The sequence below is a fragment of the Streptomyces sp. NPDC007264 genome, from assembly GCF_042869095.1.
Lineage (GTDB): Bacteria > Actinomycetota > Actinomycetes > Streptomycetales > Streptomycetaceae > Streptomyces.
In genome coordinates this window covers 1-56,421 of record NZ_JBIAFD010000009.1, presented here as the reverse complement: position 1 = coordinate 56,421, position 56,421 = coordinate 1, and the positions used below count along the sequence as shown (strand labels likewise).

The following is a 56,421-nucleotide window of genomic DNA, read 5'->3' as shown; positions in this document are numbered from 1 at the left end:
TCACCGTCCTGGAGGACGAGACGGGCGCTGCCGGCCTCGTCGAGCTTGACCGTGGCCTGCGCGCTTTCGAAGGCGACGTCGCCGAGCCGTCCCACGCCCCGCAGCTCGCCGCAGGACGCCTTGGCCTCGACACGGGAGCCGGCGGGCAGCCGCACGGTCACCTCGACGGATCCGGAGTGTCCGAGAATCCGCTTCTTCGGTTCCGGGACCTCGATGCGCAGGACGCCTTCGCCGTAGGCGACCCGCACCTCCTCTGCCGCCTTGACGTCGCGGCTCGTGGAGGCGTCGGAGGGCAGAACCTCGACGGTGGTGTCGCTGCGGTCGGCGGCGATCAAGCGTATCTCCCCTGCGGGGATGTCGAGGACGGTGGAGATCGGAGCGGGGGTGTCGAACTTCTGCATCGTGCTCTCCTTCGGCTTGTCGTTTTCCATATGGAAAACGCTACGTTGCGTTCAAGGAATCCGCAATTAGTTCATTGCGAATGAAGAGCATTCATGCAGGTCAGCCAGAATATTTTGTTGCAATGGCTCTGCGAATCAATGCAATGGGGCGCACTCGTTTTATTGCAATGAGATGAAGCGAACGCTAAGCTGGGCGTGGCACAGGCCGTCAGGGAGCGCGCACGGGAAGCACGGAGGAGACCGCGATGCCGGGAGGCAGGCTCACCCAGCAGGAACGTCAGCAGATCGCGCTGGGACTGGCCGACGGACTCGCCTACGCGGAGATCGCCCGACGCCTGAAGCGCCCGACGTCGACCGTCACGCGTGAGGTCCTGCGCAACGGCGGCCCCACCGCCTACCGCGCCGACCTCGCCCACCGTGCCACCGAGCACCGCGCCCGCCGCCGCCGGCAGGCCGCGCCCCGGGACACGAAGGCGCCCGCGCAGGCCCACGGGCGTGACGCCGAAGCGGTCCGGGCGTACGAGGAGACGTTCACCACCGCCATGATGCAGTCGGGGATGCCCAAGATGATGTCCCGGGTCATGGCCGCCCTCAGCCTCACCGACACCGGCAGCCTCACCGCGGCCGAACTCGTCCAGCGCCTCGGTGTCAGCCCCGCGTCCGTCTCCAAGGCGATCGCGTTCCTCGAGAGCCAGGGCATGGTCCGCCGGGAGCGCGACGAACGCCGCCGCGAGCGCTATGTCGTCGACGACGACGTCATGTACCAGTCGATGATGGCCAGCGCCCGGGCCATGGCCCAGATCGTCCAGATCGCACGGCAGGGCGCCGGCGTCCTCGGCCCCCGCACCCCGGCCGGCGTCCGCTTCGAGAACATCGCCCGCTTCCTCGACTTCGTCTCCGAGAGCACCGCCCGCGCCGCGGAGCAGGCCCGCGAGATCCTCCACACCAAGCCCGAAACGACTCCGGAGGGCACCTTCACGCCCTCGGACCGCACCGCCGAGCCACGTTCGGACCAGGGACAGCCGGCTCGGAGAGAGGAGCCCGGGGCCCGCTCCCCACGCCCGGCCCCGGAGCCCAGTACCCCGGCCGGGGCACTAGTGCCCCGGCACTAGCTCGGCCAGGGAACCATCGACGCGAACACCAGAAGCGACAGCAGAACCGTGCAGGGTGCGAGGGTGGCGAGGACCCAGCGCGGGACGGCGTTCCGTGCACTCCACGGCAGGCACCAGCCGACCAGCAGCAGCACGAAGGCGACGCCGAGACCGACCCGGAGGACGGCGTACGCGGTGTCGAAGCCCGCGGTGAACCGGTCGGCCTCCGCTCCGTTGCAGGAGTCGCAGGCCATGGGCGTCAGTCCGGCGAAGACGAAGGCGAAGAGGCTCGCGGGAAGGGTGAGCACGGTCGCGATCAGCGGCGCGATCCACGCCCGGTACGCGGTGCCGCTCTGTGTGGTGTCCGGCATGACCTCCACCCAACCGCGGGCCGGAAGCGGACACATGAGCACTGCTACTCAACTGCGTGCGTATCCACTACGCAGGCGACCGAGCGGATCCAGGACCGCGAGTCCGAATGCTTCCGGAACACGCGAAAGGGCCCGTACGACGGATGTCGTACGGGCCCTTTCAGGCCGGATGCCGACCCTCAGGCGAGGAAGCTCACTTGAGGATCTTGGTGACCTGGCCGGCGCCCACGGTGCGGCCACCCTCGCGGATGGCGAACTTCAGGCCCTCTTCCATGGCGATGGGCTGGATGAGCTCCACCTTCATCTCGGTGTTGTCACCCGGCATGACCATCTCGGTGCCCTCGGGGAGGGTCACCACGCCGGTCACGTCCGTCGTACGGAAGTAGAACTGCGGGCGGTAGTTGTTGAAGAACGGCGTGTGGCGGCCGCCCTCGTCCTTGGACAGGATGTACGCCTGCGCCTCGAAGTCGGTGTGCGGGGTCACCGTGTTCGGCTTGATGATGACCTGGCCGCGCTCGACGTCCTCGCGCTTGATGCCGCGGAGCAGCAGACCGACGTTCTCACCGGCCTGACCCTCGTCCAGCAGCTTACGGAACATCTCGATGCCCGTAACCGTGGTCTTGGTCTTCTCTTCCTTGATGCCGATGATCTCGACTTCCTCGTTCACCTTGAGGACACCGCGCTCGATACGGCCGGTGACGACCGTACCGCGACCGGTGATGGTGAAGACGTCCTCGATCGGCATCAGGAACGGCTTGTCGACGTCACGCTCGGGCTGCGGGATGGACTCGTCGACCGCCGCCATCAGGTTGAGGACGGAGTCCACCCACTCCTTCTCGCCCTCGAGCGCCTTCAGAGCGGAGACCTTGACGACCGGAACGTCGTCGCCCGGGAACTCGTACTCGGTGAGGAGCTCACGGACCTCGAGCTCGACGAGCTCCAGGATCTCCTCGTCGTCCACCATGTCGGCCTTGTTCAGGGCGACGACGATGTACGGAACGCCGACCTGGCGGGCCAGGAGCACGTGCTCCTTGGTCTGCGGCATCGGGCCGTCGGTGGCGGCGACCACCAGGATCGCGCCGTCCATCTGCGCGGCACCGGTGATCATGTTCTTGATGTAGTCCGCGTGACCCGGGCAGTCGACGTGGGCGTAGTGACGCGACTCGGTCTGGTACTCGACGTGCGCGATGGAGATGGTGATACCGCGCTGGCGCTCCTCGGGCGCCTTGTCGATGTTGTCGAACGGGGTGGCCTCGTTCAGGTCCGGGTACGCGTCGTGCAGCACCTTGGTAATGGCGGCCGTGAGGGTCGTCTTACCGTGGTCGATGTGACCGATGGTGCCGATGTTGACGTGCGGCTTAGTCCGCTCGAACTTCGCCTTCGCCACTGGGGTCCTCCTGTGGAGTGGTTCTGTACGCCTTACTCATCGGCGCCAGGTGATCTTTGCTGGGGTGCCGCCCGCCGGGGTTCTCTCCGGAGCCCGAGACCCGGGGTCTCGGCCGTGGATCGGATCCCCGGCGGTCGGTGTCAAGCCTAAAGCGTGTGAACGGGGTGCGTTACTCGCCCTTGGCCTTCGCGATGATCTCCTCGGCGACGTTCCGCGGAACCTCGGCGTAGGAGTCGAACTGCATCGAGTAGCTCGCGCGACCCGATGTCTTGCTGCGGAGGTCGCCGACGTAGCCGAACATCTCCGACAGCGGAACCAGGCCCTTCACGACGCGGGCGCCGGCACGCTCCTCCATGGCCTGGATCTGGCCACGACGGGAGTTGATGTCGCCGATGACGTCGCCCATGTAGTCCTCGGGCGTGGTGACCTCGACGGCCATCATCGGCTCGAGCAGCACGGGGCTGGCCTTGCGGGCGGCCTCCTTGAACGCCTGCGAACCGGCGATCTTGAACGCCAGTTCGGAGGAGTCGACCTCGTGGTAGCCGCCGTCGAGCAGGGTGACGCGCACGCCGGTCATCTCGTAACCGGCGAGGATGCCGAACTGCATGGCCTCCTGCGCACCGGCGTCGACCGAAGGGATGTACTCCTTCGGGATGCGGCCACCGGTGACCTTGTTCACGAACTCGTACGAGGTGTCGCCCGCCTCGAGCGGCTCGATCGCGATCTGCACCTTGGCGAACTGACCGGTACCGCCGGTCTGCTTCTTGTGCGTGTAGTCGACGCGCTCGACGGCCTTGCGGATCGTCTCGCGGTACGCGACCTGCGGCTTGCCGACGTTGGCCTCGACCTTGAACTCACGGCGCATGCGGTCGACCAGCACCTCGAGGTGCAGCTCGCCCATGCCGCCGATGATGGTCTGGCCCGTCTCCTCGTCCGAGTGGACCTGGAAGGACGGGTCCTCCTCGGCCAGACGCTGGATCGCGACGCCCAGCTTCTCCTGGTCGCCCTTCGACTTGGGCTCGATGGCGACCTGGATGACCGGCGCCGGGAAGTCCATGGACTCCAGGATGACCGGGTTCTTGTCGTCGGACAGCGTCTCACCGGTGGTGGTCTGCTTCAGGCCCATGACGGCGACGATGTCGCCGGCGCCCACCGACTCGATCTCCTCACGCTTGTTGGCGTGCATGCGGTAGATCTTGCCGATGCGCTCCTTCTTGCCCTTGACCGAGTTCAGCACCTGCGTGCCGGACTCCAGGCGGCCCGAGTACACCCGGACGAAGGTGAGCTTGCCCAGGTGCGGGTCGCTCATGATCTTGAACGCCAGCGCGGACAGCGGCTCCTCGTCGGACGGCTTGCGCCTGACGACCGTCTCCGGGTCCTTGACGTCGCGGCCCTCGATGGCCTCGATGTCGACCGGGGACGGCAGGTAGCGCACGACCGCGTCGAGCAGGGGCTGGACGCCCTTGTTCTTGAACGCGGTGCCGCAGAACACCGGGGTGACGGTGGTGCCGGTGCTCTTGCCGGACGCGATGGTGATGCGACGGATCGCCGCGTACAGCTGCTCCTCGGTGGGCTCCTCGCCCTCCAGGTACAGCTCCATCAGCTCTTCGTCGTTCTCCGCGACGGCCTCGAGCAGCTTGCCGCGCCACTCCTCGGCCGCCTCGGTGTGCGTGGCCGGGATGTCGACGACGTCGTACATCTCGCCCTTGGTCGCCTCCGCGGACCACACCAGGGCCTTCATGCGGATCAGGTCCACGACGCCCTTGAAGTCGGCCTCGGCACCGATCGGCAGCTGCATGACCAGCGGCTGCGCGCCCAGACGGTCGGAGATCATGTCGACGCAGCGGTGGAACTCGGCGCCGGTGCGGTCGAGCTTGTTGACGAAGCAGATGCGCGGAACGCCGTAGCGGTCCGCCTGACGCCACACCGTCTCGGACTGGGGCTCGACGCCGGCAACGCCGTCGAACACCGTCACGGCACCGTCGAGCACACGCAGGGAGCGCTCCACCTCGACGGTGAAGTCGACGTGCCCCGGCGTGTCGATGATGTTGATGGTGTGGTCGACGTCGTCCAGCGGCCAGTGACAGGTGGTGGCAGCAGAGGTGATCGTGATGCCACGCTCCTGCTCCTGCTCCATCCAGTCCATGGTGGCAGCGCCGTCGTGGACCTCACCGATCTTGTAGGAAACGCCGGTGTAGAACAGGATCCGCTCGGTGGTGGTCGTCTTGCCCGCGTCGATGTGGGCCATGATCCCGATGTTGCGGACCCTGGCCAGGTCAAGTGAAGTGGTAGCCATAAGGCTTCAGTCTTCTCTCGGTCTCGATGGGGTAGCGACTACCAGCGGTAGTGCGCGAAGGCCTTGTTGGACTCGGCCATCTTGTGCGTGTCCTCGCGCTTCTTCACCGCGGCACCGAGGCCGTTGGAGGCGTCGAGGAGCTCGTTGAGCAGCCGCTCGGTCATGGTCTTCTCGCGACGGGCGCGGGAGTAACCGACCAGCCAGCGCAGCGCCAGGGTGCTGGCACGGCCGGGCTTGACCTCGACCGGGACCTGGTAGGTGGCGCCACCGACACGGCGGGACTTGACCTCGAGGGTCGGCTTGATGTTCTCGAGAGCGCGCTTGAGCGTGATGACGGGGTCGTTGCCCGTCTTCTCGCGCAGACCCTCCATGGCGCCGTAGACGATGCGCTCGGCGGTGGAGCGCTTGCCGTTCAGCAGCACCTTGTTGATCAGCGAGGTCACCAGAGGAGAGCCGTAGACCGGGTCGATGATGACCGGGCGCTTCGGGGCGGGGCCCTTACGAGGCATTCTTACTTCTCCTTCTTGGCGCCGTAGCGGCTGCGAGCCTGCTTGCGGTTCTTGACACCCTGGGTGTCGAGCGAGCCGCGGATGATCTTGTAGCGAACACCCGGCAGGTCCTTCACACGGCCGCCGCGCACGAGCACGATGGAGTGCTCCTGCAGGTTGTGTCCCTCACCCGGAATGTAGGCGGTGACCTCGATCCCGCTGGTCAGACGCACACGCGCGACCTTACGCAGGGCCGAGTTCGGCTTCTTCGGGGTGGTCGTGAACACACGCGTGCAGACGCCACGGCGCTGAGGGGAACCCTCAAGTGCAGGCGTCTTGTTCTTCTCGACCTTGTCCTGCCGGCCCTTGCGGACCAGCTGCTGGATCGTAGGCACTACTTCTCCGGTTTCTGTGTGCCGATGGGTACAGCTAACCTGGAACGTCGCCGACCCACGCGGTCGGGTGTGTCGAATCCCGCGGACTCCCGCCGCCAGGCAGAAAGAGGCGCAGATTACGGTGGCCGGTGAAGGCTCCCCGTGCGGTTTCAAGGCACGCACAAGAGCCAGGGCACACCCCAGGCACAAGGTCTGAGCGTACCTACCTCACGGACTTCGGTCAAAACAAATGGAGCTCACCCCGACGTGCCGGACTTGTCCCGGTTCTCTTCCTCCATTATGCGGCCCTTCCATGGGGGTCCCACTCGTTCCGCTCTCGCACCGCCCGTGGCTGTACGTTGAGCGGTCGCTGTGCCAGGGGACGGGGGCTGGAGAAGGCGGACCGGGCCGCACTGCTCGCGCTCGGCCATGAGCTGTCCTTCGCGCCCCGCGTCGTCCTGCTCCACCAGAGCGAGCCGTCCTCGCACGTGCTGTTCGTCCTGTCGGGCTGGACGAAGGTGACGGCGGCGGCGGCCAACGGATACGAGGCGCTGCTCGCGCTGCGGGGCCCCGGCGACATCATCGGCGAGTCGGCCGCGCTGACCGGACGCACCCGGTCGGCGACCGTGACCGCGCTGGAGCAGGTGCGGACCGTGGCCGTCCAGCGCGAACGCTTCACGGACTTCCTGGCTCGCTCCCCCGCCGCCTCCTTCGCCCTGCTCGGCCTCGCCTCCGACCGCACGCGCGCCGCTGACCGGCGCCGTCCGGAGTTCGCCTCGATGAACGTCAAGGAGCGGTTCGCGACCCTGCTGCTCGACCTCGCCCGCACCCACGGCCGCCGCACCGACGACGGCATCGAGCTCTCCGTACCGCTGAGCAAACAGGAACTCGCGGGGTCCGTGGGGGCCTCCCGCGAAATGGTGCAGCGGCTGCTCAAAGAGCTGCGGGAGCGCAGGGTGGTGCTCACCGGGCGCCGGGCCCTGGTGATCCTTCAGCCCGACGTCCTGCGCAGAATCGCACGGGCGAGGTCGGCGGAGTGAGAGCGGAGTCGGCGAAGTAAGCGCGCAGTCGGCGGAGTGAGCGCGGAGTCGGCGGAGTGAGCGCGGAGTCGGCGGAGTGAGCGCGGAGTCGGCGGAGTGAGAGCCGGGGCCCGGGAGCCGTCTGTGCACACGGTCACAGTTCCAGTGGGTCACCCGTCCTCACGCCCCGGCCACCACCGGCGCCACCCTGCTGACCGAGGCGATGCCCCGTCCGGCGGGAAAGCCGGCGGGGAAGCAGCCGGCCCAGCCGCCGGGAAGGCAGCCGGCCCAGCCGCCGGAACAGCAGCCCGCCGACACGGCCCCGGGCCGGAGGAGGAGCTCGCCCCGGAGGCGCGGGCCGCCCAGCGGGAACTGGTCGCGCACACCCCCGGATTCATGCTCGGCGAGGGCACGGCCTTCGGCGGCAGCCTGGTGGGCGGCGCCCAGCACGGTGTGTCCGGCGGGCGGGTCGGCGGCGATGCCTACATGGGCGGCAGGACCGAGATCCACCACCACGGCCCGGCGTCCGCCGCCCCGGACGCCTCCGGCGAGATACCCCCGGAGCGGCTGAGGGAACTCGCCGAGGCCTTCGCCGAGGGCCCCGCCTTCGCATCCGCCCTGGAGCGGCTGCGCGTGGAGCGGGTGCTGGTCCTCTCCGGCGCACACGCCACGGGCCGCAACGCCGCCGCGCAGATGCTGCTGCACCGGCTGGGCGTCCCGGCCGTCCACGCCCTGAGCCCCGAGACCGCGCCCGCGGCCCTGAGCGCGCGGCTCACCCGGCCCGGCGGGCACGTCCTGCGCGACCTCGCCCTCAGCCGCAACCGGCCGTTACGGGACACCCATCTGTTCGCGGCCCGCGGCCAGCTCGCCGCGGTGGACGGCCACCTCGTCGTCACCGTCGAGAACTCACCGCACCTGCCCGGCGTCACGCCCTGCCGTTGGACGCCGCCGAGCGCCCGGGACGTCGTACGGGCCCTGCTCGTCAGACGCAGACCGGACGACGTCGAGGCCCTCCTCGCCCTCGAACCGGTGGCCGCCTTCCTGTCCGCAGCCGACCGCCGTCCGGCCGAGGTATCCGCGTTCGCCGCGGCGCTGGCCGCCTACGACGACAGCCAGGGCGCGCCGGCGCGGCTCGCGGACTTCGGGCAGTCCGCGGTGGAGAAGCAGTGCCGTGACTGGCTCGGGGACCCGGCGACCGGGCTGCGGGACAAGGCGTTCCTCATCTCGCTCGCCGTCTTCGACCAGGCCCCGTACGTCCTCGCGGCCGAGCCCGCCGACAAGCTGTTCGTGCACTTCCAGCGTTTGCAGCACCCCGAACTGCCTCCGGAGATACCGGTGTTCGGGCCGGCCGCCGAGGACCGGCTGACGCTCGCACGGGCCGACGGGGAGGTGCGGCAGGAGCCGACCGACTGGGGGCCGGTCCCGCAGTTCATGGCCGGCTTCCTCGACGAGCGCATCCCGAGGGTCCTGCTCACCGAGCTGTGGACCGGTCACCCCTCGGCACGCCCGGCGGTGGTGGAGTGGCTGAAGCAGCTTGCCCGCGACGGCCGTCCGCTGGTGCGCACCCGCGCCGCGGCCGCCGCCGCGCTGCTCGCCGACGCCGACCTGCCCTCCACGATGGCGCTGCTCGTCGACGGCTGGGTCACCTCCCGCTCCCCGGGCCGCCGCGTCACCGCCGCGAACACGCTCACGCCGGCCCAGCTGCTGGGGGCACCCGTGGTGCTGCGGCTGCTCGGCCAGTGGTGCAACGACGGCAACTGGGCGCGCCGCTGGACCGCCATCCGCGCCCTCGGCCTGCTCGCGCCGCTCCGCCCGGACCTGGCCGGACCGGCGCTCGACGCGCTCGCCGCCCGCGCCCGGGCCGACACCAGCAGCCAGGCGGAGCGCAACAACCTCACCGAGTCCGCGGCCCTGCTGCTCTCCGCCGGCCCCCGACGCGGGGAAGTACTGGCGGAGTTCGTACGGCTGCTGTACCTGGACACCCCGGCGGTCCGCGACCTCGCGCTGGCCGCCTTCGTACGCGCCTGCGACAACGACGAGGACGGCGCGCTCGTCGGCTGGTACGCCGAGACCGGCATGTACGAGGCGGACGCGGCCCGCGACCTGGCCACCCTGTGGCGCACCGCGCTGAACGACCGCACCCACACCCGGGCGGCCCTGGACGCCCTGCACACCTGGGTGTACGTCGCCGGGCGCCGTGCCGATGCCGCCCTCGCCCTGGAACCGCTGCTGACCGCGCTGGTGGTCACCGCGGACGGCCGCAAGCGCCTCGACCACGGGCTGCGCACGATGCGCGCCGAGGACGGCGGCCCGCGACCGTCGCCGGCGGACCGGCTTCTCGCGGTACTGCATCCGGCCCCCACCCACTGAAACCACCCCAGTACACGAGGAGTTGACCCATGGCGGAGTTCCGCCGGCCGCCGGAACAGCAGCAACAGGCCGACCGGCACACCACCCTGATCGACCCGGTGCTCACCGTGCGCCCGATCTCCCGGTTCGACTACACGGCCCGCAGACAGGTGGGCGCGATCGACCACGCTCTGGTCTTCGCCACCTCGGGCGGCTCGTACGACGCCTATCTGCCGCCGCACCGGCCGAGCCGCACGGACGCGGCGACCCGGCGCTACACCTCGGTCTACGAGGTGGACATGGGCAGCCATCCGGTCCAGCTGGAACTCGAACTGCCGAGCGACGACGACGCGTTCTCCTTCGGTGCCACCGCCGACCTGACCTGGCGGGTGGCGGATCCGACCGCCTTCGTCGCGAGCGGCGAGCGGGACGTGTCCACCCGACTCACCCGTGAACTGCAGCAGTTGGCACGCCCGGTCACCCGGCGCTTTCCGATCGAGGACAGCCCGGCCGCCGAACGGGCCGTCCAGCAGGCGGTCGAGGAGGGCCGCTTCGCCGTGGGCACCGGGCTGAACGTCACCTGTGCGGTACGGCTGCGCCCGGACGACGAGGCGATCGAGCACCGTCGGCGCAAGCGCAGCCTGCGGTACGAGTCGGAGATGCTGGACCCCGAGCACGAGTTCCGGGTGCGCCGGGCAAAGCTCGAACACGAGCTGGAGGTGCTGCGCGAGCAGCAGTCGCAGGAGCTGATCGCCCGGAAGATCGCCTTCTACCAGTACCACCGCCAGCACGGCGGCGTGGGCGCCTGGGCGCTGCACCTCGCGGCGCATCCCGGTGACACCCGGATGGTGATCAACACCCTGCAGACGGATCAGCTCGGCGTCATCCGCAAGGAGCTGGAGCTGATCGCCGGGGACATGCTGGAGGACTTCCAGAAGGCCGAGTCGGCCCGGTCCGTCCTGCGGTCCGTCGACGACCTGATCAGGCAGCAGGCGCCCCGGGCCGCGTCCGACGCACAGGCACTGCCCCCGGGCGGAGCCCCGCGGCCACCCGACAACGGCCGGATACCGCCGGCGCCCCAGGCACCGCCTCCGCCGTACGGCGACCGGCAGCCGTGCGTACCGCACGCCGGGGCGTACGAGCCGGCGGCGTACACACCCCAGACGCCTCCCCGCCATCCGTACCGCCGGTACCGCCGGTACCGCCCGTACCGCCGGTCTCCGACGGACCCGCGCCCGCTGTACCGCCCGCGCCAGGAGCCCACTCGTGGGGCTCGCCCGAGGCGGGGTCCGCGTGACCGCGCCGGACACCGTCACCGCCCAGGACAACCGGACCGCGGAACGGCTGCTCGACGAGTTGCGGGGGGAGATCGCCCGGGCCGACAGCAAGGCATCCGTCCTGGTGGCGGCGCTGGGCATGACCGCGGGGGTGTTCACCGGGCTGCTGGCCGGGCGGCACTGGTCGCCCGGCCGGTTGTCCGCCCCCGGAGCCGCCGTGTGGTGGGCCGGGGCAGCCGCGCTGGCCCTGTCGCTGGTCGCGCTGCTCCTCGGCGACATCCGGCAGGCCGTACGCGAGGGCCGGCTGGCCGAGGTGCTCGCCGAGACCGACCGCGCCCCCGCAGCCGCCCTGCTCGCCGCCCTCACCGAGACCAGCCGGATCGCCGCGTCCAAGCACCGATGGATCCGTACCGGCCTGATCGCCTTCTGCGTCGGCACCCTGCTGCTCCCCGCCGGCCCGCTCATCGGCTGACGTCCCCGTACACGAAGGAACCCGACCATGTCCCAACCACCGCAGTACCCCGCGGAAGCGCGGTTCCCGGATCCGAGCCCGAGCCCCGGCACCGACGCCCCCGGAAATCCGGGCCCGGCCCACCCCGAAAGCACCCCCCGCCCCTCCGGACCCGCTCCCGGCCTGCCCTGGCCCGAGCCCGGCCACGGCCACGGCGAACGCAGCACCCGCCGGCCCCCCGTACCCGGGCCCGACGGCACCCCCGTACCCGGCCCCTGCGTATCCGAGCCCGGCAGCCTCGTACCCCGGCACCGCACAAGCCCACCCAGGCCCGGCAGCCTCGTACCCCGGCACCGCACAAGCCCACCCAGGCCCGGCAGCCTCGTACCCGGGCAGTGCGCCCCCGCCGTACCCCGGCACCCCCCCCGCAGGTCGGCACGCCCGTACCGGCGCAGTCCGCCGTCCCTCCCGTGCCCTCCGCGACGCCCACCGTCGGCGCCCCCGTGCCCGGGCCGGCGCCGGACGACCTCGACTACCGTCACCGCGGCTCCCGGGTCCATGTCGCCGAGCACCAGCGCGGCGCCGACGCCACCGCGATAGGACGGCTGGCCGTGCAGGTGCCGGGATTCCTGGTGAGCCTGGCCCTGGTCAGCTCGATCGCGCTCGGGATGTTCGACGACCTCGTGGGGACGGTCGTGCTGCTGGCCTGGCTCGCCTCGGGCCTGCTCGTCTTCCACCGGCCCGCCGAGCTGGCGTTCGCCCGGTTCGTGCTCAAGCTCCGGCTCCCGACGCCCGAGGAGCGGGCTCGCCTCGAACCGGTCTGGCACGAGGTGACCGCCCGCGCGGGCATCGAGCCGCACACCTACGAGCTGATGGTGGAGAACAGCGACGAGTTGAACGCGGTGGCGGTCGCCGGCCATGTCGTCGGCGTCACCACGTACTCCCTCGACCGGATCCCGAGCAGCAACCTGGCCGCCGTGCTCGCCCATGAACTGGGCCCCCACACCGGCGGCCACGCGTGGGCCGGCCTCCTCGGCCACTGGTACTCGCTGCCGGGCCGGGCCGCCTGGGCGACCTCCTCGCCTATGCGGGCCGGCGCGGTGAGCTGCGCGCCGACCAGCAGGCCGCCGAGCTCGGCTTCGCCCGTGAGCCGGCCGAGGTCGTGCACCACTTCCAGGCCGAAGAGGCCGCGGCGAAGGCGGCCGCCGTCGCACGGGGACAGAAGCTCCAGGAGCCCGGAGCCCGGAGCCCTGGCCCGGCTGCTGTCCGCGCACCCCGACCACCGCACCCGGCTGAGCGCACTGGGGCCGTATCCCGGGCTCAACCGCTGAACCGGGGACACGGCTCCGCACCCGATACGCCGAAGGGCGGCCACCCCGGGGGTGACCGCCCTTCGACTCAAGCTGCCCGCTTACTGGTTGTACGGACCGTAGTCGTAGTCCTCCAGCGGCACGGCCTGGCCGGAGCCCGTGCCGAACGGCGAGTAGTCGATGTCGTCGTAGCCGACGGCCGAGTACATCGCGGCCTTGGCCTCCTCGGTCGGCTCGACCCGGATGTTGCGGTAGCGGGACAGACCCGTACCGGCCGGGATGAGCTTACCGATGATGACGTTCTCCTTGAGGCCGATCAGGGAGTCGGACTTGGCGTTGATCGCCGCGTCCGTGAGGACCCTGGTCGTCTCCTGGAAGGACGCCGCCGACAGCCACGACTCGGTCGCCAGCGAGGCCTTGGTGATACCCATCAGCTGCGGACGGCCGGAGGCCGGGTGGCCGCCCTCCTGGACCACACGACGGTTCTCCTGCTCGAACTTCGAGCGCTCGACCAGCTCGCCGGGCAGCAGCTCGGCGTCGCCGGACTCGATGATCGTCACGCGGCGCAGCATCTGCCGGATGATGATCTCGATGTGCTTGTCGTGGATCGACACGCCCTGCGAGTTGTAGACCTTCTGGACCTCGCCGACCAGGTGGACCTGGACGGCACGCTGACCCAGGATGCGCAGCACGTCGTGCGGGTTGGTGGCACCCACGGTGAGCTTCTGGCCCACCTCGACGTGCTCGCCCTCGCTGACCAGGAGCCGGGCGCGCTTCGAGATCGGGTAGGCGCTCTCGTCGCTGCCGTCGTCCGGCGTGATGACGATCTTCTTGGTCTTCTCGGTCTCCTCGATCCGGACGCGGCCGGACGCCTCGGAGATCGGGGCGACACCCTTCGGGGTACGGGCCTCGAAGAGCTCGACGACACGCGGCAGACCCTGGGTGATGTCGTCACCGGCCACACCACCGGTGTGGAAGGTACGCATCGTCAGCTGGGTGCCGGGCTCACCGATGGACTGGGCGGCGATGATGCCGACCGCCTCACCGATGTCGACCAGCTTGCCGGTGGCCAGCGAGCGGCCGTAGCACATGGCGCAGGTGCCGACCGCGGACTCGCAGGTCAGGACCGAGCGGGTCTTGACCTCGTCGACGCCCTGGAGGATCAGCTCGTCCATGAGCACGTCGCCCAGGTCGGTGCCGGCCGGGGCCAGCACCCTGCCGTCGACCACGATGTCCTCGGCGAGGCAGCGCGCGTACACGGACGTCTCGACGTTCTCCGCCTTGCGCAGCACGCCGTCGGCGCCGCGCTCCGCGATGCTCAGCTTGAGGCCGCGGTCGGTGCCGCAGTCCTCCTCCCGGATGATGACGTCCTGGGAGACGTCGACCAGACGACGGGTGAGGTAACCCGAGTCGGCGGTACGCAGAGCGGTGTCCGCCAGACCCTTACGGGCACCGTGCGTGGAGATGAAGTACTCCAGCACGGACAGACCCTCACGGAACGACGCCTTGATGGGACGCGGGATCGTCTCGTTCTTGGCGTTGGACACCAGACCGCGCATACCGGCGATCTGACGCATCTGCATCATGTTCCCTCGGGCGCCCGAGTTCACCATCATGAAGATCGGGTTGGTCTTCGGGAAGTTTTCGTTCATCGCCTCGGCGACCTCGTTGGTCGCCTTGGTCCAGATCGCGATGAGCTCCTGGGTGCGCTCGTCCTTGGTGATCAGACCGCGCTCGTACTGCTTCTGGACCTTCTCGTCCTGCGCCTCGTAGCCCTTGACGATCTCCTTCTTCGCCTCGGGGACGACGACGTCGGAGATGGCGACGGTGACACCGGAACGGGTGGCCCAGTAGAAGCCGGACGCCTTCAGGTTGTCGAGCGTCGCCGCCACGATGACCTTCGGGTAGCGCTCGGCGAGGTCGTTGACGATCTCCGAGAGCTGCTTCTTGCCGACCTCGTAGTCGACGAACGGGTAGTCCTCGGGCAGCAGCTCGTTGAAGAGCGCACGGCCCAGCGTGGTGCGCAGCCGGAAGGTGTCACCCTGCTGCCACTCCGGCTCGCCCTCCTCCTGGGCCGGCGGGGTCCAGCCGCGCGGCGGGATGGTGCCCACCGGGAAGCGGATGTCCACGCGCGACTGGAGCGAGAGCTCTCCGGCGTCGAACGCCATGATCGCCTCGGCCACGGACGCGAAGGAGCGGTCCTCGCCCTTCACGTCGCGCATCTCGCCGTCCGTGGTCAGGAAGAACAGACCGAGGACCATGTCCTGGGTCGGCATCGTGACCGGGCGGCCGTCGGCCGGCTTGAGGATGTTGTTCGAGGACAGCATCAGGATGCGGGCCTCGGCCTGCGCCTCCGCGGACAGCGGCAGGTGCACGGCCATCTGGTCGCCGTCGAAGTCCGCGTTGAACGCGGTGCACACGAGCGGGTGGATCTGGATGGCCTTGCCCTCGACCAGCTGCGGCTCGAAGGCCTGGATGCCGAGGCGGTGCAGGGTGGGCGCACGGTTCAGCAGAACCGGGTGCTCGGCGATGACCTCTTCGAGGACGTCGTACACGACCGTGCGGCCGCGCTCCACCATGCGCTTGGCGCTCTTGATGTTCTGCGCGTGGTTCAGGTCCACCAGGCGCTTCATCACGAACGGCTTGAACAGCTCCAGCGCCATCGCCTTCGGCAGACCGCACTGGTGCAGCTTCAGCTGCGGACCGACGACGATCACGGAACGCGCCGAGTAGTCGACACGCTTGCCGAGCAGGTTCTGGCGGAAACGGCCCTGCTTGCCCTTCAGCATGTCGCTGAGGGACTTCAGCGGACGGTTGCCGGGGCCCGTGACCGGGCGGCCGCGCCGGCCGTTGTCGAAGAGGGCGTCAACGGCCTCCTGAAGCATGCGCTTCTCGTTGTTGACGATGATCTCCGGGGCACCGAGGTCCAGGAGCCTCTTCAGACGGTTGTTGCGGTTGATGACACGGCGGTACAGGTCGTTCAGGTCGGAGGTCGCGAAGCGGCCACCGTCCAGCTGCACCATCGGACGCAGGTCCGGCGGGATGACCGGCACGCAGTCCAGGACCATGCCCTTGGGGCTGTTGGACGTCTGCAGGAACGCGGAGACGACCTTCAGCCGCTTGAGGGCACGGGTCTTCTTCTGGCCCTTGCCGGTGCGGATGATCTCGCGGAGCCTCTCGGCCTCCTCCTCCAGGTCGAAGGACTCCAGGCGCTTCTGCAGCGCCGCGGCACCCATCGAGCCGTCGAAGTACGTGCCGAAGCGGTCACGCAGCTCGCGGTACAGCAGCTCGTCGCCCTCGAGGTCCTGGACCTTGAGGTTCTTGAACCGGGTCCACACCTCGTCGAGGCGGTCGATCTCGCGCTGCGCGCGGTCGCGCAGCTGCTTCATCTCGCGCTCGGCGCCCTCGCGCACCTTGCGGCGCACATCGGCCTTGGCGCCCTCGGCCTCCAGCTCGGCCAGGTCGGTCTCGAGCTTCTTGGCGCGGGCCTCCAGGTCGGCGTCGCGGCGGTTCTCGATCTGCTGCCGCTCCACGGAGACGTGCGCCTCCAGGGAGGGCAGGTCGCGGGTGCGGCGCTCCTCGTCGACGTACGTGATCATGTACGCCGCGAAGTAGATCACCTTCTCCAGGTCCTTCGGGGCGAGGTCGAGCAGGTAGCCCAGCCGCGACGGAACGCCCTTGAAGTACCAGATGTGCGTGACGGGGGCGGCCAGCTCGATGTGGCCCATCCGCTCACGGCGCACCTTCGCACGCGTGACCTCGACGCCACAGCGCTCGCAGATGATGCCCTTGAAGCGGACGCGCTTGTACTTGCCGCAGTAGCACTCCCAGTCCCGGGTGGGGCCGAAGATCTTCTCGCAGAAGAGGCCGTCCTTCTCGGGCTTGAGCGTGCGGTAGTTGATGGTCTCGGGCTTCTTGACCTCGCCGTGGCTCCACTGACGGATGTCGTCAGCGGTGGCCAGGCCGATCCGGAGCTCGTCGAAGAAGTTGACGTCGAGCACTATGCGTCAATCCCTCTCAGGGTTGTGAGTCTTTGGTCTGATACGGGGGCCTGGGGGTCGGCGGGCCCTGATGGTGCAAGGCCCGCCGGACTCCCGTCAGACCTCTTCGACGCTGCTCGGCTCGCGCCGGGACAGGTCGATGCCGAGCTCCTCCGCAGCGCGGAAGACGTCCTCGTCGGTGTCACGCATCTCGATGGACATACCGTCGCTGGACAGCACCTCCACGTTCAGGCACAGGGACTGCATCTCCTTGATGAGCACCTTGAAGGACTCGGGGATGCCGGGCTCGGGGATGTTCTCGCCCTTGACGATGGCCTCGTAGACCTTCACGCGGCCGGTGACGTCGTCGGACTTGATGGTCAGCAGCTCCTGGAGGGCGTACGCGGCGCCGTACGCCTCGAGCGCCCACACCTCCATCTCGCCGAACCGCTGGCCACCGAACTGGGCCTTACCACCGAGCGGCTGCTGGGTGATCATCGAGTACGGGCCGGTCGAGCGGGCGTGCAGCTTGTCGTCGACCAGGTGGTGCAGCTTCAGGATGTACATGTAGCCGACCGAGATCGGCTCCGGGAACGGCTCACCGCTACGGCCGTCGAACAGCCGCGCCTTGCCGGACGGGAGCACCATGCGGTCGCCGTCGCGGTTCGGGATGGTGTGCTCCAGCAGACCGGCCAGCTCGTCCTCGCGGGCACCGTCGAAGACCGGCGTCGCCACGTTGGTGCGCGGCTCCACCTGGTCGGCGCCGATGACCTGCAGGCGCTGCGCCCACTCCTCGGCGAGGCCGGAGACGTCCCAGCCCTGGCTGGCGAGCCAGCCGAGGTGGATCTCCAGGACCTGTCCCGGGTTCATCCGGGACGGCACGCCCAGCGGGTTGAGGATGATGTCGACCGGGGTGCCGTCCTCCAGGAACGGCATGTCCTCGATGGGCAGGATCTTCGAGATGACGCCCTTGTTGCCGTGGCGGCCGGCGAGCTTGTCACCGTCGGTGATCTTGCGCTTCTGCGCCACGTAGACGCGGACCAGCTGGTTCACGCCCGGCGGCAGCTCGTCGCCCTCCTCGCGGTCGAAGACGCGCACGCCGATGACCTTGCCGGTCTCGCCGTGCGGCACCTTCAGCGAGGTGTCACGGACCTCACGGGCCTTCTCACCGAAGATCGCGCGCAGCAGACGCTCCTCGGGGGTCAGCTCGGTCTCACCCTTCGGGGTGACCTTGCCGACGAGGATGTCACCGGCGATGACCTCGGCACCGATGCGGATGATGCCGCGCTCGTCGAGGTCGGCGAGGACCTCCTCGGAGACGTTCGGGATGTCCCGGGTGATCTCCTCGGGGCCGAGCTTGGTGTCACGGGCGTCGACCTCGTGCTCCTCGATGTGGATCGAGGAGAGGACGTCGTCCTGCACGAGGCGCTGCGACAGGATGATCGCGTCCTCGTAGTTGTGACCCTCCCACGGCATGAACGCCACGAGCAGGTTCTTGCCGAGCGCCATCTCGCCGTTCTGGGTGGCCGGACCGTCGGCGAGGACCTGGCCCTCGACGACCCGGTCGCCCTCGTTGACGACGACCTTCTGGTTGACCGAGGTGCCCTGGTTGGAGCGGGCGAACTTGGCCAGGCGGTACGTGATGTACGTGCCGTCGTCGTTGGCGGTGGTGATGTAGTCCGCGGAGACCTCCTGGACCACGCCGGCCTTCTCGGCCTTGACGACGTCGCCGGCGTCGACCGCGGAGCGGTACTCCATGCCGGTGCCCACGAGCGGGGCCTCCGACTGGATCAGCGGAACGGCCTGGCGCATCATGTTCGCGCCCATGAGGGCGCGGTTGGCGTCGTCGTGCTCGAGGAACGGGATCATGGCGGTCGCGACCGACACCATCTGGCGCGGCGAGACGTCCATGTAGTCCACGTCCTCGGGGGCGACGTAGTCGACCTCGCCGCCACGGCGGCGCACCAGGACGCGGGCCTCGGCGAACCGGAGGTCGTCGGTCAGCGGCGCGTTCGCCTGGGCGATGACGAACCGGTCCTCCTCGTCGGCCGTGAGGTAGTGGACCACTTCGGTGACGACACCGTTCTCGTCGACCTTGCGGTACGGGGTCTCGACGAAACCGAACGCGTTCACCCGGCCGTAGGTGGCGAGCGAGCCGATCAGACCGATGTTCGGGCCTTCGGGCGTCTCGATCGGGCACATGCGGCCGTAGTGCGAGGGGTGGACGTCACGGACCTCGAAGCCGGCCCGCTCACGGGACAGACCACCCGGGCCGAGCGCGGACAGACGCCGCTTGTGCGTCAGTCCGGACAGCGGGTTGTTCTGGTCCATGAACTGGGACAGCTGGCTGGTGCCGAAGAACTCCTTGATGGAGGCGACGACCGGCCGGATGTTGATCAGGGTCTGCGGCGTGATCGCCTCGACGTCCTGGGTGGTCATGCGCTCGCGCACGACGCGCTCCATACGCGCCAGACCCGTGCGGACCTGGTTCTGGATGAGCTCGCCGACGCTGCGCAGGCGGCGGTTGCCGAAGTGGTCGATGTCGTCGGTCTCGACGACGATCGTCTGGCCGCTGTCGCCGACCGTCTCGGTCTCGCCCGCGTGCAGCTTGACCAGGTACTTGATCGTCGAGATGACGTCCTCGACGGTCAGGATGCCCGCGTCGAGCGGGGCGTCCGCACCCAGCTTCTTGTTGACCTTGTAGCGGCCGACCTTCGCGAGGTCGTAGCGCTTCGGGTTGAAGTACAGGTTCTCCAGCAGCGTCTGCGCGGCCTCACGCGTGGGGGGCTCGCCCGGGCGCAGCTTGCGGTAGATGTCGAGCAGCGCGTCGTCCTGGCCCTGGGTGTGGTCCTTCTCCAGGGTGGCGCGCATGGACTCGTACTCGCCGAACTCCTCGAGGATCCGCTCGGTCGTCCAGCCGAGCGCCTTCAGGAGGACGGTGACGGACTGCTTGCGCTTGCGGTCGATGCGGACACCGACCATGTCGCGCTTGTCGATCTCCATCTCCAGCCAGGCACCGCGGGACGGGATGATCTTGGCGGAGAAGATGTCCTTGTCGGACGTCTTGTCGATGCTCGAGTCGAAGTAGACGCCGGGGGAACGGACCAGCTGCGACACCACGACACGCTCGGTGCCGTTGATGACGAAGGTGCCCTTGTTCGTCATGAGCGGGAAGTCACCCATGAAGACGGTCTGGGACTTGATCTCGCCGGTCTCGTTGTTGGTGAACTCGGCCGTGACGAAGAGGGGCGCGGCGTACGTGAAGTCGCGCTCCTTGCACTCGTCGATCGAGTTCTTCGGCGGCTCGAAGCGGTGGTCGCGGAACGTCAGCGACATCGACCCGGAGAAGTCCTCGATCGGGGAGATCTCCTCGAAGATCTCCTCGAGGCCGGACTTGGTGGGGACGTCCTGACCGGACTCCAGAGCCGCCTCGACGCGAGCCTTCCACGCGTCGTTGCCGAGCAGCCAGTCGAAGCTCTCGGTTTGCAGCGCGAGAAGGTTCGGAACCTCGAGGGGCTCCTTGATCTTTGCAAAGGAGATGCGCAGCGGGGCGGTGCTGGCGCCGTTGTTCGTATTCGCGGTCGAGGCAGTGCGCGAGGCGGCCAAGAGGGGGTCCTTCCGAGGGCTCGGACTCACTACGCGCGTACCGGTCCCCACCGGGCACAGAGATGGAAGTCCCAGGTCGGAGACTCATCATCGTCGATGCTCGAGCGAGGGGCGTGTCTCCTGGTGACGGGCAGGAGGCAGCTAACAGGCAGCGCAAAGGGTCAGTGTAGCCACTTGGCACACTGATGTCCAGTGCGGGTTTGCAGGCTCACGACGGAGTCCTTCGTTGTCCCTCAACACCTGCGGCGAGCCACGCCCTCGATGCACATCGATACTGCCCTCTTCGTCGCCGATCCATGCCTCGGATTCCGGATCGTTGTGACGACGCGTCCTGAGAATTGCGCGCTGCGTGCAGTTCGTCAAGGCCCTCCTCGCCCGAACCGGGTGCTGCCATCGTCACTTGCGACCTGTCACCGGGGCCCTCGGAGGCACGACGAAGATCACCATACTCCCCGCGGCGACGGCCGCAAGGCAGCCGCCGCCCGACCCCCCGGAACGCCGAAGAGCGACCACCCGGATGGATGATCGCTCTTCACCGCGTTCGCGTTACAGCCCTACGAGTGAGCCGTGTCCGAAACCCATGGGGTCCCGGTCCGGCATCCGGGTGAACTGTGAGCGGTGCTCGCGGAGGGGCCGCAGGGGGCGTACCGCCCCGTACGGCCCCGTGGGTCCCGTCGGACCCGTGAGTCCGGTGCGGACCCCGCGGAGGTCCTACTTGACCTCGACGGAGGCGCCGGCGCCCTTGAGGGACTCGGCGGCCTTCTCCGCGGCCTCCTTGTTGACCTTCTCCAGGACCGGCTTCGGGGCGCCGTCCACCAGGTCCTTGGCCTCCTTCAGGCCGAGGGAGGTCAGCTCGCGCACGACCTTGATGACCTGGATCTTCTTGTCGCCGGCACCGGTGAGGACGACGTCGAACTCGTCCTTCTCCTCCTCGACCTCGGCGGCCGGGGCACCCGGGACACCGGCGGCCACGGCGACCGGGGCGGCGGCGGTGACGTCGAACTTGTCCTCGAACGCCTTCACGAACTCGGAGAGCTCGATGAGGGTCATCTCCTCGAACTGCGCGAGCAGGTCTTCCTGGCTGAGCTTCGCCATGACGGGCGATCCTTCCACTTATTCGGCTGGTGCCGTGTGTACATGTCGGCGGGCGTGCGGCCCGCGGCGACCGCCGCGTCGAGCGGCGGTCAATGTGCGAGCCGAGTTACTCGGCACCGCCCTGCTCGGCCTGCTTGGCGCGCAGCGCGTCCACGGTGCGGACGAGCTTCGACGGGAGCGCCTGGAAGAGCGCGGCAGCCTGGGACTGCTTGCCCTTCATGGCGCCCGCCAGCTTGGCGAGCAGAACCTCGCGGGACTCGAGGTCCGCAAGCTTCTTGATCTCGTCGGCGGACAGCGCCTTGCCGTCAAGGACACCGCCCTTGATGACGAGGTTGGGGTTGTCCTTGGCGAAGTCGCGCAGACCCTTCGCCGACTCCACCGGGTCACCGGTGACGAAGGCGACCGCCGTCGGACCGTTGAACAGGTCGTCCAGCGTCGTGATCCCGGCCTCGTTGGCCGCAATCTTGGTCAGCGTGTTCTTCACCACGGCGTACTGGGCGTTCTCACCGAGCGATCGGCGCAGGTTCTTCAGCTGCGCCACGGTGAGACCGCGGTACTCGGTCAGCACGGCGGCGCTGGAGCTGCGGAACATGTCCGTCAGTTCGGCAACCGCGGCAGCCTTGTCGGGCCTCGCCATAGAGCCTCGGCCTCCTTCCGGGTGATTCGGACCGCGCGGACCCGAAGGAGGACTGGGGAAAACGAAACGCCCCGGCGCAGGCGCACGGGGCGGACTCGACCGGTCGTACACACGAAGGACGCGCGCACTCCAGGAGCTCTTCCACGGTCACCTGCGCGGGTCGTCCGCAGTTCAGCGGATCCTTCGGCCACCGCGCCCTCGAACGAGCGCACGGCAACGACCAGCGGTCTTTGGCTTCTGTTGGAGAGTACGGGAACGGATCGCCGTCAGGCAAATCCGTTCCCGGGGCGCCGTTGCCGGGGGCTGTCCCCCCGGCACTCAGCCCTGTGCGGCGCCCTTCATCATGTCGCCGAGGTCGACCGTGTCCCGGGCGGGCGGGGCGGTGACCGTCACCGGCTTGTTGAAGTCGAGGAAGGTGATGGTCATGTCGAGCGGGCCCTTGGCGGCATCGCTGCGCATCCGGAACTGCTTGGCACGGTTGCCGCCGTCCATCCACATGTCCATGGTGATGGTGTCGGCGCCCATCTCCTCGTACTGCTTGAGGCTCTTCTCCCGCAGCTCACGGGTCTGCCTGTCCTCCCCCTTGAGGGAGGCGCGCAGGTCGGCAAGGGTGAGCGTGCCCTTGTAGTGCGTCGTCCGCACGCCGTCGACGGTCTCGGTGCCGACCTTCTTCACGTTCTTGGAGCCGGTGAGGAAGGTGGACTCCTGGGCCGGGTTCTGGCCGGTCCGGCCGCCGCCCAGCTCACCGCTGTTCAGCCGCTTGTCCATGCCCAGGGTGGCCATGTCGAACTTGACCCAGCTCTTGCCGCCCATCTCCTTGGCGGCCTCGGCGCCCCCGCCGACGTACATCGCCTTGCCGACGAGCCGGATCTCGACCGGCCCGTGGACGGCCTGGTCCTCGACCGTCATCTTCATGCTCATGGCGGGCGGCTTCACTCGCATCGCGGCCTCGCCGCTGACCCGGCCCGCGCCCGGGACCGTGCCCTTCATCCGGTAGTGCAGGGACGTGACGGCGTCCGCGTTCTTCGCGGCCGCGGCCACGGCCGCGGCGGGCGTCATCCGCGGCTCCTGCGCGCCACCCTTCGTACAGGCGACGGCTCCCCCGCCCAGGACCAGGGCCCCGAGCACCGCGCCCACCGCTCCACGCTCCATCGCGCCGCGCACGGCACTCTTCATGATTCCCCCCAAGGAACACATGGACGATTCACAGCAAGACCGCGAGCGTACCCCGCCCGGGTCGCGCGGGACCCGCGATTTCCGTGGGACGCCGGGGCCGGCCGCCGGACGCGGGTGTGCGGGCGCCTACGGACTGCGGGTGTCCATCAGCTCCGTGAAGTCGGCGGAGTCCCCCGCCGGCGGCCTGTGCGCCGAGACCTTCACCCCGTAGTCGCGGTAGTACGCCGTCGAGGACAGCCGCCCGCTCGACAGCTCGCCCCGCTCCACCTTCTTGACCAGCAGGTCGTGGTCGTCGACCCAGAGGTCGACGGTCTCCGTGGTCACCCCGGCCTGCTGGAGCTGCGCCCTGAGGGCGGCGGCGTACTCGCCGGTCAGGGCCGCGGGCACGACCGTGCCCGAATAGTGCGTGGTGCGCCGGCCGCGGACCGTCTCCAGGCCGACCCGGTGCACGTCCCCGGAGGCGAGCAGCAGCCTGACCGGCTGGAGGGGGGCGGTGCTGCGCAACTGGTCCTTGAGGTGCGTGCCCGAGCCGCCCGGGAGGGCCGCCAGGTCGTCGTAGGCGTACCTGATCCAGTGCCTGCCGTGCAGCCGGCGGGCGAAGGTGGCGCCGACCTTCGCGTAGTAGGCGTCGGGCAGCAGCCTGGCCTCCATGGACGTGCTGTTCAGCTGGTGCATGGACTCGGCGAGACGGCCGCCGGTGCAGGTGATGCGGAGGGTGCCCACCGAGCCGCCGGACCAGCCGAGTGTGCCGTCCGTCGTCAGGGAGAGCATCCCGCCCATGGTCGTCGAGGACTCGATCCGCGCGGAGCCGGCCCCCCTCGTGGCCTTCTCGACGGCGCGCAGGGCGGCCGCCGACCGGGCGTCGGCGCGGCCGCCGCGCCCGCCGGAGGGCTGCGCGGGGCCCTTGCCGGAATCGGCGTCGCCGGAGGAGGTGCACGCCGCCACCGTGCACAGCGCGGCGACCGCCGCGATCGGCAGGATCCCCCGCCTCACGACCCTGTCCCTCATCCGTTCCCCCTCGTGCGCTCTGGTGATCTTCACGCTAACTCCGGCACGGGGAAACGGCACGCACCCTCCGCCGCGACGGCGTGTGGGTCCGTCGCGGAACGCCGACGGGCCCCGCACCTCGGAAGGTGCGGGGCCCGTCGTCAGCTGCGCGTGCCCGCGGCTGCCGTCGGTCTCAGACGGCGGCCGGGTCCTCCTCGACGAGGAGGTTGCGGGTGCGGTTCGGGTCGACCGGGATGCCGGGGCCGATCGTGGTGGTGATGGCGGCCTTCTTGATGTAGCGGCCCTTGGCGGCGGACGGCTTCAGACGGAGGATCTCCTCCAGCGCCGCACCGTAGTTCTCCACCAGCTTGGAGTCGTCGAACGACGTCTTGCCGATGATGAAGTGCAGGTTCGAGTGCTTGTCGACGCGGAACTCGATCTTGCCGCCCTTGATGTCGTTGACGGCCTTGACCACGTCCGGGGTCACGGTGCCGGTCTTGGGGTTCGGCATGAGGCCACGGGGACCGAGCACGCGGCCGAGGCGGCCGACCTTGCCCATGAGGTCCGGGGTGGCGACGACGGCGTCGAAGTCCAGGCGGCCCTTCGACACCTCGTCGATCAGTTCGTCGGCGCCGACGATGTCGGCGCCCGCGGCACGAGCGGCCTCGGCACGGTCACCGGTCGCGAAGACCAGGACCCGGGCGGTCTTACCGGTGCCGTGCGGGAGGTTCACGGTGCCACGGACCATCTGGTCGGCCTTGCGCGGGTCGACACCCAGACGGAAGGCGACCTCGACGGTGCCGTCGAACTTGCTCGTGGAGGTCTCCTTGGCGAGACGGACGGCCTCGAGCGGGGCGTAGAGCTTCTCCCGGTCGACCTTGGCGTCCGCAGCGCGGAGAGCCTTGCTGCGCTTGCTCACAACTGCTCCTGTGGGTTCTGAAGGAGTCGTGGTACGGGCCGAGCAGGCCCTGCCACGTGCGACCGTGACGGCCGCATGGTTCCACGAAGGCGGGTTCAGCCCTCGACGGTGACGCCCATGGACCGGGCGGTGCCGGCGATGATCTTCGCGGCCGCGTCCAGGTCGTTGGCGTTCAGGTCGGGCATCTTGGTCTGGGCGATCTCGCGGACCTGTGCCTCGGTGATCTTGGCGACCTTGGTCTTGTGCGGCTCGCCGGAGCCCTTCTCGATGCCGGCGGCCTTGAGGATCATCTTCGCGGCCGGCGGCGTCTTGGTGACGAAGGTGAAGGAGCGGTCCTCGTAGACCGTGATCTCCACCGGGATGACCCAACCGCGCTGCGACTCGGTCGCGGCGTTGTAGGCCTTGCAGAACTCCATGATGTTGACGCCGTGCTGGCCCAGCGCCGGGCCGACCGGCGGGGCCGGGTTGGCCGCGCCGGCCTGGATCTGGAGCTTGATGAGCCCCGTGACCTTCTTCTTCTTGGGAGGCATTCCGGGTCCTCTCCCGTTTCCGTTTCGTTTTTCCTGGTGCCCGAGGGCGTGGAAGTGCCCGAAGGCAACCGCACAACCCTAACGGGAATCCCTGTGCGGCCAAAAACCGAGCAGGTCAGGCAGGCTGTGACAGCCCGTCTGACCTGGCCCGGTGGCTTTGGTGCCAGAAGGTGATCAGTTCTTCTGGATCTGGTCGAAGCTCAGCTCGACCGGCGTCTCGCGGCCGAAGATCTCCACGAGGCCCTTGACCTTCTTGGAGTCGGCGTTGATCTCGTTGATGGTCGCCTGCAGCGTGGCGAACGGGCCGTCGGTGACGGTGACCGAGTCGCCGACCTCGAAGTCCAGCACCTGGACCTCGACCTTGCGCTGCGGCGCGGGCTTGCCCTCGGCCTCGGCGGCCTCGCGGGCGGCCTTCTCCTCGGCCTCCGGGGCGAGCATCTTGACGACCTCGTCGAGGGACAGCGGGTAGGGGTCGTAGGCGTTGCCCACGAAGCCCGTGACGCCGGGGGTGTTGCGGACGACGCCCCAGGACTCGTTCGTCAGATCCATGCGGACGAGGACGTAACCGGGCAGCTTGTTCTGCTTGACGGTCTTCCGCTCGCCGTTCTTGATCTGGACGATCTCTTCCTCGGGGACCTCGGCCTGGTAGATGTAGTCCTCGACGTTCAGCGTGACGGCACGCTGCTCCAGGTTGGCCTTCACCCGCTTCTCGTAGCCGGCGTAGGTGTGGATCACGTACCACTCGCCGGGCAGGGCGCGCAGCTCCTCGCGGAGCTTCTCGACCGGGTCGAGCGCGGGCTCCTCTTCGGCCTCTTCCTCGGCCTCGGCCTCGGATTCTTCCTCGGCTTCGGCTTCGGCCTCTTCCTCGGCCTCGGCTTCTTCCTCGGCCTCGCCCTCGGCGGCCGCGCCCTCGTCCTCGTCCACGGTGTGCATGGCGGCCTCCTCGGCCGGCTCGCCCGCGGCGGCTTCGGCAGCCTCGGCCTCGTCGACCTCGTCCGCGCCCTCGACGATGTCGAGCTCGTCGTCCATGGACTCGGCGGCTTCCCCGCGAGGCTCCATGGCGTCGTTCAGGTTCGGGTCAGACACGGTGGCTGCTTCTTCCTGGATACATGGGGGTGGAACACGCGAAAGGGACGCCGAGCACCTCGGCGTCCTTCGCTCTCGGCTCAGCCGAAGACGTACTTGGCGGCGTGGTTGAGCCCATAGTCAATCAGGGTCACCAGGGCGATCATGATCGCAACGAAGAAGATCACCACGGTGGTGTACGAGGTCAGTTGGTTACGCGTCGGCCAGACGACCTTGCGGAGCTCCGCGACGATCTGGCGGTAGAAGAGGGCAAGGCGCTTCAGCGGGCCCTTCTTGGCTCGCTTGCCACCCTTGCGGGACTTCTTCTTCGAATCCTGCACCTCGTCCTGGGCGTCAGGCATGTCGATGGAGCCCACGGCGTCCGTCACTCGTCCTCACCTGATTCCCGGGTCGTGGCCGTGCCGCGCCCGGTGGAGCCGCACGGCGGTGCAATACATACGTACTGTGCGCACACTTCCTGGTGGGGAGTGTGTAGCAGGGCCGGAGGGACTTGAACCCCCAACCGCTGGTTTTGGAGACCAGTGCTCTACCAATTGAGCTACGACCCTTTGTGTGTACCCCAACGTACCGCATCCGACCGGGTGCTCGGTGTGCACCGGCACGGCCGCGGCCGCTGGAGGCCAACGAGGTGAGAGTGTACGTGGTCCGCGGCCGGGCGTCGAACAGAAAGTGCCCGTAAGGGCTTTGTCCCTGGAAGATCGGCCAGGCCGCCACCCGGATCCGGACGAATGTCCGGAGCGGCGCCGCCTCCCGCCCGGTCCACCGCCCCCTCCGTCGTGAACGGCCGAACACATGTGCCCGGTTTCCCTGTGGGCCCGCTCCCCGGCCACCGCCGGCGGCGCCCCGCACCGGACACACCCGGTGGCACCGGCCCCGTCGGCACCGGCCGCGCGGGCCCACAGGGGAAACCGGGGTGTCGGAGCGGTTTCCGGTCTGAAACGATGGGTTCCATGAGCGCTGCAACCCCTCCCACCGAGCGCCGGGTCTCCGCCCGGATCGGCGCGATCTCTGAGTCCGCCACCCTCGCCGTGGACGCCAAGGCCAAGGCCCTCAAGGCCGCCGGGCGCCCCGTGATCGGCTTCGGCGCCGGTGAGCCCGACTTCCCGACGCCGGACTACATCGTCGAAGCGGCCGTCGAGGCATGCAAGAACCCCAAGTACCACCGCTACACGCCGGCCGGTGGCCTGCCCGAGCTGAAGAGCGCGATCGCCGCGAAGACGCTGCGCGACTCCGGCTACGAGGTGGACCCCTCCCAGGTCCTCGTCACCAACGGCGGCAAGCAGGCCATCTACGAGGCGTTCGCCGCGATCCTCGACCCGGGCGACGAGGTGATCGTCCCGGCGCCGTACTGGACGACGTACCCGGAGTCGATCCGGCTGGCCGGCGGTGTCCCGGTGGAGGTCGTCGCCGACGAGACGACCGGCTACCGCGTCTCCGTCGAGCAGTTGGAGGCGGCACGCACGGACCGGACCAAGGTCCTTCTGTTCGTCTCCCCCTCGAACCCGACCGGCGCGGTCTACAGCGCCGCCGAGACCGAGGCGATCGGCCGCTGGGCGGTCGAGCACGGCCTGTGGGTGCTGACGGACGAGATCTACGAGCACCTGGTGTACGGCGACGCCACCTTCACCTCGCTGCCCGCGGTCCTGCCCGAGCTGCGCGACAAGTGCATCGTGGTCAACGGCGTCGCGAAGACGTACGCGATGACGGGCTGGCGCGTCGGGTGGATCATCGGCCCGAAGGACGTGGTGAAGGCGGCCACGAACCTCCAGTCGCACGCCACGTCGAACGTGTCCAACGTCGCCCAGGTGGCGGCGCTGGCGGCCGTCTCCGGCGACCTGGAGGCCGTCGCGAGGATGCGCGAGGCGTTCGACCGCCGCCGCCGCACGATCGTGCGGATGCTGAACGAGATCGACGGCGTGGTCTGCCCCGAGCCGGAGGGCGCGTTCTACGCCTACCCGTCCGTGAAGGCGCTGATCGGCAAGGAGATCCGCGGCAGGCGCCCGCAGAACACGGTGGAGCTGGCCGCGCTGATCCTGGAGGAGGCCGAGGTCGCGGTGGTCCCGGGCGAGGCGTTCGGCACCCCCGGGTATCTGCGGCTGTCGTACGCCCTGGGTGACGAGGACCTGGTCGAGGGCGTGAGCCGGATCCAGAAGCTGCTGGCGGAGGCCAAGGACTGAGCGTCCCCGCGCGAGGACGCCGCGGGCCGCTTCCCCCGGAGGGGAGGCGGCCCGCTTTTCTCTTTCTTTCGCCTGGACGTGCGAGCAAGACCACGTTCGGGGAAAGCGGTACCGGCACGACCGGGGCGTACGGCAAGATCCTGGGATGGAGCGCGTACGTGATGTCTCTGACCTGCCCAAGGCCCATCTGCACCTGCACTTCACCGGGTCGATGCGGCCCACCACCCTGCTGGAACTGGCCGACAAGTACGGCGTGCGACTGCCCGAGGCACTGAGCGAGGCACTGGTCAGCGGGGAGCCCCCGAAACTGCGGGCGACGGACGAGCGGGGCTGGTTCCGCTTCCAGCGGCTCTACGACGCGGCGCGCTCGTGCCTCAGGGAGCCGGAGGACATCCAGCGGCTGGTGCGGGAGGCCGCGCAGGAGGACCTCAGGGACGGCTCGGGGTGGCTGGAGATCCAGGTGGACCCGACGTCGTACGCACCGCGGCTGGGCGGTCTGATCCCGGCGCTGGAGATCATCCTGGACGCGGTGGAGTCGGCGATGCGGGAGACGGGCCTCGGGATCCGCGTCGTGGTGGCCGCCAACCGCATGAAGCACCCGCTGGACGCCCGCACGCTGGCGCGCCTGGCGGTGCGCTACCAGGACCGGGGAGTGGTGGGCTTCGGGCTCTCGAACGACGAGCGGCGGGGCATGGCCCGCGACTTCGACCGGGCGTTCGCGATCGCCCGGGACGGGGGGCTGCTGTCGGCACCGCACGGCGGCGAGCTGGCGGGGCCGTCGTCGGTGCGCGACTGCCTGGACGACCTGGTCGCGGACCGGGTGGGTCACGGGGTGCGCGCGGCGGAGGACCCGCGCCTGCTCGGGCGGCTCGCGGAACGGGGCGTGACGTGCGAGGTCTGCCCGGCGTCGAACGTGGCGCTCGGCGTCTACGAGAAGCCGGAGGACGTCCCCCTCAGGACGCTGTTCGAGGCGGGTGTGCAGCTGGCCCTGGGCGCGGACGACCCGCTGCTGTTCGGCTCCCGCCTGGCGGCCCAGTACGAGATCGCCCGCCACCACCACGACTTCACGGACGCGGAACTGGCGGAACTGGCGCGGCAGTCGCTGCGGGCCTCCGCGGCCCCCCAAGACGTGAGGGCGAAGCTGCTGGCGGGAGTGGACGACTGGCTCGACGGCCCGGCCGCCTGACGTCTTCGGCGCACCGACGCGGCCGACTGCTGCGGCGTGGACCACGGGGCCCGGACCCCGACGGCCCGGACCGGCCGACCCGGGCGCCGGGGGGATCCGGCGGGACCGTCGCGAGGGGCCGGGGCCGCGGAGATGCCGCCCGGCAGCGTCCGTGCCGGGCGACGGACGGCCTCACCTGCGCAGACGGTGTCCGCCTCAGAGGCTCACGCCCACCGTCACCGGCTCGTTGACCAGGGTGACCCCGAACGCCTCGCGGACTCCCGCCACGACCTCGCGGGCCAGGGCGAGCAGGTCCTCGGTGGTGGCGCCGCCGCGGTTGGTGAGCGCGAGGGTGTGCTTGGTGGAGATACGGGCAGGTCCGGTGCCGTATCCCTTGGTGAAGCCCGCCTTGTCGATCAGCCAGGCCGCGGAGGTCTTGGTGCGACCGTCGCCCGCGGCGTACCCGGGCGGCTCCGTGGCCTCGCCCAGCCGCTGCCTCACCCGCGCGCGGAACGCGGCGAATTCCGCGTCCGTGAGGATCGGGTTGGTGAAGAAGGAGCCCGCCGACCAGGTGTCGTGGTCCTCCGGGTCCAGCACCATGCCCTTCCCGGCGCGCAGCTTCAGGACGGTCTCGCGGGCGGCTGCCAGCGGCACGCGCTCGCCGGGCCCGACGCCGAGGGCGCGGGCCGTCTCGGCGTACCTGAGCGGGCCGGACAGCCCCTGGGCGTCCTCCAGCGCGAAGCGGACGCGCAGCACGACATGGCGCCCGGGGTCGGCCTTGAAGCGGCTGTGGCGGTACGAGAAGGCGCACTCGGTGTTCGGGATCGTGACCGTCTCCCGCGTCCTGCGGTCGTAGGCGATCACCTCGGTGATCGTGGCCGAGACCTCCTGGCCGTACGCCCCGACGTTCTGGATCGGGGTCGCGCCCGCGGAGCCGGGGATTCCGGCGAGGCACTCGATGCCGGCCAGACCGGCCTCGACGGTGCGGGCGACGGCGTCGGTCCACACCTCGCCGGCGGCGAGCTCCAGCCGCGTCCCGTCGAGGGAGAAGCCCTTCGTCGCGATGCGCAGGGCGGTGCCGTCGAAGCCCTTGTCGCCGATGACCAGATTGGATCCGCCGCCGATCAGCAGCAGCGGCGTACCGGAGTCGTCGGCCTCGCGGACGGCGGCGACCACCTCGGCGTCGGTGGTGGCGGTGATCAGGCGGGTCGCGGGGCCGCCCAGCCGGAAGGTGGTCAGCGGGGCGAGCGGGGCGTCGTGGAGTTCCTGCACGCGCCAAGACTACGAGACGCCACCGACGGCCACGCAGCGCGTGACGTGTCCCCGCCGGAGAACCGGCGGGGCCGTCGTCGCCACCGAGCCGGACGGGACGCTCGGGCCCCGCCCCGGCCCTGGAGGCGACCGCTCCCGTCGTGGACCGGGTGACCGGGGTGACCGGGGTGACCGGGGTGACCGGCTGACCGGGGTCCGGGTCCGGTCAGGCCAGCCGTACGACCGCTCGCGACACGCCCAGGACCTTCTGCCCGGCGCTCGTCGCCGTCAGGTCGACGCGGACGGTCCCGTCGTCGAACTTGGCCGCCACCTTGCCGCCGACCTCGATGAGGGCGCCCCGGTCGTCGTTCGGGACGACGACGGGCTTGGTGAAGCGGACCCCGTACTCGACGACCGCGCCCGGGTCGCCCACCCAGTCGATCACCACGCGGATCGCCTCGGCCATGGTGAACATGCCGTGCGCGATGACGTCCGGCAGGCCCACCTCCCTGGCGAACTTCTCGTTCCAGTGGATCGGGTTGAAGTCCCCGGAGGCGCCGGCGTACCGCACGAGCGTGGCACGGGTGACGGGGAAGGTCTGCGCCGGCAGTTCGGTGCCGACCTCGACGCTGTCATATGTGATCTTCGCGGTCATCCGGCTCACGCCTCCTCTTCCGGCGCCCGGACCACGAGCTTGGTCCAGGCGGTCACCACGTGCTCGCCGGCCTCGTCGTGCACCTCGCCGCGGATGTCCACGACGTCGTTGCCTGCCATGGACTTGATCGACTCGATGGTCGAGGTGACGCTCAGGCGGTCGCCGGCACGGACCGGGCGCGCATAGCGGAACTTCTGGTCGCCGTGCACCACCCGGCTGTAGTCCAGCCTCAGCTGCGGGTCCTGGACCACCTGGGCCGCGGCCCGGTAGGTGATCGCGAAGACGAAGGTCGGCGGGGCGATCACATCGGAGTGGCCGAGCGCCTTGGCGGCCTCCGGGTCCGTGTAGGCCGGGTTGGCGTCTCCGATCGCCTCCGCGAACTCGCGGATCTTCTCCCGGCCGACCTCGTACGGGGCGGTGGGCGGGTAGGACCGCCCCACGAAGGACTGGTCGAGCGCCATGGGCTCGGCACCTCCTGGTTGTTCAGCGGGTTTCCCCGTTCGGGCCCTCATTCTCCAGGCGTACGGCCAGGGGCGAGCCACCGGGCGCGCCGACACGCCCGGTCCCCACGCGGCGGCCGGCCGGGACGGCCGGGGCCGCGGCCGTCGGAAGGGCCCCCGCCGCTCCACCGGCCGATACAACGCCGCGAGGCCGCCCCCATGGCTGCTGGGGGCGGCCTCGTGAACGAGCCTGAGTTATCGCGTCTCGCGGTGCGCGGTGTGCGCGTTGCAACGCGGGCAGTGCTTCTTCATTTCAAGACGATCCGGGTCGTTGCGCCGGTTCTTCTTGGTGATGTAGTTCCGCTCCTTGCACTCCACGCAGGCCAGCGTGATCTTCGGGCGGACGTCGGTGGCAGCCACGTGAGTGCTCCTTGACGGCGGATAGACGATTAACGCAAGAAAGAGTAGCCGATCGAAGGACCGACCCCGCAATCGGCTACTGTGAGTAGCGGTGACCGGACTTGAACCGGTGACACAGCGATTATGAGCCGCTTGCTCTACCGACTGAGCTACACCGCTGCGATGCGATCGGTCCCCACCTCACGGCGGACACCTCTCACACCAGAGCCCCAAAACGGAATCGAACCGTTGACCTTCTCCTTACCATGGAGACGCTCTGCCGACTGAGCTATTGGGGCGAGCGATGAAGACATTACACGGTCGCCCGCCGTTCCCCCAAATCCGTTTCACGGCACCCGCCCCGGCCTGTCCCCCGTGCCGTCCCGGGCGTTTCCCCGCCGCTCCCCCGCTCCGGAGGCCACAGCAGCCACCGAGGCCTCCGGCCCGGTCACCGCCTCCGTCCCCTCACTCCCTGTCACCGGACGTGCGTCCGCCCTCGGCTCTCCGTCCCCGGCCTCCGCCACGCCATAGGGAGCCCGCCACACCCGTCCACCACGACCCACCGCAGAACACCACACCAGTACGACTATTGCGCTCCTCCCCGCCCCGGACGGGTCGCCACCCTAGGCTCGACTCACTCTGCGTGATCTTGCCCCTGGTGCGCAGCCGCCCCGAGCCACAGGAGCGCGATGCCCGACAGCTGCCCGCAGCCGCCCCCCTCCTCGTCCTCGTCGTCGGGTTCCTCCGACTCGGCCCCCCTGCTGCTGTGCGGGGCGCGGCTCACCGACGGCCGGACCGTGGACGTGCGGCTGGGCGGCGGGCGCATCGAGGCGGTGGGCACCGCCGGCAGTCTCGTGGTGGGGGCCGTGGGCGCGCGCGTCGATCTCCGCGGCCATCTGCTTCTGCCGGCCCCCGTCGAGCCCCACGCCCACGGCGACACGGCCCTGTCCGCGGACGGCGACGGGCCGGTCTCCTACGAGGCCGATGAGGTCCAGCGCCGCACCACCGAGGCCGCGCTGCTGCAGCTCGGGCACGGCGCGACGGTACTGCGCTCGCACGTGCGCATCGGTGACGTCCAAGGGCTGGACTCCTTGGCCGCGGTGCTGCGGGCGCGGCGCTCCCTGCACGGGCTCGCCGAGCTGACGGCGGTGGCGATGCCGCGGGTGCTGACGGGGGCCGCCGGGGCCGACGGGCTGGCGATGCTGAGGGACGCGGTGAAGATGGGCGCGACGGTGGTGGGCGGCTGCCCGGACACGGACCCCGATCCGATCGGGTACGTGGAGGCGGTCCTGGAGCTGGCCTCCGAGCACGGCTGCCCGGTCGACCTGCACACGGACGCCGACGACCCGGCGCGTCTGGGCCGGGTCGCGGCGATGGCGGGCGGGCTGCGCCCCGGGGTGACGCTCGGGCCGTGCGGCGGGCTCGGACGCCTTCCGGCCGACACGGCCGCGCGCGCCGCCGACCAGCTCGCCGCCGCCGGGGTCACGGTCGTCTGCCTCCCGCAGGGCGGCTGCGGCAGCGCCGAGCGACGTGACACGGCCCCGGTACGGCTGCTGCGGTCGGCCGGGGTGCGGGTCGCGGCGGGCAGCGGAACGCTCCGGGACGTGTCGAACCCGGTGGGGCGCGGCGATCCGCTGGAGGCCGCGTACCTGCTGGCCTCGCGGTACGGGCTGCGCCCCGAGGACGCCTACGACACGGTGAGCGCGTCGGCGCGGGCCGCGCTCGGGCTGCCCGAGGTGCGCGTGGAGGCGGGCTTCCCGGCGGAACTGCTCGCCGTGCGCGGCGACCGGCTGGCGGGCGCGCTGTCGCTCGCGTACAGCCGCATCGTGGTGCACCGGGGGCGCGTGGTGGCCCGTACCAGCGCGGTGCGGGAGTACTGCAGTTCGGCGGCGGTGGCGCTGGACCTGCCACGGCAGGGGCGGGTCCAGCCGCCGTGAGGGCGGCCCGCGCCGGTGCGCGACGACGGGGTGCGCCCGTGGTGGCAGGGCGTGGAGGTGCGTGACAGCAGTGGGGTGGTGGTAGCGGGGTGCGGAAGTGGGGTGGCGGTAGCGGGGTGCGGAAGTGGGGTGGCGGAAGTGGAGTGGTCGTGCGCGCCGGTTGCCGTGGGGCGTGCGGGACGTCGCACGGCGAAGGGTCCCGTCCGGGCGTACGGTCGGAACCATGCGCATTGTCATCGCTGGTGGTCATGGTCAGATCGCGCTACGGCTGGAACGCCTGCTCAGCGCGCGCGGTGACGAGGCCGCGGGACTCATCCGCAGCCCGGAACAGGCCGGCGATCTGCGGGCCGCCGGCGCCGAGCCGGTCGTGTGCGATCTGGAGGCCGCGTCCGCCGAGGAGGTCGCCGCGCACCTGGAGGGAGCCGACGCGGCCGTCTTCGCGGCGGGCGCGGGCCCCGGCAGCGGCGCGGCCCGCAAGCACACGGTGGACCGGGACGCGGCGATCCTGTTCGCGGACGCGGCGGAACGCGCGGGCGTACGCCGGTTCGTCGTCGTCTCGTCGATGGGCGCGGACCCGGAACACCCGGGCGACGAGGTCTTCGACGTCTATCTGCGTGCCAAGGGCGAGGCCGACGCGTACGTTCGCGCCCACAAGTCCCTCGAGTGGACGGTGCTGCGCCCCGGCTCGCTCACCAGCGACGCCGGCAAGGGGCTGGTCCGCCTGGAGGCGCACACGGGACGCGGCTCGATCCCGCGCGACGACGTGGCGGCCGTCCTCGCGGAACTCGTGGACACACCGGCGACGGCCGGTCTGACCCTGGAGCTGATCAGTGGTTCGACTCCGGTGTCGGTGGCGGTGAAGTCGGTGGCGGGGAACTGAGCCGCACGTGCCGTCCCGGCGGCACTCACCGTCACCCCGCTCTCCCGGCCGAGGCTGACGGGCCGTCGGCGACGACAGCCCGGCCGACGGCCCGTCACCTCGACCGCCCCGAGGGCGTGATGTGCCCTGACCGGAGAGGACGAGGTCGTCGGTCACCGCCCTGGTCTGCGCGGCGGCGTGGCTGACGCGACGGGGCGCACCCGGCGAGCCGCTCACCGAGGGGACGGCTCAGAAAAGAGGGAGCTGCCCGGGGAACTCCGGCGGGGCGTACCCGTCGAGGGCGGGCTGCGTGGCGTCGGCCTCGGCGAGCCGGCGGGATCCGGGGCACGAGACGAGCACCCCGGTGCTCCGCGCACCCGGCGGGTCGTGCCGCGCGAACCGCCCCGCGACGACGGCGATGTCCCGACGGCACTCGGGGCAGTTCCTGCGGCGCGACGACATGCCCTCAGCGTACGAGAGCCCGGCCGGCCCCGGCAGGATGCGGTCCGGCAGCGGGGCGGCACGGGTTCAGTCGCCGGATACGACGGGCTCCAGCCTCACCACAGGGAACTTGCGCGACGTCCTGGCCTCGTACTGCGCGCTGGCGGGCCAGTACGCCGACCAGATCCCGTAGAGGCGCTCCCACTCGGGCGACGCGGGGGTGACGACGGTGGGCGCCGCCCTGAGGACGCGCTCGCCCACCTCGATGGTCACCTCGCTCATGGCGGCGACATTCCCCACCCACGCCGGGTCCTTCTCCGCGCCACGCGAGGAGCCGCAGACCAGGAAACCGTCCCCGTCGGCCGCGTACACCAAGGGATTCACGCGCTTTTGGCCGGTACGGCGGCCGACGGTGTGCAGAAGAAGCAGATGCTTGCCTTCGAAGGGCCCTCCCACGACCCCGCCCTGCGCCCGGAACTGGCTGATGACCTGTTTGTTCGCCTCGTTCACGTCACCCATGTCCGCCTCATTCGCCAGGGAGCTGACCGACCATCAGCTAACCAGCGCATCGGACACCCGCGCCGAGCCGCGCCGGAAGACGTCCCGCGGACGAGCCGGGTGACCCAACGACTTCGAGAACCCGCGGCGGTTGCCGTCGGCCCCAGGCCCTGCCCGCCCTCCGGCGGCCACGTGATCAAGGTCACGGCATCGCACCACGAGCGCGGCGACGCCCGCCCCTGACCGCAGGGCATGACCGGAAATGAGACCAGCCCCCGACCAGACATGCTGGTCGGGGGCCGATTCCCATGAAAGTGGCGGCGCCAGGATTCGAACCTGGGAAGGCTGAGCCGGCAGATTTACAGTCTGCTCCCTTTGGCCGCTCGGGCACACCGCCAAGGGTTGTCGCCTCGGAGGCCGCTTTTCGGCGGTGCTCCCTGGCAACGACGTAAACGATACCTGATGCGGGGGGGTGCTCCGCCACCCGATAGATCGGCGTTCGGAGGGGGCGAGGTGGCTAGGCTTATCCGGATGCGGCCCGGGATCGACGCCGGGCCAGGCGGCCGCGCTCCCGCACGCCGAAACGCACCCCGATCCATCCCGATACAAGGAGCCACAGGACATGGCCGACTCCAGTTTCGACATCGTCTCGAAGGTCGAGCGGCAGGAGGTCGACAACGCCCTCAACCAGGCCGCCAAGGAGATCTCGCAGCGCTACGACTTCAAGAACGTCGGCGCCTCGATCGCCTGGTCCGGCGACAAGATCCTGATGCAGGCCAACTCCGAGGAGCGGGCGAAGGCCGTCCTCGACGTGCTCCAGTCCAAGCTGGTCAAGCGCGGCGTCTCCCTGAAGGCGCTGGATGTCGGCGAGCCGCAGCTCTCCGGCAAGGAGTACAAGATCTTCGCGTCGGTCCAGGAGGGCATCTCCCAGGACAACGCGAAGAAGGTGGCGAAGATCATCCGCGACGAGGGGCCGAAGGGCATCAAGGCTCAGGTTCAGGGCGACGAACTGCGTGTCAGCTCGAAGAGCCGCGACGATCTCCAGGCCGTGATCGCCCTCCTGAAGGGCAAGGACTTCGACTTCGCGCTGCAGTTCGTGAACTACCGGTAGGTCGTTCGACACCGGTCGCGGGTGGTCGGGCGGTGCCTCCGGGTGCCGGTCCCTCGCTCGCGCAGGACGGGCGGGCGCCCCGGAGTGCGGGCGCCCGCCCTTCCGTGTGCGCTGTCGGCTGCAGCCGGGGAGGTGCGGTCAGCGGCGTGAGTCGCCGAACAGGACGCGGTAGACGATCAGCAGCACCAGCGAGCCGCCGATCGCGGCCGCCCAGGTGGGTCCGTCGTAGAAGTGCTTGGTGATCGGGTGGTGGAGCCAGCGGGCTGATATCCAGCCGCCGATGAAGGCGCCCGCGACACCAATGAGGGTCGTGCCGATGAGGCCGCCGGGGTCCTTGCCCGGCAGCAGGAACTTGGCGATGGCGCCTGCCAACAGCCCCAGAATGATCCAGCTGACCATGCCCATGCCGTGATCCTGCCTCTCCGTGCTGTGCCTGTGCCGTACTCCTGCTCCGGTGAACCTGTGCGCATGCACCGGCGCCGCCGGCCGGCGCTCATCGCCGTGTCGGCGCGTCGCTGCCGGGGAGGACGTCTCGGCGTCGGCCGCCGGTTGCGGCGGTGGGTAAGGTGCGGCTCATGACGCAGTCCGGGGAGCAGCGGCCGGGTGACGTGGTGTTGCGCAGAACCCTCGGGGTCGGGGACGCCGTCGTCATCGGGCTCGGTTCGATGGTCGGGGCCGGAATCTTCGCCGCGCTGGCCCCCGCGGCACGCGCGGCCGGCTCGGGGCTGCTGCTGGGGCTCGCGGTCGCCGCCGTGGTCGCCTACTGCAACGCGACGTCCTCGGCACGACTGGCGGCCCTGTACCCCGCCTCGGGTGGCACCTATGTGTACGGGCGCGAGCGGCTCGGGGATTTCTGGGGGTATCTGGCGGGCTGGTCCTTCGTGGTCGGGAAGACCGCCTCGTGCGCGGCGATGGCCCTCACCGTGGGGGCGTACGTCTGGCCCGGGCAGGCGCACGCGGTGGCGGTGGCGGCCGTGGTGGCGCTGACCGCCGTGAACTACGGCGGCGTGCAGAAGTCGGCCCTCCTGACGCGGGTGATCGTGGCGGTGGTCCTGGCCGTCCTCGCTTCCGTGGTCGTCGTGTGTCTCGGGTCCGCGGCGGCCGACGCCTCCCTGCTGGGCAGCGGGGGCTTCGGGGGTGCGGGCGGGGTGCTTCAGGCAGCGGGCCTGCTCTTCTTCGCGTTCGCCGGGTACGCCCGGATCGCCACCCTCGGCGAGGAGGTACGGGACCCGGCACGCACCATCCCGCGGGCCGTCCCGCTCGCCCTGGGCATCACGCTGGTGGTGTACGCGGCGGTGGCTGTCGCCGTCCTTTCCGTGCTGGGTGCGGAGGGGCTGGGGCGGGCGGCGGCGCCGCTGGCCGACGCGGTGCGGGCCGCGGGTGCGTCCGGGCTCGCGCCGGTGGTGCGGGTGGGCGCCGCGGTAGCCGCGCTGGGCTCGCTGCTGGCGCTCATCCTGGGCGTCTCGCGGACGACGCTGGCCATGGCCCGCGACCGGCATCTGCCGGGGGCCCTGGCCGCCGTGCACCCGCGCTTCCAGGTGCCGCACCGGGCCGAACTCGCCGTGGGCGCCGTGGTGGCCGCGCTCGCCGCGACGGTGGATGTGCGGGGCGCGATCGGTTTCTCCTCCTTCGGGGTGCTGGCCTACTACGCGATCGCCAACGCATCCGCCTGGACGCTTGGTTCGGCGCCGCTGTCACGTGCTCTGCCCGCGCTCGGGCTCCTCGGCTGCGTGACCCTGGCGTTCGCGCTGCCGGGGGTGTCGGTGGGCGTGGGCGCGGGCGTGCTGCTGCTGGGCGTGGTGGCGTACGGCGTGCGCCGCCGGCTTGCCTCCCGGTAGCGAGGCCGCGGTCGCCGGGCGCCCGGTGCGTCCACGGTGCCCCGACGGCCTTCCCCGCGGCCGCGCCGTGCGGTGTACAGCGCGGCGAGCGGCGGGGGCAGGGAGAAGCCCAGGACCGCCTCGGCGCGGGCGATCGCGGCCTCCTCCACCGGCTCGGGAGGCGAAGGCCGGCTCCGGGGGCGGGTGTTGCGGGCCTGCACCGCCACCCTGTCCGGCAACTGCTCCGTCTCGGTCATGGGTTCATGATGCAGGGCGCCACCGACAGGCGTGCAGCCCTGTGGAAAACCCTCGGATCCCCCGGGCCGGAGGATGCCGCCGCGTTCCGCGGGCCTCCTCGCGGGCGGCGGGTACCGCCCGTCAGCGGGTCGCGAAAGGCTGGTCCGTCGGCACGATCTCGCGGCCCAGGGGGAACAGCGAGACCGGGATGAGCTTGAAGTTGGCGATGCCGAACGGGATGCCGATGATCGTGAGGCACAGCGCGATGCCCGTGGCGATGTGGGCGAGCGCCAGCCACCAGCCCGCCAGGACCAGCCACAGGACGTTGCCGACGCAGGACGGCGCACCCGCGTCACGGCGCTCCACCGTCGTATAGCCGAAGGGCCACAGCGCGTAGAGGCCGATACGGAACGCGGCGATGCCGAACGGGATGCCGATGATGGTGATGCACAGCAGCACGCCCGCGAACAGGTAGCCGAGGAACAGCCAGAAGCCGCTCAGCACGAGCCAAATGACGTTCAGGATTGTCTTCACGGGTGTCGACCTGCCATCTGCTCGAGCCGGGCGATGCGCTCCGCCATCGGCGGGTGTGTGGAGAACATCTTGGAGAGTCCCTGGCCGGGACGGAAGGGGTTCGCGATCATCATGTGGCTCGCCGTCTCGATGCGCGGCTCGGGCGGGAGCGGGAGCTGCCTGGTGCCCGCCTCCAGTTTGCGCAGGGCGCCGGCGAGGGCGAGTGGGTCACCGGTCAGCTGGGCGCCTGAGGCGTCCGCCTCGTACTCCCGGGAGCGGCTGATGGCGAGTTGGATCAGGGTCGCGGCCAGCGGGCCGAGGATCATGATCAGCAGCAGGCCGAGGATGCCGGGGCCGTCGTCGTCGTCCGAGCGGCCGACCGGGATCAGCCAGGCGAAGTTCACCAGGAACATGATCACCGAGGCGAGGGCGCCCGCTACGGAGGAGATCAGGATGTCGCGGTTGTAGACGTGGCTCAGCTCGTGTCCGATGACACCGCGCAGTTCGCGCTCGTCGAGGATCCGCAGGATGCCTTCGGTGCAGCACACGGCCGCGTTGCGCGGGTTGCGGCCGGTCGCGAAGGCGTTCGGCGCGTCCGTCGGCGAGATGTACAGGCGGGGCATGGGCTGGCGGGCCTGGTTGGACAGGTCGCGGACCATGCGGTAGAGGTCAGGGGCCTCGAACTCGCTCACCGGGCGGGCCCGCATCGCGCGCAGAGCCAGTTTGTCGCTGTTCCAGTACGCGTACGCGTTCGTGCCGAGCGCGATGAGGACCGCGACGATCAGGCCGGTACGCCCGAAGAAACTGCCGATGACGATGATGAGTGCGGACAGTCCCCCGAGGAGTACTGCGGTCCTGAGCCCGTTGTGCCGGCGGTGCACGGTACGCCCTCCAAGTGGTGCGGCAGGGGAACCCTTTGTCTGCGAATACTGTTGACTCCACTTCTCAGTGGACCCTCCCGCACTGGTCAACGCCAGGCGAGCAGCGCAAGTTCCCTTGTGCGCGCATCACGGCGCGTGAGCCTTCCGGGTGACGGCTCCGGCCCCGTCCCGGTGTCCCCACCTATCGCGCCTGACGCTTCCCGTGCGTGTGAGACGCCCGTCCCGCCAGGTCCGGCGAGCCGTGAGCGGTGATGTCAGAACAGGCCCGTGGCCGAGAAGCGGAGCACCAACTGGGGCGCTCCGGAGAGCACGATGCCCACGACCGCGGTCAGGGTGAGGGCCGCGGTGAGCGGGGCCGGAACACGTTGCTTCTCCGGCTCGCCCTCGGAGGCGCGGAAGAGCAGGGCCGTCCACTGGAGGTAGTAGACGAGCGCGATCACCACATTGGCGGCCATCACCACGGCGAGCCAGCCCAGGCCCGCGTCGACGGCCGCGGAGAAGACGGTGACCTTGGCGAAGAGGCCGATCACGCCTGGCGGGAGGCCCGCCAGACAGAGCAGGAAGAACGCCAGGAGGAGGGCGGCGAGGGGATTCGACGCGTACAGGCCGCGGTAGTCGCTGACACGGTTGAGGGTCTTCCCCCGGCCCACGAGGGCGGCCACGGCGAAGGCACCGAGGTTCACCACCGCGTACATCAGGGCGTACGCGACGGTGGAGCCGATCGACTTCTGCGCGTCCTCGGAGTAGGCGGCCGCGGCGATCGGGACCAGGAGGTAGCCGGCCTGGCCGATGGAGGACCAGGCGAGCAGCCGTACGGCACTGTATGCGCGCGTGGCCTGCTGCCGGAGGGCGCCGACGTTGCCGACGGTCATCGTGAGGGCGGCGAGGGCGGCGAGCGCCGGGCCCCAGACGTCCGCGTACGAGGGCAGGGCGACCACGGTGACGAGGATCAGGCCGGAGAAGCCGACCGCCTTGCCGACGACCGAGAGGTAGGCGGCGACCGGCAGGGGTGCGCCCACATAGGTGTCGGGCACCCAGAAGTGGAACGGGACGGCGGCCGTCTTGAAGGCGAAGCCCACCAGGGTGAGCACGACGCCCGCCTGGGCGAGCGTGTGGAGGGGGCTCTCCACGTGCTGGATCCGTTCCGCCACCTGGGTGAGGTAGAGGGTGCCGGTGGAGGCGTACACGAAGCTGATGCCCAGGAGGCTGACCGCGGTCGCCGTGACGGACGACAGGAAGAACTTCAGGGCCGCTTCGGAGGAGCGCTTGTCCCCGTGCCGTATGCCGACGAGCGCGAACGCGGGCAGGGAGGCGACCTCCAGGGCGACGACGAGGGTCGCCAGATCACGGGAGGCGGGCAGCAGGGCCGCACCGGCCGCCGAGGACAGCAGCAGGAACCAGAACTCCCCTTCGGGAAGTTCCTTCCTGGCGTCCTTCAGGGCGGTGACGGAGAGGAGGGCCGCCAGGAGGGCGCCGCCGAGGACCAGGAACTGGATGACGAGGGTGAAGCGGTCCGCCACGTAACTGCAGACCTGCGGATCGCCCGTAAGACAGAAGGTGGCGCGGTCGGCGTCGACGAGGGGCAGCAGCATGAGCGCCGCTGCGGCCAGTCCGGCGATGGACAGCCGGCCGAGGACGGCCTTCTTCCGATCCGCGAGGAAGAGGTCGGCGACGAGCACGACGAGTCCGGCGACCGCGGCGATGGTGGGCGGTGCGATCGACAGCCAGTCGACGGACTGGACCAGGGAGCTCATCGGGTGCCTCCTGCGAGGAGCTGCTGCACGACCGGGTCGGTCAGGCCGAGGAGTGCCTTCGGCCACAGGCCGGCGACGACGGTGAGGACGACGAGCGGCGTCCAGGCCGCGAATTCGTACGTGTGGACGTCGGCGAGCCTCGGGGCTTCCTGGGGCACCGCGCCCATGCAGACGCGCCGCACGACGATGAGCAGGTAGGCGGCCGTGAGGAGGGTGCCGAACGCGGCGACCGCCATGAAGGTGAGGAAGGCGGCGCGGCTGAGGCCGGCGGCGGGCCTGAAGGCACCGAACATCGCCAGCATCTCGCCCCAGAACCCGGCCAGTCCCGGCAGCCCGAGCGAGGCGACGGCGGCGAAGGCGAGCAGGCCGCCGAGGCGGGGCGCCTTGCCGTAGAGGGCGGCCCCGGTCCGGAGACCGTCCGGCGCGGTGGAGCCGCTCGTCGAGGGGTGGGGGCCGGGCGACGGGAGGGACAAGGTGTCGAGGTCGGTCGTGCCCGTGCGGTCCTTCAGGGCACCGACCAGGAAGAAGAGCAGGCCGGTGATGAGGCCGTGGGCGATGTTGGCGAACAGGGCCCCGTTGACGCCGGTGGGGGTCGCGGTCGCGATGCCGAGCAGCACGAAGCCCATGTGGCCGACGGAGGAGTAGGCGACGAGCCGCTTGAGGTCGCCCTTCGCGCCCCGTCTGACGAGGGCCAGGCAGGCGAGTGACCCGTAGATGACCCCGACGACGGCGAAGGCGGCGAGGTAGGGCGCGAAGGTGTGGAAGCCGTCCGGCACCCCCGGCAGGAGAATGCGGACGAACCCGTAGGTACCCATCTTCAGCAGCACACCGGCCAGCAGGACCGAACCGACGGTGGGCGCGGCGGTGTGGGCGTCGGGCAGCCAGCTGTGCAGCGGCCACATCGGCGTCTTGACCGCGAGCCCGATCCCGATCGCCAGAACCGCGGTGACCTGCACGGATGTGGGGAGCGACCGGCCGTTGTCAGTGGCGAGTGCCACCATGTCGAACGTGCCCGCCTTGATGCCGATCAGGAGCAGGCCGAGCAGCATGACGACGGAACCGAGCAGCGTGTAGAGGATGAACCTCCAGGCCGCCCGGGTCCGCCCCTCGCCGCCCCAGCGGGCGATGAGGAAGTACATCGGGATGAGGACCATCTCGAACGCGAGGAAGAACAGCAGCAGGTCGAGGACGGCGAAGGCCGCGAGGGTGCCGGACTCGAGGACGAGCAGCAGGGCGACGAATGCCTTGGGAGACGGGCCCGAAGGCATCTTGAAGAAGGAGTAGAGCGCGCAGAGGAAGGTCAGCAGCGCGGTCAGGACCAGAAGGGGGAGGGAGATGCCGTCCGTGCCGAGGTGGATCCGTACGTCGAGCGCGGGGATCCAGCTGATGTCGGTCGTGGCCTGCATCGTCGACGGGTGGTCGCGGTCGAAGCCGAGCGCGAGGACGATCGCCGCGATGAGCACGGCGCCGGTGACCGTCACCCCGTGCCGCAGCACGGCCTGCTCGGGTGACTTCCCCTTCAGCCCGGGCGGGGCGGGCAGGAGGGCGGTCAGCGCGCCGAGGAGCGGCGCGACGACGATGAATGCCAGAAGGAACTGCATCACGGACTCGCTGATATCGATCACGCCTGCTCACGCTCCCGTGGCGACGAGGAGGGCGGCCACCGCCAGGACGAGGGTGCCGGCGAGCAGCGCGCTCACATAGGTCTGCACATTGCCGGTCTGTGCGCGGCGTACCGCCGCGCCGAGCAGGCGGGGCAGGGCGGCCGCGCCGCGTACGTAGGTCTCGATGACCTCGCGGTCCAGGAACCGGACGAGGCTCGCTCCGGCCCTGACCGGACGGACGAAGAGCGCGTCGTAGACCGCGTCCAGGTGGAATCCGACGGCCGCGTGGCGGTGCAGCGGGCCGAGCAGAAGGCGGCCCGGGTCCGCCGGATCGGGTGCCTGGGCCACACCGCCGTACGCGGGCGCGTGGGTCGCGATGGCCTCGGACTCGACCGCACCGGCGTCCGCCGCCGGATGGGCGGCGACGGCGCCCAGGGCCACCCGCCCCGCGAGCGCCGTGGTGTGGCGCCAGGCGGCGTACGTCACCAGGGCGCCGGTCAGGGCGAGGCCGGTGCCGAGGACGGAGGTCGTCAGCGTGGGGGTCAGGTCGCCGCCGCCGAACCAGTCGGGCAGGACGCGGTACGCCAGTCCGAACGCGAGCGACGGCAAGGCGAGCACCCACAGCACGGTGTTCATGACGAGGGGCTGTCTGCCGTGGTCGGGGGCCTCGGCGCCGTGCCCGCGGAAGGCGAGCAGCCACAGGCGGCACGCGTAGGCGGCGGTCAGCAGGGCCGTGACCATGCCGACGACGAGGACGATCCAGCCCGCCGCGCCGGGGGCGTGCTCGGTGTGTCCGGTGGCGACGTGCTCGGCGGCGCCGAGGACGGACTCCTTGGAGAAGAAGCCGGCGAACGGCGGGATGGCGGCGAGCGCGAGGAGCGCCACGGTCATCGTCCAGTAGGCGTCGGGAACGCGGACCCGAAGGTCCTTCATACGGGACATCGCGGCCAGCGAGTTGGTGCCGGAGGCGTGGATGATCACGCCGGCGGCGAGGAACAGCAGCGCCTTGAAGGCGCCGTGCGCGAGGAGGTGGAAGACGGCGGCACCGCGGTCACCGACGGCGAGGGCACCGCTCATGTAGCCGAGCTGTCCGATCGTCGAGTACGCGAGGACACGCTTGATGTCGTCCTGGGCGAGCGCGGCCAGGGCCGAGCCCGCCATGGTGACGGCGGCCATGACGGCGAGGACCACCATCGCGGCGGAGGATGCCTCGAAGACCGGGAGGAGACGGGCGATGAAGTAGACACCGGCGGCGACCATCGTCGCGGCGTGGATCAGCGCCGAGACGGGAGTAGGGCCCGCCATCGCGTCGGGGAGCCAGGTGTGCAGCGGGAACTGCGCCGACTTGCCCGCCACTCCGGCCAGGAGCAGCAGGGCGACGAGGGTCGGGTGGTGCAGTCCGCCGCTCGCGACGGTTCCGAGGACCTTCGTGATGCGGAAGGAGCCTGCGTCGGTGCCCAGGGCGAACAGCCCGATGAGGAAGGGGACGTCGCCGAGCTTGGTGACCAGGAATGCCTTGATGGAGGCGGCACGGGCCTCGGGCGTCTCCCAGTAGTGGCCGACCAGGAAGTACGAGCAGATGCCCATCACTTCCCAGCCGACCAGCAGCACGATCAGGTCGCCGGAGTAGACGACCAGGAGCATCGCGGAGGTGAACAGGGAGACGAGGGCCGCGTACGAGGGGTAGCGCGGGTCGTCGTGCAGGTAGCCCGTCGAGTAGATCTGCACACAGGTGGCGACGACGCCGACCAGGACGGCGACGAGGGCCGCGAAGCCGTCGATGTGCAGGGCCAGTTCGATCGGGACCGAGCCGGTGGGCGTGAGCTCGGTGGCCGCGTCGAGGGCCTGGCCGGCGCCCTGGCGGGCGGCGACGAGCACGGCCAGCACGAGCGCCGCGAGGGTCGGCAGGACGGCGAGCGGGCGGACGAAGCCGGGGGCCGTGCGGCCCAGCAGCAGGCCGGCCGCGGCGCCCAGGAACGGAAGGAGAGGAACGAGGACGGCGAGGGTGGTCGTGGTCACGCGGTGGCCTCAGCCTTCTCGGCCGCAGGGGTGTCGCCTTCGCGGCCCTCGGCGGTGTCGCGGAGTCGGTCGATGTCCGAGGTGCCGCGGTTGCGGTGGACGGCGAGGACGATCGCGAGGCCGATGCCGATCTCGGCGGCGGCGATGGCGATGGTGAACAGGGTCAGGGCCTGGCCGGAGTGCAGGGTCTCGCGGGCGGCCCTGCTCAGCCAGACGTCGAAGGCGACGAGGTCGAGGTTGACGGCGTTGAGCATCAGCTCGACCGACATCAGGACGAGGATCGCGTTCCGGCGGGCGAGGACCCCGTACAGGCCCGTGCAGAAGAGGAGGGCGGAGAGCACGGCGGGATAGACGAGGTGCATCAGCGGATGCCCTCCTTCTCGCTCCGGCTGCCCGGAACGGCCGGGGCGCCGGGGGCGGTGGCCGCGTCCGCCTTCTTCTTGCGGGAGAGGACGATCGCGCCGACCAGAGCGGCGAGGAGGAGGACGGAGAGGGCCTCGAAGGGGAGGACCCAGTTCTGGAAGAGGCTCGCGCCGGTGACCTCGGTGGAGCCGGAAGCGGGGCCGTCGAGGTCGATCCAGGTCGTGCGGAAGGCGTCGACCACCACCCAGACCAGGGCGGCCGCGGCCGCGACGGCCACGGTGAGGGCGGCCCAGCGGTTGCCGGAATCCGCGTCGGGGGAGCGGCCGATGGGCGCCTTGGTGAGCATGAGGCCGAACAGGAGGAGGACGACGACGGAACCCACGTAGATGAGGACCTGCATCCAGGCGATGAACTCGGCGGTGAGCAGGAGGTACTCGACGGCGAGGCCGCCGAGCGCCCCCACCAGCCACAGGGCCGCGTGCACCAGCTGCTTGGTGGTCACGGTCACGAGCGCGGCGCCGAAGGTGACCAGGCCGACGAGGAGGAAGACCACCTCGACGCCGGTCGGCGAGAGGAAACCGTGTGTCCCGGCGGCAGCCGTGGGCAGCACGGTGGAGGCAGGGCTCATGACGCCCCCTCCTGCGGTTCGGTGGGGGCGGCCTGGGCGGCGGCCAGCTTCTCGGCGGTCTTGCGGGCGGCGGCGATCTCCTTCGGCTCCTCGGCGCCCGGGTCGAGGGCGGGCGGGGCGGGCACCGTCCACATCCACTCGCGGAGCTTGTCGCGCTCGTGGGTGAGGTCGCGGATGTCGGTCTCGGCGTACTCGAACTCCGGGGACCAGAACAGGGCGTCGAAGGGGCACACCTCGATGCAGATACCGCAGTACATGCAGAGGGAGAAGTCGATGGCGAAGCGGTCCAGGACGTTGCGGCTGCGCTCGCGGCCACCCGGGGCGGCGGGCGGCACCGTCTCCTTGTGGGAGTCGATGTAGATGCACCAGTCCGGGCACTCCCGGGCGCACAGCATGCAGACCGTGCAGTTCTCCTCGAAGAGACCGATGACGCCGCGGCTGCGGGGCGGGAGGTCGGGCTGGACGTCCGGGTACTGCTCGGTGACGGACCTCTTCGTCATCGTGCGGAGAGTGACGGCAAGGCCCTTGGCCAGACCGGAGCCGGGAATCGACAGGCGGGACCGCCCGGAGGGCGTCGTTGCGGGCCGGTGGCCGGGCGACGGGCGGGACATCAGGAGATCACCACCTTGACGATGCCGGTGAGGGCGATCTGGGCGAGTGAGAGGGGGACGAGGAGCGTCCAGGAGAGCTTCTGGAGCTGGTCCTCACGCAGCCGGGGGTAGGTGACGCGGAGCCAGATGACGACGAAGGCGAGGATCGCGGTCTTCAGCAGCGTCCAGACCCAGCCGAGGCCGTCGGCGCCCCAGGGGCCGTTCCAGCCGCCCAGGAACAGGACGGTGGTCAGCCCGCACAGGACGACGATGCCGGCGTACTCGGCGAGGAGGAACAGGGCGAAGCGGAGACCGGTGTACTCGGTGTACGCGCCGAAGATGATCTCCGAGTCGGCGACGGGCATGTCGAAGGGCGGCCGCTGCAGCTCGGCGAGGCCGGCGACGAAGAAGACGATCGCGCCGACGATCTGCCAGGGCAGCCACCACCACTCGAAGGCGTCGACGATGCCCGGGAGCGAGACGGTGCCCGCCGCCATCGCCACCGAGGCGGCGGCCAGCAGCATCGGAAGTTCGTAGGCGAGCAGCTGGGCGGCCGTGCGCAGGCCGCCGAGGAGGGAGAACTTGTTGGCGGAGGCCCAGCCGGCCATGAGGGAGCCGAGGACGCCGACGCCCATCACGGCCAGGACGAAGAAGATGCCCGCGTCGATGACCTGGCCGACGGCACCCTCACCGGGACCGATCGGGATCGCGAGGAGCACGAGCAGGTACGGGAGGAGCGCGACGGCGGGGGCCATCTGGAAGATACGGCGGTCCGCGCCCGCGGGGACGATGTCCTCCTTCTGCGCGAACTTCACGCCGTCGGCGACGAGCTGGGCCCATCCGTGGAACCCGCCGGCGTACATCGGGCCGAGGCGACCCTGCATGTGCGCCATGACCTTGTGTTCGGTCTGGCCCACGATCAGGGGGAAGGTGAGGAAGACGACGAAGACGACGAGGAGTCGCAGGGCGACGTCGAGTGCGCCGTTCACTGCGTGCCTCCGGTGGGGTCGTCGGGGGTGGCGGTCTCGTGCCTGGAGGGGGTTGCGTCAGAGGACGCGGCCCCGGGAGGCCCGGCGTCGCCGGGCTGGGCTTCACCTGGGTCGCGGGCTTCGCCGGGGGCGCGGTCTTCCCTGGGGCCACGGTCTTCCCCGAGGCTGTGGTCTTCGCCGGGGCTGCGGGCTTCCCCGAGGCTGCGGGCTTCGCCGGGGCCACGGTCTTCCCTGGGGCTGCGGGCTTCGGCGTGGCTGTGGTCTTGGCCGGGGCCGCGGTCTTCTTCGCCGGGGCCGGCAGCTTCATCAGGGTCGGTGGCTTCGCCAAGACCCGCCGCTTCGCCAGAGCCGGCCGCCTCACCGGGGCCCGCCGCTTCGCCAGAGCCGGCGGCTTCGCCGTCGCCAGGGGCGGCTTCACGGCGGGCCGGGCCCGGCTGGGCCCCGGTCTCATCCGTGGCGGCCGCCCCGGCCTCCGGTTCGGGGCCGCTGCCGGGAGTGGGCTCGTGCTCGTCGAAGGCCGGGCGGGCGTGGTGCCAGGGCGCGTCCGAGCTGCTCGGTGCGGTGCGGGGCCCGGGGGCCGTGCCCTCTGGCGCCGGAGCGGCCGCGCGCTGCGAGACGGAACCGTCGGACGCACTGCGTGCGCGACGCGGCCCGGCCGGAGCCGGGGCTCCCGCGTCGGCCGCCGTCCTGCGCTGCGAGGCCGAACCCTCCGACACACTGCGCGCGCGGCGCGGCGTGCCCGGGGCGGCCGGGGTGCCCGGGGCGGCCGAGCCGGCCTCCGTGGTGGCGCCCTCGGCCGGGGCCTGGCTCGCCGAGCCCTCGGCTGCCGTCCGGGGGCGGCGGACCGGCCGTTCGCCCGCGGCTCGGGCCGGGCGAGCCGGGCGGGCCGGGGCCGGCGGGAGCTGGCCCTTGAGGGGCCCCCACTCGTTGGGGTCGGGGACGCCCGGGGGCAGCATCTGGCGGCGCTTGGGGCCGCCGTGGTCGGACTCCCCCGGTTCCTTGGCGCCGGGCCATGCCTTGGCGACTCGGGCCGCCAGCACGAAGTCCTTGCGCAGGGGGTGGCCCTCGAAGCTCTCGGGCAGGAGCAGGTGCTCCAGCCCCGGGTGGCCCTCGAAGGTCACGCCGAACATCTCGTGGGTTTCCCGTTCGTGCCAGGCGGCGCCCGCGTAGACCGCCACCGCGGAGGGGAGGACGGGGACCTCGTGCGGGACCGTCGTACGCAGGAGGAGGCGACGGACCGGTGACAGGGCCACCACGTGGGCCGAGACGCGCAGGCCCGTGCCTGGTTCGTCGACCGCGCTCAGCCAGTCGAAGTAGGTGCAGCCCAGGTCGTCGCGCGCCACCCGGAGCGCCGCGATCCAGGCCGTCGGCGGCACGTCGACCGTGAGGACCTCGTAGGACTCCTCGGCCGCGGCCTCGGAACCGAAGAGCTCCTCGGCCGGTGCCGGCAGCCAGCCGATGCCGGTCATCGCCCCTCCCCCTGCAGCGGACCCGGGCCCGGCTCCGCCGGAGAGCCGGCCTCCGGGGCGGAAGCCGCGGACGGCGGCCGGACCAGACCGCTCTGCAGGGCGGCGGTGGACGGCCGCGACGAGCCGTACCGCTCTCCGAGCGACTCGCGGGCGATCTTCTCCTGGAGCTTGAGGATGCCCTGGAGCAGCGCCTCCGGCCGCGGCGGGCAGCCGGGGACGTACACGTCCACCGGGATGATCTGGTCGACGCCCTTCGTGACGGAGTACGAGTCCCAGTAGGGGCCGCCGCAGTTCGAGCAGGCGCCGAAGGAGATGACGTACTTCGGCTCGGGCATCTGCTCGTACAGGCGTTTGACGGCCGGGGCCATCTTGTCCGTGACGGTGCCGGAGACGACCATCAGGTCCGCCTGGCGAGGGCCGGGCGCGAACGGGATGACCCCGAGGCGGATGAAGTCGTGGCGGGCCATCGACGCGGCGATGAACTCGATCGCGCAGCAGGCGAGGCCGAAGTTGAAGACCCACAGCGAGTAGCGGCGGCCCCAGTTCAGGACCACCTTCATCGGCTCGGGGGCCAGGCGGGCGAGCACGCCGAGCCGCTTCGGCTCCGGCAGCGGCACCGCCTGGGAGGCCGACGCGGTCGAGGGGTTCACGTCCATGACAGGACGCCCTTCTTGTAGGCGTACAGCAGCCCCACGGCCAGGAAACCGAGGAAGACGAACATCTCCACGAGGGTGGTCGCGCCGTACCGGGGATCGGCGAAGACCGTCGCCCACGGGAAGAGGAAGATCGAGTCGACCGCGAAGATCACGTACAGGAACGCGTAGACGTAGTACCGGACCTGTGTGTGGGCCCAGCCCTCGCCGACGGGGTCGACGCCGCACTCGTACGTCAGGAGCTTCTCCGGGGTGGGCACCACGGGGCGCAGCAGGCGGCCCGCGCCGAAGGCCACGGCCACGAAGAGCACGCCGACGACGGCGAGCAGCCCGACGACGGAATAGGAGTGGAAGTAGCCGGACGCGAGGGCGTTCCCGGTGGTCATCACGCCTCCGGTTCCCACGTTCCCGGTTCCCACGCTTCCAGTCTCCGCGCTCCCGGTCTCCGCCATGACAGCGACGGCGGTCGGATCCGGCACGTCAGCTCCTCGCTCCCTGACCTCGTGACCTTGGTGGACCTTGTGTTCGACGATCTGTACGCACGGGAGTCTAGGCCCTCCTAAAGAGAGCGTAAGCAGCCCGTCACGCCTGGGGGCGGTCGGATCCCGTGAGGGTGGGGTTTGCCCCAGTGATTCCTCGGAGGCCCGCCTCATGGCGTCGGGCGGCGCCACGCGGCAGGCTGGCGGACATGAACGAACGAGGCCGGCGGATATGACCCGGCGCATCACGAGCCCCGGCACCCAGGACGGCGACAGCCCGCCGCCCGCGCGTCTCGCCCTGGAGGGGCACACCTGGCGGGAGATCGCGCATCTGCTCGCAAATTTCCCGGCGTCGCTGGTCGGATTCGTCTACGCGGTGACGGTGCTGTGCACAGGTGCGGGGCTGACAGTGACCGTGGTCGGCCTCCCGGTGCTGGCGGCGGGGCTGCTGGGCGCGCGCCAACTGGGCAAGCTGGAGCGGGCACGGGCCAGGGCGCTGCTCGGGGTGCGGGTGGAGGAGCCGAGCCCGCTGCCGTTGCGCCGGACCGGCGGGATCTTCCCGTGGCTGTGGATGGCGCTGAGGGACCCGGTGGGCTGGCGGACGCTCCTGTACGACGCCATACGGCTGCCCTGGGGGATCCTCACCTTCACGGTGACGTTCGTGTCGCTGTTCCTCCTCTGGCCGGTGCTGCCGTTCATCGCCCGCGGGCTGACCAATGTGGACCGTGCGATGGTGCGCGGTCTGCTGTCCCCCTCCGACGAACTGGAGCGGCGCATCGCCGAACTGGAATCCGACCGCGGGGTCGTCGTGGACACGGCGGCGGCGGATCTGCGGCGTATCGAGCGCGATCTGCACGACGGCGCGCAGGCCCGGCTGGTGAACCTGGCGATGGGCCTCGGGCTGGCGAAGGAGAAGCTGCTCGAGGACCCGGACTCGGCGGCCGCGATGGTCGAGGAGGCGCACGGCGAGGTGAAGCTGGCCCTGCAGGAGCTTCGGGATCTCGCGCGCGGCATCCATCCGGCGGTCCTCACCGACCGCGGTCTGGACGCCGCACTGTCGTCGGTGGCCGCGCGCTGCACCGTGCCCGTGAAGGTGAGCGTGGACCTCGGTGCGAGACCGGCCGCGGCGATCGAGGGCATCGCCTACTTCACGGTGTCCGAGCTGCTGCAGAACGTCAGCAAGCACAGCGGGGCCGGAGCCGCTTCCGTCGACGTGTGGCGTGCGGACGAGCGGCTGCTCATCCAGGTGCGGGACGACGGCCGCGGCGGTGCCCGCCTCGACGGCGGCAGCGGCATGGCGGGGCTCGCGGAGCGGCTGGGCGCCGTCGACGGCCTGTTCGCCGTCGACTCGCCGATGGGCGGCCCCACGACGATCACGGCGGAGCTGCCGTGGCGGGACCGGGAAGACGAGGACCGGCGACCGGGGCACGGCCGACGGTAGGGGCGTGCGATGCCCCGTCCCGGCATACGGGGGTGGGGAAAACCCCCGGTTGAAGACGCCGACCCGCTCCATGGCCGGGCGGGCCCGGGGACAGCAGGGTGGAGACACGAGCCGGGGCCGGTCGGGAAGGCCGGCCGGGGTGGACGACGAGGGGACGGACGACGCCGATGGCCACGCAGTACGGGCAGGGGTACGGAGAGTGGGACCGCCCCGCATTCGAGGGCGCCCGGGGGCGGACGCACCGCCTTCCGGCCGCGCTGCGGGCGCCGATCGAGGCGCGCAGCTGGAAGGAGTTCTGCTACCTGCTGCTGAGCCTGCCGATCGGCATCATGATGTTCACCTTCAGCGTGACGATGTTCTCGCTGGGGGCCGGGCTGCTGGTGACGTTCGTCGGCGTTCCGCTGCTCGCGGCGGCGCTCGCGGGGTGCCGGGGGTTCGGGGCGCTGGAGCGGGTGCGGGCGCGGGCGCTGCTGGGGCTGGAGGTGGCCGCCCCGGAGCCGGTGCCGGTGCCGGGCGGGCGGAGCGGGCCCATGGGATGGGTCGGGGCAATGCTCAAGAGCGGGACGTCGTGGCGGCACATGCTGTACACGGTGGTGCAGTTCCCGTGGGCCACGTTCTCCTTCTCCGTCGGGGTGAGCCTCTGGACGACCGGGTGGGCACTGCTGACGTACCCGCTGTGGTTCTGGGTGTTTCCCGCGTACGCCGGTCAGGGCGGGATCCAGCTGTACGGCGACGAGACCCACCACATCTACCTCGACAACCCGTTCGAGATCACGGTGACCGCGCTGGTGGGACTGCTGTTCACCCTGGCCACGCCGTGGATCGTGCGGGGGCTGACGACGGTGGACCGACTGCTGGTGCACGGGCTTCTCGGGCCGTCGCGGCTGGCGACGCGGGTGGTGGAGCTGGAGTCGGACCGCGGCGTGGTGGTCGACACTGCGGCGGCGGATCTGCGGCGCATAGAACGGGACCTGCACGACGGGGCGCAGGCTCGGCTGGTGGCGTTGGCCATGGATCTGGGTCTGGCGAAGGAGAAGCTCGCGGAGGATCCGCAGGCGGCGGCTCGGATGGTGGACGAGGCGCACGGCGAGGTGAAGACGGCTCTGCAGGAGCTGCGGGACCTGGCGCGCGGGATCCATCCGGCGGTGCTCACGGACCGGGGGCTGGACGCGGCGCTGTCGGCGGTGGCGTCGCGGTGCACCGTGCCGGTGCAGGTGGATGTGGATCTGCCGTCACGGCCGGCGCCCGCGATCGAGGGCATCGCCTACTTCACGGTGTCGGAGCTGCTGCAGAACGTCAGCAAGTACGCGCAGGCGTCGCGGGCCTCGGTGGATGTGTGGCGGATGGACGACAGGCTGCTGCTGCAGGTGACGGACGACGGGGTGGGCGGTGCGGACGCCTCGGGCGGGTCGGGCCTGGCAGGGCTGGCGGAGCGGCTCGACGCGGTGGACGGGATCCTCGTCATCGACTCGCCGGCCGGAGGGCCGACTCGGATCACCGCCGAGCTGCCGTGGCGGTCGGCCTGACGGGCCCTGCGTGCACTGCGCGCCCCTGGCCGTCCTGAGGAGCCGCCCCAGGCCCTTCGGCTGTGCGCCTGTCCGTCCGTCAGCAGGGGCCACATCCGCAGGGGCCGGGGGCGCCGCCGTGCCGCGGGTACGGCACCGCTACGGCACCGGTGCGACCTCCAGCCTCCGCCTCCGGCCTCCTCCACAGCATTCCCCTCCCTACCCACCTCTCCCCCTCTCTACCTTCCTCCTCCTTCCTCCTTCCTCCTTCCTCCGGCTGTGCCGCCCTCCCCGCCCGGCCCGGCCCCCGCGGACACACCGGGGTTATCCACAGGCCCGGTGCGCCTTCGGGGATCGCGCGATACTGAGGTGCCGAAGAGGCGGCAGGACGACCGGCCGCCTAGGACACCGCCGGACGCACAGGACGCACGGCCTGAAAAGGAAGGCTCGGGGGGCCGAGGATCGTGGAGGACAGGGTGCGGGTGGTCATCGCCGAGGATTCAGTGCTGCTCAGGGAGGGCCTGACCCGGCTGTTGACAGACCGCGGGCATGATGTCGTCGCCGGTGTCGGGGACGGAGAAGCGCTCATCAAGACCATCACCGAGCTGGCGGACCGCGGCGAATTGCCCGATGTGGTCGTCGCCGACGTGCGGATGCCGCCGACACACACGGACGAGGGGGTCCGGGCCGCCGTGCGGTTGCGCAAGGCTCACCCCGGACTCGGGGTGCTCGTCCTGTCGCAGTACGTGGAGGAGCGGTACGCCACGGAACTGCTGGCCGGTTCCAGCCGCGGCGTCGGCTATCTGCTCAAGGACCGGGTCGCCGAGGTGCGAGAGTTCGTGGACGCCGTGGTGCGGGTGGCCCGGGGAGGCACCGCGCTGGATCCCGAGGTCGTCGCGCAGCTGCTCGGGCGGAGCCGCAAGCAGGACGTGCTCGCCGCACTCACCCCGCGGGAGCGGGAGGTCCTGGGGCTGATGGCCGAGGGGCGTACCAACTCCGCGATCGCCAGGCAGCTCGTCGTGAGCGACGGAGCCGTGGAGAAGCACGTCAGCAACATCTTCCTGAAGCTCGGCCTGTCCCAGAGTGACGGGGATCACCGGCGTGTTCTGGCCGTCCTCACCTACCTCAACTCATGACCGGCTGACACTGTGTCAGACAGCGGGGTGCGACGTCCGAGGGCCGACCGCCCGACGGGCCCGCGCCGGCCCCCACCGCGGCCCCGGATCGCCGGGCGCCACGGCGGTCCGGGCCACCGGGACGCGGCCCCGGAACCGCCCGGCACTCCCCAGGCACCAGAACCGAAGGGCGAGCAGGGAGCGTCCTCCGAAGCAGCGTCGGAGGGCGGGCACATCATCACAACTCAGGGCGCCGATTCGTCTCATCTTCGTGTCCATCATGCGAACGGCCGAGGGAAGGCGACCCTTACCGACGTAGGGTTGATCCTGGGAAGGCCGGTGGGACGGCCGCTCCCAGACAGCCGCCTCGAGGGAGGTCCAGTTCAGTGACCAGCCAGGTCAGCAGTCCAGCGGAGCAGGCGGACGGTGCCGTCGTGGGGGAACAGCGCAAAGCGGCCGGTTCGAAGGACGTGCGCAAGCTCGACCGGGTGATCATCCGGTTCGCAGGTGATTCCGGTGACGGTATGCAGCTCACCGGTGACCGTTTCACCTCGGAGACGGCGTCGTTCGGCAACGACCTGTCGACGCTGCCGAACTTCCC

Annotated in this window: 51 protein-coding genes, 4 tRNA genes and 1 pseudogene (1 of these 56 only partly in view); 15 read left to right on the top strand and 41 right to left on the bottom strand. The window is 70.7% G+C overall.

The window, feature by feature from the left end; all coding sequences use genetic code 11:
• Positions 1-401, bottom strand: partial view of a DUF4097 family beta strand repeat-containing protein gene (locus ACFYMU_RS17290; RefSeq protein WP_388374040.1) — the 5' portion only. It extends 268 nt beyond the left edge of the window; the window shows 401 of its 669 coding nt (coding positions 1-401); its start codon is at positions 399-401; its stop codon lies beyond the left edge, outside the window.
• A gap of 245 nt (positions 402-646) precedes the next feature.
• Between ACFYMU_RS17290 and ACFYMU_RS17285 the strand changes: the two genes are divergently transcribed.
• Positions 647-1,513 (top strand): helix-turn-helix domain-containing protein, encoded by an 867-nt coding sequence (locus tag ACFYMU_RS17285; protein ID WP_388373614.1) that lies wholly within the window; start codon positions 647-649, stop codon positions 1,511-1,513.
• On the opposite strand, the gene ACFYMU_RS17280 is transcribed toward ACFYMU_RS17285, so the two are convergent.
• The 5 genes from ACFYMU_RS17280 to rpsL all read right to left on the bottom strand — a co-directional run bounded on the left by ACFYMU_RS17280 (position 1,510) and on the right by rpsL (position 6,429).
• Positions 1,510-1,863, bottom strand: a complete 354-nt coding sequence (locus tag ACFYMU_RS17280; RefSeq protein WP_388373612.1) for a hypothetical protein — start codon at positions 1,861-1,863, stop codon at positions 1,510-1,512. The two genes, ACFYMU_RS17285 and ACFYMU_RS17280, sit on opposite strands and share 4 nt — an antisense overlap.
• A 193-nt stretch (positions 1,864-2,056) precedes the next feature.
• Positions 2,057-3,250 carry an elongation factor Tu gene (gene tuf / locus ACFYMU_RS17275; RefSeq protein ID WP_388373610.1) on the bottom strand — a complete coding sequence of 398 codons (1,194 nt, stop codon included), beginning with the start codon at positions 3,248-3,250 and terminating at the stop codon, positions 2,057-2,059.
• Between the two features lie 169 nt (positions 3,251-3,419).
• Positions 3,420-5,546, bottom strand: a complete 2,127-nt coding sequence (fusA, locus tag ACFYMU_RS17270) for an elongation factor G (protein WP_388373608.1) — start codon at positions 5,544-5,546, stop codon at positions 3,420-3,422.
• A gap of 38 nt (positions 5,547-5,584) precedes the next feature.
• The gene (gene rpsG, locus ACFYMU_RS17265; RefSeq protein WP_030345396.1) at positions 5,585-6,055 is read right to left on the bottom strand and encodes a 30S ribosomal protein S7; all 471 of its coding nucleotides are present in this window, start codon (positions 6,053-6,055) and stop codon (positions 5,585-5,587) included.
• 2 nt (positions 6,056-6,057) lie between these two features.
• Positions 6,058-6,429 carry a 30S ribosomal protein S12 gene (gene rpsL, locus ACFYMU_RS17260; RefSeq protein ID WP_003948652.1) on the bottom strand — a complete coding sequence of 124 codons (372 nt, stop codon included), beginning with the start codon at positions 6,427-6,429 and terminating at the stop codon, positions 6,058-6,060.
• Positions 6,430-6,767: 338 nt separating this feature from the next.
• On the opposite strand from rpsL, the gene ACFYMU_RS17255 reads away from it, so the two are divergent.
• Entirely contained in the window at positions 6,768-7,448 is a 681-nt protein-coding gene (locus tag ACFYMU_RS17255) for a Crp/Fnr family transcriptional regulator (RefSeq protein ID WP_388373606.1), read from the top strand.
• Between the two features lie 159 nt (positions 7,449-7,607).
• On the opposite strand, the gene ACFYMU_RS17250 is transcribed toward ACFYMU_RS17255, so the two are convergent.
• A complete protein-coding gene (locus ACFYMU_RS17250; protein WP_388373604.1) occupies positions 7,608-7,811 on the bottom strand; it encodes a hypothetical protein in 204 nt (67 codons plus the stop codon).
• Between the two features lie 12 nt (positions 7,812-7,823).
• Here ACFYMU_RS17250 and ACFYMU_RS17245 point away from each other — a divergent pair, with 12 nt between their 5' ends.
• Positions 7,824-9,797, top strand: coding sequence for a hypothetical protein (locus tag ACFYMU_RS17245; RefSeq protein WP_388373602.1), 1,974 nt, complete (start codon positions 7,824-7,826; stop codon positions 9,795-9,797).
• A 265-nt stretch (positions 9,798-10,062) separates the two neighbouring features.
• Here ACFYMU_RS17245 and ACFYMU_RS17240 read toward each other — a convergent pair whose 3' ends face one another.
• Positions 10,063-10,341 carry a hypothetical protein gene (locus ACFYMU_RS17240; protein ID WP_388373600.1) on the bottom strand — a complete coding sequence of 93 codons (279 nt, stop codon included), beginning with the start codon at positions 10,339-10,341 and terminating at the stop codon, positions 10,063-10,065.
• A 728-nt stretch (positions 10,342-11,069) separates the two neighbouring features.
• Between ACFYMU_RS17240 and ACFYMU_RS17235 the strand changes: the two genes are divergently transcribed.
• Together ACFYMU_RS17235 and ACFYMU_RS17230 are read left to right on the top strand one after the other, a co-directional pair.
• Positions 11,070-11,525, top strand: a complete 456-nt coding sequence (locus ACFYMU_RS17235) for a Pycsar system effector family protein (RefSeq protein WP_388374038.1) — start codon at positions 11,070-11,072, stop codon at positions 11,523-11,525.
• Positions 11,526-11,974: 449 nt separating this feature from the next.
• Positions 11,975-12,835 carry a M48 family metalloprotease gene (locus ACFYMU_RS17230; protein WP_388373599.1) on the top strand — a complete coding sequence of 287 codons (861 nt, stop codon included), beginning with the start codon at positions 11,975-11,977 and terminating at the stop codon, positions 12,833-12,835.
• A gap of 80 nt (positions 12,836-12,915) precedes the next feature.
• Here the strand turns inward: ACFYMU_RS17230 and ACFYMU_RS17225 are convergent, their stop codons facing one another.
• The 11 genes from ACFYMU_RS17225 to ACFYMU_RS17175 all read right to left on the bottom strand — a co-directional run bounded on the left by ACFYMU_RS17225 (position 12,916) and on the right by ACFYMU_RS17175 (position 27,378).
• A complete protein-coding gene (locus tag ACFYMU_RS17225) occupies positions 12,916-16,815 on the bottom strand; it encodes a DNA-directed RNA polymerase subunit beta' (RefSeq protein ID WP_388373598.1) in 3,900 nt (1,299 codons plus the stop codon).
• Positions 16,816-16,911: 96 nt separating this feature from the next.
• Positions 16,912-20,400, bottom strand: a complete 3,489-nt coding sequence (gene rpoB / locus ACFYMU_RS17220) for a DNA-directed RNA polymerase subunit beta (RefSeq protein ID WP_388373596.1) — start codon at positions 20,398-20,400, stop codon at positions 16,912-16,914.
• A 711-nt stretch (positions 20,401-21,111) separates the two neighbouring features.
• Positions 21,112-21,495: a 50S ribosomal protein L7/L12 gene (rplL, locus tag ACFYMU_RS17215; RefSeq protein WP_388373594.1), complete on the bottom strand. Its 384-nt coding sequence runs from the start codon at positions 21,493-21,495 to the stop codon at positions 21,112-21,114.
• A 106-nt stretch (positions 21,496-21,601) separates the two neighbouring features.
• Positions 21,602-22,132, bottom strand: coding sequence for a 50S ribosomal protein L10 (gene rplJ / locus ACFYMU_RS17210; protein ID WP_388373593.1), 531 nt, complete (start codon positions 22,130-22,132; stop codon positions 21,602-21,604).
• Between the two features lie 318 nt (positions 22,133-22,450).
• Complete coding sequence (locus ACFYMU_RS17205) at positions 22,451-23,308, bottom strand: DUF1396 domain-containing protein (RefSeq protein WP_388373592.1); 858 nt, start codon at positions 23,306-23,308, stop codon at positions 22,451-22,453.
• 126 nt (positions 23,309-23,434) lie between these two features.
• Complete coding sequence (locus tag ACFYMU_RS17200; protein WP_388374036.1) at positions 23,435-24,316, bottom strand: hypothetical protein; 882 nt, start codon at positions 24,314-24,316, stop codon at positions 23,435-23,437.
• A gap of 172 nt (positions 24,317-24,488) precedes the next feature.
• Positions 24,489-25,214 (bottom strand): 50S ribosomal protein L1, encoded by a 726-nt coding sequence (rplA, locus tag ACFYMU_RS17195; RefSeq protein WP_388373590.1) that lies wholly within the window; start codon positions 25,212-25,214, stop codon positions 24,489-24,491.
• Between the two features lie 95 nt (positions 25,215-25,309).
• Entirely contained in the window at positions 25,310-25,744 is a 435-nt protein-coding gene (rplK, locus tag ACFYMU_RS17190) for a 50S ribosomal protein L11 (RefSeq protein ID WP_023547415.1), read from the bottom strand.
• 174 nt (positions 25,745-25,918) lie between these two features.
• Positions 25,919-26,830: a transcription termination/antitermination protein NusG gene (gene nusG, locus ACFYMU_RS17185; protein WP_388373588.1), complete on the bottom strand. Its 912-nt coding sequence runs from the start codon at positions 26,828-26,830 to the stop codon at positions 25,919-25,921.
• A gap of 80 nt (positions 26,831-26,910) precedes the next feature.
• Positions 26,911-27,198 (bottom strand): preprotein translocase subunit SecE, encoded by a 288-nt coding sequence (secE, locus tag ACFYMU_RS17180; protein WP_388373586.1) that lies wholly within the window; start codon positions 27,196-27,198, stop codon positions 26,911-26,913.
• Between the two features lie 107 nt (positions 27,199-27,305).
• Positions 27,306-27,378 (bottom strand) — tRNA-Trp (locus ACFYMU_RS17175).
• A gap of 402 nt (positions 27,379-27,780) precedes the next feature.
• Between ACFYMU_RS17175 and ACFYMU_RS17170 the strand changes: the two genes are divergently transcribed.
• The gene (locus ACFYMU_RS17170; protein WP_388373584.1) at positions 27,781-29,007 is read left to right on the top strand and encodes a pyridoxal phosphate-dependent aminotransferase; all 1,227 of its coding nucleotides are present in this window, start codon (positions 27,781-27,783) and stop codon (positions 29,005-29,007) included.
• A 145-nt stretch (positions 29,008-29,152) separates the two neighbouring features.
• Positions 29,153-30,193, top strand: a complete 1,041-nt coding sequence (locus tag ACFYMU_RS17165; RefSeq protein ID WP_388373582.1) for an adenosine deaminase — start codon at positions 29,153-29,155, stop codon at positions 30,191-30,193.
• Between the two features lie 195 nt (positions 30,194-30,388).
• Here the strand turns inward: ACFYMU_RS17165 and ACFYMU_RS17160 are convergent, their stop codons facing one another.
• The 6 genes from ACFYMU_RS17160 to ACFYMU_RS17135 form a co-directional block, all read right to left on the bottom strand.
• Positions 30,389-31,444 (bottom strand): UDP-N-acetylmuramate dehydrogenase, encoded by a 1,056-nt coding sequence (locus ACFYMU_RS17160; protein WP_388373581.1) that lies wholly within the window; start codon positions 31,442-31,444, stop codon positions 30,389-30,391.
• Positions 31,445-31,649: 205 nt separating this feature from the next.
• On the bottom strand, positions 31,650-32,078 hold the full coding sequence (locus ACFYMU_RS17155) for a MaoC family dehydratase (RefSeq protein ID WP_388373579.1): 429 nt from the start codon (positions 32,076-32,078) through the stop codon (positions 31,650-31,652).
• A gap of 5 nt (positions 32,079-32,083) precedes the next feature.
• Entirely contained in the window at positions 32,084-32,539 is a 456-nt protein-coding gene (locus ACFYMU_RS17150) for a MaoC family dehydratase N-terminal domain-containing protein (RefSeq protein WP_388373577.1), read from the bottom strand.
• 234 nt (positions 32,540-32,773) lie between these two features.
• On the bottom strand, positions 32,774-32,938 hold the full coding sequence (rpmG, locus tag ACFYMU_RS17145; protein WP_004571794.1) for a 50S ribosomal protein L33: 165 nt from the start codon (positions 32,936-32,938) through the stop codon (positions 32,774-32,776).
• Between the two features lie 86 nt (positions 32,939-33,024).
• A tRNA-Met gene (locus ACFYMU_RS17140) sits at positions 33,025-33,097 on the bottom strand.
• A gap of 46 nt (positions 33,098-33,143) precedes the next feature.
• Positions 33,144-33,216: transfer RNA gene (locus ACFYMU_RS17135), tRNA-Thr, on the bottom strand.
• A 390-nt stretch (positions 33,217-33,606) separates the two neighbouring features.
• On the opposite strand from ACFYMU_RS17135, the gene ACFYMU_RS17130 reads away from it, so the two are divergent.
• Positions 33,607-34,854 (top strand): amidohydrolase family protein, encoded by a 1,248-nt coding sequence (locus ACFYMU_RS17130; protein WP_388373575.1) that lies wholly within the window; start codon positions 33,607-33,609, stop codon positions 34,852-34,854.
• 223 nt (positions 34,855-35,077) lie between these two features.
• Entirely contained in the window at positions 35,078-35,734 is a 657-nt protein-coding gene (locus ACFYMU_RS17125; RefSeq protein ID WP_388373573.1) for an SDR family oxidoreductase, read from the top strand.
• A gap of 228 nt (positions 35,735-35,962) precedes the next feature.
• Here ACFYMU_RS17125 and ACFYMU_RS17120 read toward each other — a convergent pair whose 3' ends face one another.
• From ACFYMU_RS17120 to ACFYMU_RS17110, 3 genes are all read right to left on the bottom strand, one after another.
• Positions 35,963-36,175: a hypothetical protein gene (locus ACFYMU_RS17120; protein WP_388373571.1), complete on the bottom strand. Its 213-nt coding sequence runs from the start codon at positions 36,173-36,175 to the stop codon at positions 35,963-35,965.
• 66 nt (positions 36,176-36,241) lie between these two features.
• A complete protein-coding gene (locus ACFYMU_RS17115) occupies positions 36,242-36,673 on the bottom strand; it encodes a nitroreductase/quinone reductase family protein (protein ID WP_388373570.1) in 432 nt (143 codons plus the stop codon).
• 294 nt (positions 36,674-36,967) lie between these two features.
• Positions 36,968-37,049 (bottom strand) — tRNA-Tyr (locus tag ACFYMU_RS17110).
• Positions 37,050-37,274: 225 nt separating this feature from the next.
• Here ACFYMU_RS17110 and ACFYMU_RS17105 point away from each other — a divergent pair.
• Positions 37,275-37,763: a YajQ family cyclic di-GMP-binding protein gene (locus ACFYMU_RS17105; RefSeq protein WP_388373568.1), complete on the top strand. Its 489-nt coding sequence runs from the start codon at positions 37,275-37,277 to the stop codon at positions 37,761-37,763.
• A gap of 138 nt (positions 37,764-37,901) precedes the next feature.
• Here the strand turns inward: ACFYMU_RS17105 and ACFYMU_RS17100 are convergent, their stop codons facing one another.
• Complete coding sequence (locus tag ACFYMU_RS17100) at positions 37,902-38,168, bottom strand: GlsB/YeaQ/YmgE family stress response membrane protein (protein ID WP_388373567.1); 267 nt, start codon at positions 38,166-38,168, stop codon at positions 37,902-37,904.
• Positions 38,169-38,338: 170 nt separating this feature from the next.
• Between ACFYMU_RS17100 and ACFYMU_RS17095 the strand changes: the two genes are divergently transcribed.
• Complete coding sequence (locus ACFYMU_RS17095) at positions 38,339-39,601, top strand: APC family permease (protein WP_388373565.1); 1,263 nt, start codon at positions 38,339-38,341, stop codon at positions 39,599-39,601.
• 357 nt (positions 39,602-39,958) lie between these two features.
• Here ACFYMU_RS17095 and ACFYMU_RS17090 read toward each other — a convergent pair whose 3' ends face one another.
• From ACFYMU_RS17090 to ACFYMU_RS17035, 12 genes are all read right to left on the bottom strand, one after another.
• Complete coding sequence (locus ACFYMU_RS17090; protein ID WP_388373564.1) at positions 39,959-40,351, bottom strand: YccF domain-containing protein; 393 nt, start codon at positions 40,349-40,351, stop codon at positions 39,959-39,961.
• Positions 40,348-41,211, bottom strand: a complete 864-nt coding sequence (gene htpX, locus ACFYMU_RS17085) for a zinc metalloprotease HtpX (protein ID WP_388373562.1) — start codon at positions 41,209-41,211, stop codon at positions 40,348-40,350. The genes ACFYMU_RS17090 and htpX overlap by 4 nt, the downstream gene beginning before the upstream one ends.
• 254 nt (positions 41,212-41,465) lie before the next feature.
• Positions 41,466-42,965 (bottom strand): NADH-quinone oxidoreductase subunit N, encoded by a 1,500-nt coding sequence (locus ACFYMU_RS17080; protein ID WP_388373560.1) that lies wholly within the window; start codon positions 42,963-42,965, stop codon positions 41,466-41,468.
• Positions 42,962-44,590 carry a NuoM family protein gene (locus tag ACFYMU_RS17075; protein WP_388373558.1) on the bottom strand — a complete coding sequence of 543 codons (1,629 nt, stop codon included), beginning with the start codon at positions 44,588-44,590 and terminating at the stop codon, positions 42,962-42,964. Before ACFYMU_RS17075 ends, ACFYMU_RS17080 begins: the two co-directional genes overlap by 4 nt.
• Before the next feature lie 6 nt (positions 44,591-44,596).
• Entirely contained in the window at positions 44,597-46,588 is a 1,992-nt protein-coding gene (locus ACFYMU_RS17070; RefSeq protein ID WP_388373556.1) for an NADH-quinone oxidoreductase subunit L, read from the bottom strand.
• Complete coding sequence (nuoK, locus tag ACFYMU_RS17065) at positions 46,585-46,950, bottom strand: NADH-quinone oxidoreductase subunit NuoK (protein WP_388373554.1); 366 nt, start codon at positions 46,948-46,950, stop codon at positions 46,585-46,587. Before nuoK ends, ACFYMU_RS17070 begins: the two co-directional genes overlap by 4 nt.
• The gene (locus ACFYMU_RS17060) at positions 46,950-47,579 is read right to left on the bottom strand and encodes an NADH-quinone oxidoreductase subunit J (RefSeq protein WP_388373552.1); all 630 of its coding nucleotides are present in this window, start codon (positions 47,577-47,579) and stop codon (positions 46,950-46,952) included. Before ACFYMU_RS17060 ends, nuoK begins: the two co-directional genes overlap by 1 nt.
• On the bottom strand, positions 47,576-48,079 hold the full coding sequence (locus ACFYMU_RS17055; RefSeq protein WP_388373550.1) for a 4Fe-4S binding protein: 504 nt from the start codon (positions 48,077-48,079) through the stop codon (positions 47,576-47,578). The genes ACFYMU_RS17060 and ACFYMU_RS17055 overlap by 4 nt, the downstream gene beginning before the upstream one ends.
• Before the next feature lie 110 nt (positions 48,080-48,189).
• Positions 48,190-49,158, bottom strand: a complete 969-nt coding sequence (locus ACFYMU_RS17050) for an NADH-quinone oxidoreductase subunit H (RefSeq protein ID WP_388373549.1) — start codon at positions 49,156-49,158, stop codon at positions 48,190-48,192.
• Positions 49,155-50,627, bottom strand: coding sequence for an NADH-quinone oxidoreductase subunit C (locus ACFYMU_RS17045; protein WP_388373547.1), 1,473 nt, complete (start codon positions 50,625-50,627; stop codon positions 49,155-49,157). Before ACFYMU_RS17045 ends, ACFYMU_RS17050 begins: the two co-directional genes overlap by 4 nt.
• Positions 50,624-51,283 carry an NADH-quinone oxidoreductase subunit B gene (locus ACFYMU_RS17040; protein WP_388373545.1) on the bottom strand — a complete coding sequence of 220 codons (660 nt, stop codon included), beginning with the start codon at positions 51,281-51,283 and terminating at the stop codon, positions 50,624-50,626. The genes ACFYMU_RS17045 and ACFYMU_RS17040 overlap by 4 nt, the downstream gene beginning before the upstream one ends.
• Positions 51,274-51,666: an NADH-quinone oxidoreductase subunit A gene (locus tag ACFYMU_RS17035; RefSeq protein ID WP_388373543.1), complete on the bottom strand. Its 393-nt coding sequence runs from the start codon at positions 51,664-51,666 to the stop codon at positions 51,274-51,276. The genes ACFYMU_RS17040 and ACFYMU_RS17035 overlap by 10 nt, the downstream gene beginning before the upstream one ends.
• A 325-nt stretch (positions 51,667-51,991) precedes the next feature.
• On the opposite strand from ACFYMU_RS17035, the gene ACFYMU_RS17030 reads away from it, so the two are divergent.
• From ACFYMU_RS17030 to ACFYMU_RS17015, 4 genes and pseudogenes are all read left to right on the top strand, one after another.
• Positions 51,992-53,200, top strand: a complete 1,209-nt coding sequence (locus ACFYMU_RS17030) for a sensor histidine kinase (RefSeq protein ID WP_388373541.1) — start codon at positions 51,992-51,994, stop codon at positions 53,198-53,200.
• 167 nt (positions 53,201-53,367) lie between these two features.
• A complete protein-coding gene (locus tag ACFYMU_RS17025) occupies positions 53,368-54,726 on the top strand; it encodes a sensor histidine kinase (protein ID WP_388373539.1) in 1,359 nt (452 codons plus the stop codon).
• A 455-nt stretch (positions 54,727-55,181) separates the two neighbouring features.
• A complete protein-coding gene (locus ACFYMU_RS17020) occupies positions 55,182-55,841 on the top strand; it encodes a LuxR C-terminal-related transcriptional regulator (protein WP_388374034.1) in 660 nt (219 codons plus the stop codon).
• Positions 55,842-56,206: 365 nt separating this feature from the next.
• Positions 56,207-56,421 (top strand): annotated as a pseudogene (locus tag ACFYMU_RS17015) (2-oxoglutarate ferredoxin oxidoreductase subunit alpha); the annotation flags it as partial.

Coding starts and splice junctions, on each gene's coding strand:
- ACFYMU_RS17285 (WP_388373614.1), top strand. CDS start 647: ATGCCGGGAGGCAGGCTCACCCAGCAGGAACGTCAGCAGATCGCGCTG.
- ACFYMU_RS17280 (WP_388373612.1), bottom strand. CDS start 1,863: ATGCCGGACACCACACAGAGCGGCACCGCGTACCGGGCGTGGATCGCG.
- fusA (WP_388373608.1), bottom strand. CDS start 5,546: ATGGCTACCACTTCACTTGACCTGGCCAGGGTCCGCAACATCGGGATC.
- rpsG (WP_030345396.1), bottom strand. CDS start 6,055: ATGCCTCGTAAGGGCCCCGCCCCGAAGCGCCCGGTCATCATCGACCCG.
- ACFYMU_RS17245 (WP_388373602.1), top strand. CDS start 7,824: ATGCTCGGCGAGGGCACGGCCTTCGGCGGCAGCCTGGTGGGCGGCGCC.
- rplL (WP_388373594.1), bottom strand. CDS start 21,495: ATGGCGAAGCTCAGCCAGGAAGACCTGCTCGCGCAGTTCGAGGAGATG.
- rplJ (WP_388373593.1), bottom strand. CDS start 22,132: ATGGCGAGGCCCGACAAGGCTGCCGCGGTTGCCGAACTGACGGACATG.
- ACFYMU_RS17205 (WP_388373592.1), bottom strand. CDS start 23,308: ATGAAGAGTGCCGTGCGCGGCGCGATGGAGCGTGGAGCGGTGGGCGCG.
- ACFYMU_RS17200 (WP_388374036.1), bottom strand. CDS start 24,316: ATGAGGGACAGGGTCGTGAGGCGGGGGATCCTGCCGATCGCGGCGGTC.
- rplK (WP_023547415.1), bottom strand. CDS start 25,744: ATGCCTCCCAAGAAGAAGAAGGTCACGGGGCTCATCAAGCTCCAGATC.
- ACFYMU_RS17170 (WP_388373584.1), top strand. CDS start 27,781: ATGAGCGCTGCAACCCCTCCCACCGAGCGCCGGGTCTCCGCCCGGATC.
- ACFYMU_RS17165 (WP_388373582.1), top strand. CDS start 29,153: ATGGAGCGCGTACGTGATGTCTCTGACCTGCCCAAGGCCCATCTGCAC.
- ACFYMU_RS17155 (WP_388373579.1), bottom strand. CDS start 32,078: ATGACCGCGAAGATCACATATGACAGCGTCGAGGTCGGCACCGAACTG.
- ACFYMU_RS17150 (WP_388373577.1), bottom strand. CDS start 32,539: ATGGCGCTCGACCAGTCCTTCGTGGGGCGGTCCTACCCGCCCACCGCC.
- ACFYMU_RS17130 (WP_388373575.1), top strand. CDS start 33,607: ATGCCCGACAGCTGCCCGCAGCCGCCCCCCTCCTCGTCCTCGTCGTCG.
- ACFYMU_RS17125 (WP_388373573.1), top strand. CDS start 35,078: ATGCGCATTGTCATCGCTGGTGGTCATGGTCAGATCGCGCTACGGCTG.
- ACFYMU_RS17120 (WP_388373571.1), bottom strand. CDS start 36,175: ATGTCGTCGCGCCGCAGGAACTGCCCCGAGTGCCGTCGGGACATCGCC.
- ACFYMU_RS17115 (WP_388373570.1), bottom strand. CDS start 36,673: ATGGGTGACGTGAACGAGGCGAACAAACAGGTCATCAGCCAGTTCCGG.
- ACFYMU_RS17105 (WP_388373568.1), top strand. CDS start 37,275: ATGGCCGACTCCAGTTTCGACATCGTCTCGAAGGTCGAGCGGCAGGAG.
- ACFYMU_RS17100 (WP_388373567.1), bottom strand. CDS start 38,168: ATGGGCATGGTCAGCTGGATCATTCTGGGGCTGTTGGCAGGCGCCATC.
- ACFYMU_RS17095 (WP_388373565.1), top strand. CDS start 38,339: ATGACGCAGTCCGGGGAGCAGCGGCCGGGTGACGTGGTGTTGCGCAGA.
- ACFYMU_RS17080 (WP_388373560.1), bottom strand. CDS start 42,965: ATGAGCTCCCTGGTCCAGTCCGTCGACTGGCTGTCGATCGCACCGCCC.
- nuoK (WP_388373554.1), bottom strand. CDS start 46,950: ATGCACCTCGTCTATCCCGCCGTGCTCTCCGCCCTCCTCTTCTGCACG.
- ACFYMU_RS17060 (WP_388373552.1), bottom strand. CDS start 47,579: ATGAGCCCTGCCTCCACCGTGCTGCCCACGGCTGCCGCCGGGACACAC.
- ACFYMU_RS17055 (WP_388373550.1), bottom strand. CDS start 48,079: ATGACGAAGAGGTCCGTCACCGAGCAGTACCCGGACGTCCAGCCCGAC.
- ACFYMU_RS17045 (WP_388373547.1), bottom strand. CDS start 50,627: ATGACCGGCATCGGCTGGCTGCCGGCACCGGCCGAGGAGCTCTTCGGT.
- ACFYMU_RS17040 (WP_388373545.1), bottom strand. CDS start 51,283: ATGGACGTGAACCCCTCGACCGCGTCGGCCTCCCAGGCGGTGCCGCTG.
- ACFYMU_RS17035 (WP_388373543.1), bottom strand. CDS start 51,666: ATGACCACCGGGAACGCCCTCGCGTCCGGCTACTTCCACTCCTATTCC.
- ACFYMU_RS17030 (WP_388373541.1), top strand. CDS start 51,992: ATGACCCGGCGCATCACGAGCCCCGGCACCCAGGACGGCGACAGCCCG.
- ACFYMU_RS17025 (WP_388373539.1), top strand. CDS start 53,368: ATGGCCACGCAGTACGGGCAGGGGTACGGAGAGTGGGACCGCCCCGCA.